Origin of the sequence: Streptomyces sp. SID5464, assembly GCF_009862985.1 — a bacterium.
Lineage (GTDB): Bacteria > Actinomycetota > Actinomycetes > Streptomycetales > Streptomycetaceae > Streptomyces > Streptomyces chartreusis_D.
Map to the genome: position 1 here is coordinate 1 of NZ_WWIQ01000070.1, position 56680 is coordinate 56680.

The 56680-nt window shown below is 71.8% G+C and carries 50 protein-coding genes and 3 pseudogenes (1 of these 53 cut by a window edge); 27 read left to right on the top strand and 26 right to left on the bottom strand.

Annotation, left to right across the window (positions count from 1 at the left end):
• Nucleotides 1–426: pseudogene (locus GTY47_RS32320) on the top strand (TetR/AcrR family transcriptional regulator); the annotation flags it as partial.
• Here GTY47_RS32320 and GTY47_RS32325 read toward each other — a convergent pair.
• Together GTY47_RS32325 and GTY47_RS32330 are read right to left on the bottom strand one after the other, a co-directional pair.
• Nucleotides 379–1071 (bottom strand): cytochrome P450, encoded by a 693-nt coding sequence (locus GTY47_RS32325; RefSeq protein WP_010043170.1) that lies wholly within the window; start codon nt 1069–1071, stop codon nt 379–381. The pseudogene GTY47_RS32320 and the gene GTY47_RS32325 sit on opposite strands and share 48 nt — an antisense overlap.
• A gap of 64 nt (nt 1072–1135) precedes the next feature.
• Nucleotides 1136–1518: pseudogene (locus tag GTY47_RS32330) on the bottom strand (aldehyde dehydrogenase family protein); the annotation flags it as partial.
• Nucleotides 1519–1779: 261 nt separating this feature from the next.
• Between GTY47_RS32330 and GTY47_RS32335 the strand changes: the two are divergent.
• From GTY47_RS32335 to GTY47_RS32360, 6 genes are all read left to right on the top strand, one after another.
• Nucleotides 1780–2613, top strand: coding sequence for an alpha/beta hydrolase (locus tag GTY47_RS32335; protein ID WP_029181395.1), 834 nt, complete (start codon nt 1780–1782; stop codon nt 2611–2613).
• 19 nt (nt 2614–2632) lie between these two features.
• Nucleotides 2633–3538 (top strand): alpha/beta hydrolase, encoded by a 906-nt coding sequence (locus GTY47_RS32340; protein ID WP_010043180.1) that lies wholly within the window; start codon nt 2633–2635, stop codon nt 3536–3538.
• Nucleotides 3535–5127: an FAD-dependent oxidoreductase gene (locus GTY47_RS32345; RefSeq protein WP_010043182.1), complete on the top strand. Its 1593-nt coding sequence runs from the start codon at nt 3535–3537 to the stop codon at nt 5125–5127. The genes GTY47_RS32340 and GTY47_RS32345 overlap by 4 nt, the downstream gene beginning before the upstream one ends.
• Nucleotides 5124–6449, top strand: coding sequence for an amidohydrolase family protein (locus GTY47_RS32350; RefSeq protein WP_010043185.1), 1326 nt, complete (start codon nt 5124–5126; stop codon nt 6447–6449). The genes GTY47_RS32345 and GTY47_RS32350 overlap by 4 nt, the downstream gene beginning before the upstream one ends.
• A gap of 389 nt (nt 6450–6838) precedes the next feature.
• Complete coding sequence (locus tag GTY47_RS41970; RefSeq protein WP_010043187.1) at nt 6839–7063, top strand: cellulase family glycosylhydrolase; 225 nt, start codon at nt 6839–6841, stop codon at nt 7061–7063.
• Between the two features lie 97 nt (nt 7064–7160).
• The gene (locus tag GTY47_RS32360) at nt 7161–8114 is read left to right on the top strand and encodes a MerR family transcriptional regulator (protein WP_010043189.1); all 954 of its coding nucleotides are present in this window, start codon (nt 7161–7163) and stop codon (nt 8112–8114) included.
• 39 nt (nt 8115–8153) lie between these two features.
• Here GTY47_RS32360 and GTY47_RS32365 read toward each other — a convergent pair.
• A pseudogene (locus tag GTY47_RS32365) lies at nt 8154–8786 on the bottom strand (transposase); the annotation flags it as partial.
• 121 nt (nt 8787–8907) lie between these two features.
• On the opposite strand from GTY47_RS32365, the gene GTY47_RS32370 reads away from it, so the two are divergent.
• On the top strand, nt 8908–10047 hold the full coding sequence (locus GTY47_RS32370; RefSeq protein WP_029181397.1) for a cellulose binding domain-containing protein: 1140 nt from the start codon (nt 8908–8910) through the stop codon (nt 10045–10047).
• A 75-nt stretch (nt 10048–10122) separates the two neighbouring features.
• Here the strand turns inward: GTY47_RS32370 and GTY47_RS32375 are convergent, their stop codons facing one another.
• On the bottom strand, nt 10123–10944 hold the full coding sequence (locus tag GTY47_RS32375) for a family 16 glycosylhydrolase (protein WP_010043191.1): 822 nt from the start codon (nt 10942–10944) through the stop codon (nt 10123–10125).
• Nucleotides 10945–11169: 225 nt separating this feature from the next.
• Here GTY47_RS32375 and GTY47_RS32380 point away from each other — a divergent pair, with 225 nt between their 5' ends.
• Nucleotides 11170–12192, top strand: a complete 1023-nt coding sequence (locus GTY47_RS32380; RefSeq protein ID WP_010043192.1) for a LacI family DNA-binding transcriptional regulator — start codon at nt 11170–11172, stop codon at nt 12190–12192.
• Between the two features lie 258 nt (nt 12193–12450).
• On the opposite strand, the gene GTY47_RS32385 is transcribed toward GTY47_RS32380, so the two are convergent.
• Both GTY47_RS32385 and GTY47_RS32390 read right to left on the bottom strand, forming a co-directional pair.
• Complete coding sequence (locus tag GTY47_RS32385; RefSeq protein ID WP_010043195.1) at nt 12451–13605, bottom strand: DUF3500 domain-containing protein; 1155 nt, start codon at nt 13603–13605, stop codon at nt 12451–12453.
• Nucleotides 13606–13618: 13 nt separating this feature from the next.
• On the bottom strand, nt 13619–14719 hold the full coding sequence (locus tag GTY47_RS32390) for a zinc-binding dehydrogenase (RefSeq protein WP_158688438.1): 1101 nt from the start codon (nt 14717–14719) through the stop codon (nt 13619–13621).
• Between the two features lie 248 nt (nt 14720–14967).
• Here GTY47_RS32390 and GTY47_RS32395 point away from each other — a divergent pair, with 248 nt between their 5' ends.
• The 3 genes from GTY47_RS32395 to GTY47_RS32405 all read left to right on the top strand — a co-directional run bounded on the left by GTY47_RS32395 (nt 14968) and on the right by GTY47_RS32405 (nt 17738).
• Nucleotides 14968–15753 (top strand): SDR family oxidoreductase, encoded by a 786-nt coding sequence (locus GTY47_RS32395; protein ID WP_010043199.1) that lies wholly within the window; start codon nt 14968–14970, stop codon nt 15751–15753.
• A gap of 30 nt (nt 15754–15783) precedes the next feature.
• Nucleotides 15784–16719 carry a dihydrodipicolinate synthase family protein gene (locus tag GTY47_RS32400; RefSeq protein ID WP_010043202.1) on the top strand — a complete coding sequence of 312 codons (936 nt, stop codon included), beginning with the start codon at nt 15784–15786 and terminating at the stop codon, nt 16717–16719.
• A gap of 101 nt (nt 16720–16820) precedes the next feature.
• Nucleotides 16821–17738, top strand: a complete 918-nt coding sequence (locus tag GTY47_RS32405) for a LysR family transcriptional regulator (RefSeq protein WP_010043204.1) — start codon at nt 16821–16823, stop codon at nt 17736–17738.
• Between the two features lie 16 nt (nt 17739–17754).
• Here the strand turns inward: GTY47_RS32405 and GTY47_RS32410 are convergent, their stop codons facing one another.
• On the bottom strand, nt 17755–18381 hold the full coding sequence (locus tag GTY47_RS32410) for a TetR/AcrR family transcriptional regulator (RefSeq protein ID WP_010043206.1): 627 nt from the start codon (nt 18379–18381) through the stop codon (nt 17755–17757).
• 435 nt (nt 18382–18816) lie between these two features.
• Here GTY47_RS32410 and GTY47_RS32415 point away from each other — a divergent pair, with 435 nt between their 5' ends.
• Nucleotides 18817–20202 (top strand): MFS transporter, encoded by a 1386-nt coding sequence (locus tag GTY47_RS32415; RefSeq protein ID WP_010043208.1) that lies wholly within the window; start codon nt 18817–18819, stop codon nt 20200–20202.
• A gap of 45 nt (nt 20203–20247) precedes the next feature.
• Here GTY47_RS32415 and GTY47_RS32420 read toward each other — a convergent pair whose 3' ends face one another.
• The 4 genes from GTY47_RS32420 to lnt all read right to left on the bottom strand — a co-directional run bounded on the left by GTY47_RS32420 (nt 20248) and on the right by lnt (nt 25284).
• Nucleotides 20248–22194 carry a GAF domain-containing protein gene (locus GTY47_RS32420; protein ID WP_010043211.1) on the bottom strand — a complete coding sequence of 649 codons (1947 nt, stop codon included), beginning with the start codon at nt 22192–22194 and terminating at the stop codon, nt 20248–20250.
• A 73-nt stretch (nt 22195–22267) separates the two neighbouring features.
• Nucleotides 22268–23065: a 3-hydroxybutyrate dehydrogenase gene (locus tag GTY47_RS32425; RefSeq protein WP_010043213.1), complete on the bottom strand. Its 798-nt coding sequence runs from the start codon at nt 23063–23065 to the stop codon at nt 22268–22270.
• 54 nt (nt 23066–23119) lie between these two features.
• A complete protein-coding gene (locus GTY47_RS32430; protein ID WP_010043216.1) occupies nt 23120–23599 on the bottom strand; it encodes an NUDIX domain-containing protein in 480 nt (159 codons plus the stop codon).
• Nucleotides 23600–23667: 68 nt separating this feature from the next.
• Complete coding sequence (gene lnt, locus GTY47_RS32435; protein WP_010043218.1) at nt 23668–25284, bottom strand: apolipoprotein N-acyltransferase; 1617 nt, start codon at nt 25282–25284, stop codon at nt 23668–23670.
• 233 nt (nt 25285–25517) lie between these two features.
• Here lnt and GTY47_RS32440 point away from each other — a divergent pair, with 233 nt between their 5' ends.
• The gene (locus GTY47_RS32440) at nt 25518–26606 is read left to right on the top strand and encodes an O-antigen ligase family protein (RefSeq protein ID WP_029181400.1); all 1089 of its coding nucleotides are present in this window, start codon (nt 25518–25520) and stop codon (nt 26604–26606) included.
• Nucleotides 26607–26618: 12 nt separating this feature from the next.
• Here the strand turns inward: GTY47_RS32440 and GTY47_RS32445 are convergent, their stop codons facing one another.
• Together GTY47_RS32445 and GTY47_RS32450 are read right to left on the bottom strand one after the other, a co-directional pair.
• Nucleotides 26619–27173 (bottom strand): hypothetical protein, encoded by a 555-nt coding sequence (locus tag GTY47_RS32445; RefSeq protein ID WP_010043224.1) that lies wholly within the window; start codon nt 27171–27173, stop codon nt 26619–26621.
• 114 nt (nt 27174–27287) lie between these two features.
• Nucleotides 27288–28073, bottom strand: a complete 786-nt coding sequence (locus tag GTY47_RS32450) for an aspartate/glutamate racemase family protein (RefSeq protein WP_029181401.1) — start codon at nt 28071–28073, stop codon at nt 27288–27290.
• A 39-nt stretch (nt 28074–28112) separates the two neighbouring features.
• Between GTY47_RS32450 and GTY47_RS32455 the strand changes: the two genes are divergently transcribed.
• Nucleotides 28113–29306 carry a glycosyltransferase gene (locus GTY47_RS32455; protein ID WP_029181402.1) on the top strand — a complete coding sequence of 398 codons (1194 nt, stop codon included), beginning with the start codon at nt 28113–28115 and terminating at the stop codon, nt 29304–29306.
• Nucleotides 29307–29321: 15 nt separating this feature from the next.
• On the opposite strand, the gene GTY47_RS32460 is transcribed toward GTY47_RS32455, so the two are convergent.
• The gene (locus tag GTY47_RS32460) at nt 29322–30614 is read right to left on the bottom strand and encodes a TerD family protein (protein WP_029181403.1); all 1293 of its coding nucleotides are present in this window, start codon (nt 30612–30614) and stop codon (nt 29322–29324) included.
• A 296-nt stretch (nt 30615–30910) separates the two neighbouring features.
• Between GTY47_RS32460 and GTY47_RS32465 the strand changes: the two genes are divergently transcribed.
• From GTY47_RS32465 to GTY47_RS32480, 4 genes are all read left to right on the top strand, one after another.
• Nucleotides 30911–31339, top strand: a complete 429-nt coding sequence (locus GTY47_RS32465) for a DUF6643 family protein (RefSeq protein WP_010043232.1) — start codon at nt 30911–30913, stop codon at nt 31337–31339.
• Between the two features lie 45 nt (nt 31340–31384).
• Nucleotides 31385–32212, top strand: a complete 828-nt coding sequence (locus GTY47_RS32470; RefSeq protein ID WP_010043233.1) for an MOSC N-terminal beta barrel domain-containing protein — start codon at nt 31385–31387, stop codon at nt 32210–32212.
• Between the two features lie 174 nt (nt 32213–32386).
• A complete protein-coding gene (locus GTY47_RS32475; RefSeq protein WP_010043235.1) occupies nt 32387–32992 on the top strand; it encodes a hypothetical protein in 606 nt (201 codons plus the stop codon).
• A gap of 229 nt (nt 32993–33221) precedes the next feature.
• On the top strand, nt 33222–35663 hold the full coding sequence (locus GTY47_RS32480) for a right-handed parallel beta-helix repeat-containing protein (protein WP_010043238.1): 2442 nt from the start codon (nt 33222–33224) through the stop codon (nt 35661–35663).
• On the opposite strand, the gene GTY47_RS32485 is transcribed toward GTY47_RS32480, so the two are convergent.
• Entirely contained in the window at nt 35633–37999 is a 2367-nt protein-coding gene (locus GTY47_RS32485) for a hypothetical protein (protein ID WP_010043241.1), read from the bottom strand. The genes GTY47_RS32480 and GTY47_RS32485 overlap by 31 nt on opposite strands.
• Before the next feature lie 290 nt (nt 38000–38289).
• Between GTY47_RS32485 and GTY47_RS32490 the strand changes: the two genes are divergently transcribed.
• Both GTY47_RS32490 and GTY47_RS32495 read left to right on the top strand, forming a co-directional pair.
• The gene (locus tag GTY47_RS32490) at nt 38290–39126 is read left to right on the top strand and encodes a DeoR/GlpR family DNA-binding transcription regulator (protein WP_010043244.1); all 837 of its coding nucleotides are present in this window, start codon (nt 38290–38292) and stop codon (nt 39124–39126) included.
• 63 nt (nt 39127–39189) lie between these two features.
• The gene (locus GTY47_RS32495) at nt 39190–39660 is read left to right on the top strand and encodes an SRPBCC family protein (protein WP_010043247.1); all 471 of its coding nucleotides are present in this window, start codon (nt 39190–39192) and stop codon (nt 39658–39660) included.
• A gap of 32 nt (nt 39661–39692) precedes the next feature.
• Here the strand turns inward: GTY47_RS32495 and GTY47_RS32500 are convergent, their stop codons facing one another.
• Nucleotides 39693–40817: a PLP-dependent cysteine synthase family protein gene (locus GTY47_RS32500; RefSeq protein WP_010043249.1), complete on the bottom strand. Its 1125-nt coding sequence runs from the start codon at nt 40815–40817 to the stop codon at nt 39693–39695.
• Nucleotides 40818–41219: 402 nt separating this feature from the next.
• Here GTY47_RS32500 and GTY47_RS32505 point away from each other — a divergent pair, with 402 nt between their 5' ends.
• Nucleotides 41220–41543: a hypothetical protein gene (locus GTY47_RS32505; RefSeq protein ID WP_010043251.1), complete on the top strand. Its 324-nt coding sequence runs from the start codon at nt 41220–41222 to the stop codon at nt 41541–41543.
• Between the two features lie 183 nt (nt 41544–41726).
• Nucleotides 41727–42260 (top strand): ATP-binding protein, encoded by a 534-nt coding sequence (locus GTY47_RS32510; protein WP_173937331.1) that lies wholly within the window; start codon nt 41727–41729, stop codon nt 42258–42260.
• 132 nt (nt 42261–42392) lie between these two features.
• On the opposite strand, the gene GTY47_RS32515 is transcribed toward GTY47_RS32510, so the two are convergent.
• The 6 genes from GTY47_RS32515 to GTY47_RS32540 form a co-directional block, all read right to left on the bottom strand.
• A complete protein-coding gene (locus GTY47_RS32515) occupies nt 42393–44954 on the bottom strand; it encodes an FtsX-like permease family protein (protein WP_010043256.1) in 2562 nt (853 codons plus the stop codon).
• Entirely contained in the window at nt 44951–45709 is a 759-nt protein-coding gene (locus GTY47_RS32520; RefSeq protein ID WP_010043258.1) for an ABC transporter ATP-binding protein, read from the bottom strand. The genes GTY47_RS32515 and GTY47_RS32520 overlap by 4 nt, the downstream gene beginning before the upstream one ends.
• The gene (locus GTY47_RS32525) at nt 45706–45987 is read right to left on the bottom strand and encodes an SHOCT domain-containing protein (protein WP_010043261.1); all 282 of its coding nucleotides are present in this window, start codon (nt 45985–45987) and stop codon (nt 45706–45708) included. The genes GTY47_RS32520 and GTY47_RS32525 overlap by 4 nt, the downstream gene beginning before the upstream one ends.
• 241 nt (nt 45988–46228) lie before the next feature.
• Nucleotides 46229–46651, bottom strand: coding sequence for a PPOX class F420-dependent oxidoreductase (locus tag GTY47_RS32530; RefSeq protein ID WP_010043263.1), 423 nt, complete (start codon nt 46649–46651; stop codon nt 46229–46231).
• A 19-nt stretch (nt 46652–46670) separates the two neighbouring features.
• Nucleotides 46671–47561, bottom strand: a complete 891-nt coding sequence (locus GTY47_RS32535) for an NAD(P)-dependent oxidoreductase (protein WP_010043265.1) — start codon at nt 47559–47561, stop codon at nt 46671–46673.
• A gap of 118 nt (nt 47562–47679) precedes the next feature.
• Nucleotides 47680–49152, bottom strand: coding sequence for a ketol-acid reductoisomerase (locus GTY47_RS32540; RefSeq protein WP_010043266.1), 1473 nt, complete (start codon nt 49150–49152; stop codon nt 47680–47682).
• A gap of 83 nt (nt 49153–49235) precedes the next feature.
• On the opposite strand from GTY47_RS32540, the gene ilvY reads away from it, so the two are divergent.
• On the top strand, nt 49236–50129 hold the full coding sequence (gene ilvY / locus GTY47_RS32545; RefSeq protein WP_010043268.1) for an HTH-type transcriptional activator IlvY: 894 nt from the start codon (nt 49236–49238) through the stop codon (nt 50127–50129).
• Here ilvY and GTY47_RS32550 read toward each other — a convergent pair.
• Nucleotides 50122–51360, bottom strand: a complete 1239-nt coding sequence (locus GTY47_RS32550) for an ROK family protein (RefSeq protein WP_029181406.1) — start codon at nt 51358–51360, stop codon at nt 50122–50124. The two genes, ilvY and GTY47_RS32550, sit on opposite strands and share 8 nt — an antisense overlap.
• A gap of 36 nt (nt 51361–51396) precedes the next feature.
• A complete protein-coding gene (locus GTY47_RS32555) occupies nt 51397–52038 on the bottom strand; it encodes an alpha-ketoglutarate-dependent dioxygenase AlkB (protein WP_010043270.1) in 642 nt (213 codons plus the stop codon).
• Nucleotides 52039–52121: 83 nt separating this feature from the next.
• On the opposite strand from GTY47_RS32555, the gene GTY47_RS32560 reads away from it, so the two are divergent.
• Nucleotides 52122–53255, top strand: a complete 1134-nt coding sequence (locus GTY47_RS32560; RefSeq protein WP_010043272.1) for a methyltransferase — start codon at nt 52122–52124, stop codon at nt 53253–53255.
• On the opposite strand, the gene GTY47_RS32565 is transcribed toward GTY47_RS32560, so the two are convergent.
• Both GTY47_RS32565 and GTY47_RS32570 read right to left on the bottom strand, forming a co-directional pair.
• A complete protein-coding gene (locus tag GTY47_RS32565) occupies nt 53245–54105 on the bottom strand; it encodes a class II fructose-bisphosphate aldolase (protein ID WP_010043274.1) in 861 nt (286 codons plus the stop codon). The two genes, GTY47_RS32560 and GTY47_RS32565, sit on opposite strands and share 11 nt — an antisense overlap.
• A gap of 13 nt (nt 54106–54118) precedes the next feature.
• The gene (locus GTY47_RS32570; RefSeq protein WP_010043276.1) at nt 54119–55000 is read right to left on the bottom strand and encodes an SIS domain-containing protein; all 882 of its coding nucleotides are present in this window, start codon (nt 54998–55000) and stop codon (nt 54119–54121) included.
• Nucleotides 55001–55118: 118 nt separating this feature from the next.
• On the opposite strand from GTY47_RS32570, the gene GTY47_RS32575 reads away from it, so the two are divergent.
• Nucleotides 55119–55898, top strand: a complete 780-nt coding sequence (locus GTY47_RS32575; RefSeq protein WP_010043278.1) for a DeoR/GlpR family DNA-binding transcription regulator — start codon at nt 55119–55121, stop codon at nt 55896–55898.
• A 75-nt stretch (nt 55899–55973) separates the two neighbouring features.
• Nucleotides 55974–56680: the 5' portion of a glycoside hydrolase family 15 protein gene (locus tag GTY47_RS32580; RefSeq protein WP_010043279.1), read on the top strand. Its footprint extends 1129 nt past the window's final position; only the first 707 of its 1836 coding nucleotides appear in the window; its start codon is at nt 55974–55976; its stop codon lies beyond the right edge, outside the window.

The window sequence follows — 56680 nt, forward strand, 5'->3', positions numbered from 1 at the left end:
GGGATCGACGATCCGGCCGAACTCGTCGCGGCGGGCTTCCGGCTCAGCGCCCGCATGGCCGACTCCCACCCCGAGTTGATGCAGGTCCTGCGCCGCCGCGGCCTCGGTCACATCCACTCGGACAACGGACTGGCCCGGCGGGCACTGCGCGACCTCGAGGCCGGCCTCGCCTCCGGCCGCTTCCCCCCCGTCGACCCGGCGGTCGCCCTGTCCGCACTCGGCGGCACCCTGCTCTCCCTTGCGGAGCTGAGGTTCGCCCGCCCCGACGTGGACGGTGACCAGGCCGCGGTCAACCTGGCCGAGATGGTTCTGCGCATGCTGGGCGTCCCGCCGGACGACGCCCACGAGGTCGCCCGGCGCCCCCTTCCCGACCCCGCCTCACCGACCACTCCTACGCAGGGAACGACGAGCTCGGCCGGAGGGTAACCGAGCGGCCGGTGAAGCAGGCGCCGATCGCGTCCCCGACAGGAGGGTGACGGCGCACGGCGCCTTCAGTGAAGTGAGCAGCTCACCCCGGACGCTGGGGACGTCCGTGAAAGCTGTGCGGTTTCTGGCCGCCGCCGAGGCGGCGCGGCCGGCGTCGGCGAACCGCAGCACCTCCTCCCGTGCCGCCAAGGGCATCCCGATCAGGTCGGCGACGACGCTCACGGGGAACACCCGGGCCAAGTCCCGGACCACGTCGAAGGTTTCGCGCTCCACGAGCGGGGCGACGAGTTCTCCGGCCCGGCGGCCGATGTCCGTCCGCAGCTTGGCGAGGGCGCGCGGCGCCAGGCTTTCGGACAGGACACCGCGCAACACCTCGTGTTCCGGCGGGTCCGACGCGAGGACCCCGCCGCGGCGCCGCTCGTTCAGTGCCGGTTCGAGACCGACACTGTCGACCGAGGAGAACCGCCCGTGATCGCCCAACGCCGCGCGCACCTGCGCGTACCGCGGAAGTACCCAGCAGCCGTGGCGCGGCAGGTAGACCGCCGCCCCGAGATCGCGCAGCTCTTCGTACACGGGGTACGGATCGTTGAGCACCTCGTCATCGAAGATGTCCACATCGGAGACGGGTGTGGTGGTCGAGATCATCCTTGGTTCCTGTCCGCTGTGTGGTCAGCGGGCCGGCCCACGAGGCCGGCCCGGGGCCGAACCTTCAGAAGGGGTAGGAGGCGTGCTGGGTGGCCAGAGTGATCCAACGGGTGTTCTGAAAGCCTCGATGCCCCAGCGGCCTCCGAAACGGCCGTAGCCCGAGGACTTGAAACCACCGAACGGCGCCTGGGGATCATCGGCGACGGACTGGTCGTTGATGTGGACCATGCCGGTACGCAGCCTTCGGGCCACCAGGAGCCCGTGCGTGCCGTTCTCGGTGATGATCCCGGCGGTCAGCCCCTGGTCCGTGTCGTTGGCCATCGCGACGGCCTCGTCGTCGGTGGCGAAGGTGTCGACGACACAGACCGGACCGAACGTCTCCGCGCCGTACAGGTCGGCGTGGGCGGGGACGGCGTTGAGGACGGTCGCCGGGTGAGAGGCATCCTCGATCTCGGCACCCGTGGCTCATCCGCCGCCGCGGCGATACCCGAAGGCGGCATCGACCGCCTGGCGCCGCCGAACACGCTGGTTGACCGCCGACCGACGCAGCCCGAGGCCGCCTCGGATCAGATCCCATGCGATTCCGGACGCCCGCCCGGGCGAGGCGCGCGCTACCGCAGCGCGTGCTCGACGCCTCAGGCCGCGAGACCGTGACTTCCGGCGGCTTGCACTTGACACGATCACCTTATCGGTAACAGTGTATCCATTATGAGCACCTGGTCTGAGCCGCAGCCCGATTCCCGGTTCGTCGCGGTGGGTGGATTGCGGATCCACTACAAACGCGCCGGGCACGGCCCGGCACTCGTTCTGCTGCACGGCAGCGCTTCGTCGCTTCAGCACTTCGACCGTGCGGCGGCTCTGCTGTCGGAGTCGTTCGACGTCATCCGCCCCGACCTGCCGGGGTTCGGCCTGACCGGCCCTCGCAAGGACCGCGACTACCGCATCCCGACCTACACGGCGACGGTGGCGGCCTTCTTGGAGGCGCTGCAGGTGCCTCGCTACGCGGTAACCGGCAACTCACTGGGCGGCAACATCGCCTGGAACCTCGCCCTGGACCATCCGGATCGGCTGACCGGCCTGGTGCTGGTCAACGCCACGGGGTACCCGGAGAAGGAGATCCCGGCAGGCATGCGCCTGGCCCGCAACCCGCTGCTACGGCCTGTGTTGCGGCGCGTGATGCCGCGCGGCGCCATCGAGCGCAATCTGCGTTCGAGCGTCGGCCCGCACTCGACGATCGTGGACGACGCCATGGTGGACCGCGCCCACCAGCTCATGAACCGGCCCGGGAACCGCTCGGCCTTCGTCGACTTCTGCAACACCGACCAGCCCGACCGCAGCGCGCGGATCCCCCGCATCACGGCGCCCACGCTGGTCCTGCGCAGTGCGAGCATCGACGGCCAGCACTTCACCCGCGACATCCCCGGAGCCAGGGAGATATTGCACCCCCATGGCGGTCACCTGCTGCCCGAAGAGGAACCGCAGTGGGTCGCGGACGCGATCGCGAAGTTCCTCCTCTCCTCCACCGACACCCCCACGCACTGAGGTCAAGGAGACCCGATTCATGAAGTTCTTCGTCGCCTCCGGCGAGGACCGACGGCTCACCCCCGAGTCGCGGCAAGCCCTGCGCGGCAGTTTCATCGAACTCTCCGACGGCGTGACGCACTACGAACTGAAGGGCCCCGAGGACGGGGAGCTGGTCGTGATGGCGGGCGGCCTGACCATCCCGCTCTTCTACTGGGACGGCCTGGTCACCGAGCTGCACGCCCGCGGGCTGCGCACTCTGACCTGCAGCGCGTACGGCCGCGGCTACTCGGACCGGGTGCGGGCGCGATACGACGAGGCCCTCTTCGCGCGGCAGCTGGCCGAACTGACCGAACGCCTGGGTCTGACGACGAAGCCACTGCACATCGTCGGCACCTCCATGGGAGCCGTCGTCACCATGACCTACGCCGCCCAGTACCCATCACTGGTGTCCACCCTCACGATCGTCGGGCCCGCCGGTCTCGCGAAACCGCGACCGGCTGACCCTCACCGGCTACTGCGCAACGATCTGTTGGCCGGTGTCGTGGCCCGGATGCGCGGCCGCCGGATACTCCAGGGGCACCTCGGGCACAACGTCCGCGACCCCGAGCTCGGCACGAAACTGACGGACATGGTCCTCGAAGCCTTCCGCTTCGAGGGGTCACTGTATGCGGTCTTCGACACACTGCAGCACCTGCCGCTCTCCGGCCGTGACGAACTCTTCCGGCAGACGGGCGCACTGGGCATTCCCACACTGCTCCTGTGGGGCGACGAGGACAACGTCACGCCCCTGATCCATCTCTCCGCGGCTCGTGCCCTCCTGAAGCCCCAGGAGCATCATGTGATTCCACGATGCGGTCACATGGCCCCATTCGAACGTCCGCGCCACGTCGCCGATCAGATCGTCCCGTTCGTGGCCGCACGTGCCGAAAGGCTCGACTCATGAACGACCCGCAGGTCATCGACGTACTGGTCATCGGTGCGGGGCCTTCGGGATCCGCCCTGGCGATCGACCTCGTCCGCCGGGGGCTCGACGTACGGATCGTCGACAGGTCTCTCCATGCCTTCGACGGCTCCCGCGCCAAGGGCGTCCAGCCCCGCAGCCTCGAAGTCCTCGAAGACCTCGGTGCCCTGCCCGACGTGCTGGCCGGCGGCAGCACGTACCCCAAGCTCGGGATCCATGCCGGCCCCCTGGCCGTGCCGTGGAAGATGTTCACCCACAGGGAGGCGACTCCGGACGTCCCGTACCCGAACACCTGGCTGATCCCTCAGTTCCGCACGGACCGCGCACTGCACGCCCGGCTCAGCGAGCTCGGCCATGAGATCGAGTTCGGCAGGGAACTGACCGAGCTGACGCAGGACGAGGACACGGTGGTCGCCAAGGTGGCGGGCGCGGACGGCACGGAGGAGATCGTCGCCCGGTACGTCGTGGGCGCCGACGGCGGTTCCAGTACGGTGCGCAAGCAGCTCGGCATCGGTTTCGTCGGGACGACGGACGAGAGCGACCGGATGCTCATCGTCGACGCCTCGGTGACCGGTCTGGCCCGCAACCGGTGGCACATGTGGCCCGGCCGGGGCGGCAGGTTCATCGGCGCCTGCCCGCTCCCCGACAGCGACATGTTCCAGTGGATGATCCGTCTCACGCCGGACGAGGAACCGCCTGCCAAGAAGGACGACATCGTCCAGCGGATCCACCAGCACACGCGCAACCGGGGCATCCAGTTGCACGACATCCACTGGACGTCGGTGTTCCGGCCCAACATCCGCCTGGCGGAGAATTACGGCCGAGGGCGGGTCTTCCTCGCCGGTGACGCCGCGCACGTCCACACCCCGGCCGGCGCCCAGGGCCTGAACACCGGCATGCAGGACGGCTACAACCTCGGCTGGAAACTCGGCCAGGTCCTCGCCGGGGCGGACCCGGCGCTGCTGGACACCTACGAGGCCGAGCGGCAGCCGATCGCAGCCGGCGTCCTGGGCCTGTCCACGGACAAGTGGGGCGGCATCGCCAAGCTCGACCCGTCGAGCATGAAGCGGGGCAAGGACGAGCAGCAGCTCACTCTGACCTACTACGGCGGCCCGCTCGCCCCCGCCGACGGCATGCGCACCGGGACACTGCGCGTGGGTGACCGCGCCCCGGACGCCCGACTGCTCGGCGCCGACGGCGCCGAGACCCGGCTGTTCGAGGTCCTCCGCGGGCCGGGCTTCACCGCCCTCGCCTACGGCACCGGTGCCGCCCGAACCCTCGAACAGCTTGCCTGGCCGACCGCGGGCGCCCAGCTGAAACGGCTCACCGTCGGCTCGGCCGCCACCCACGGCCTCACCTTCTCCGACCCCGAGAACACACTGCGGCGCGCCTACGGCCTGACCGGCGACACGCTGCTGCTGATCCGTCCCGACGGCTACATCGGGCACATCGCCACCGGCGACTTCCTCAGCACCACACAAACCGCCGTCCGGGCGATGACCCCACAGGCAAGGAGCCGCACCATGCCCCAGCAGAGCCACCCCTCCTCCGGTTCGGGGGCGACCGCATGAGCCGCAAACTGCTGCGCGGAGCGCGAGTCATCACGATGACGCCGGGCCGGCCAGACGCCGAGCACCTCGACATCCTGGTCGACGGCGACCGCATCGCCGCCGTGGACGAGAACATCGAGGCGCCCGACGCCGAAGTCGTCGACTTCTCCGGCCGCATCGTCATCCCCGGCCTGGTCAACGCCCACCTGCACACCTGGCAGACCGCGCTGCGCTCCGTGGGCGCCGACTGGACGCTGATGCAGTACCTCACCCACCTCCACGGCGAGTGCGTCGGGCACTACACCCCGTCCGACATGCACATCAGCAACCTCGCCGGCGCACTGAACCAGCTCAACTGCGGAACGACGACCCTCGGCGACTGGTGTCACAACGCCCTCTCGCCCGAACACGCCGACGCCGCCGTCGAAGGCTTGGCCCACGCCGGGATCCGCGCCGTCTTCCTGCACGGCACGCCCTACCGGTCGCCGGACACCCCCCACCCCCTCACCGAGATCGACCGGCTGCTCGACGGCCCCGTCCGCGACCACGCCCTCCTCACCCTGGGCATGGCACTGCAGGGGCCGCAGTACTCCTCACCCGACACCGCGTTGGCCGATTTCCGCGCCGGCGCGGAACGCGGCCTCGTCGTCTCGATGCACCAAAGCGGCGGAGAACCGTCCCCCGGCTGGGAAGCCGTGCGCGCCGCCGGACTGTTCAGCCCCCTGACCAACATCGTGCACGGGATCGACCTGCCCGACGACTGGATCAAGACGCTCGTCGAAGCAGGCGTCACCTTCACCAGCACCCCGGAGAACGAACTGGGCCAAGGACACGGCACACCCATCACGGGGTCACTGCTACGCCTGGACGCGGCGCCCTCCTTGGGCACCGACATCGACACCGCCGTACCCGGCAAGCTCCTCACGGCCGCCCGCATCGCCCTGGCCCACCAGCGCAGCCTGGACCACGCCCAACACCGACAGACGACAGGCATGCACGCCAACACCGCTTCGGTCACCGCCAAGCAGGCACTGACCTGGGCCACGGTGGAAGGGGCGAAGGCCCTGGGCCTCGCCGACCGGGTCGGCCGGATCGAGGTGGGCATGCAGGCCGACCTGGTCGCCGTCGATGCCCGGGCCCTCAACCTGTGGCCGGCACACGACCCGGTCGCCACGGCCCTGCACGCCGACATCGCCAACATCGAAGCCGTGATGGTCGCCGGCACCTGGCGCAAACGCGATCACGCCCTGCTCACCTCGCGACTCGACGAGGTCAAGAACCGGCTCCGCGAGTCCGGAGAGCGGCTATTGCGCAGCATTGAGCCCGCGGGCAACCAGGGCTGACACCGCGGCAGCCTTCAAGCAGGAACCGCGCGCCGACGGCCACGGCACTCCGCACTCCTCGGCGCGACGGTCCCCGTACAAGGCGCCGCCCGAAATGACATCACGGCCGTTCCCCATGGGGTCGCCGCTGCGGCGGATCGTGGGGCTGTTCCTCGGCCTGGCCGCGGTACTCGAGCTAGCCTGGGGTGGGACCGCGGCCGCCGCGCCCGAGCGGGAGGCCCCCTCCGACCGTAGGGCGGTGGTCGCCAACATGTCACGACAGCCCTGTTCGACGCCGTGAAGGCGAAGGGCTTCCGCAGCGTGCGCATCCCGGTCACCTGGAACGGTCACGGTTCGCCCCCGCCCCCTACACCGTCGACCCGGCCTTCATCCAGCGGGGCAAGCAGATCGTGGACTGGGCCGTCGCCGACGGTCTGTACGTGGCCCTCAACGTCCACCACGACTCCTGGCAGTGGATCGACGACCTTCCCACCGACCATGACACGGTCAGGGACCGGTTCGACGCCACCTGGCGGCAGATCACCTCCACGTTCCGGGACGAGCCGCGCAAGCTGCTCTTCGAAAGCGTCAACGAGCCGTTCTCCGAGAACATCACCGACGCCGGGAAGGAGTAATTGTCGAGACCTGCGGATTGGCTACCCAATGAGGTGGAAGCACCAGCGGGGAGACTGGGCTTGAGTCTCCCGTAGGGGGAGGCACGAAGGTGCAGGCATGGACGGCGACACGCTCTTCACGATCGGGGCCCTGGCCCGGCGGACCGGGCTGACGGTCAAGACCATTCGGTTCTACTCCGACACCGGAATCGTGCCGCCGACGGACCGCAGCCCGGCTGGCTACCGTCTCTATGACATCGGCGCACTGGCGCGCCTGGATCTGGTACGCACCTTGCGTGACCTGGGGATCGACCTTGCTGTCATCCGGCAGGTGCTGGACCGGGAGGTCTCGGTGCCCGAGGTCGCGGCCGCACACGCTGACGCCCTAGAGGTGCAGATCCGCACCCTCCGACTGCGGCGCGCGGTGCTGCGAGCGGTGGCCAAAAGGGGCTCCACCCCCGAGGAAATGGACCTCATGCACAAGCTTGCCAAGCTCTCCGACGACGAACGCCGACGCCTCATCACCGACTTCATCGACGACATCTTCGGCGGGTTCGACGCCAATGCCGACTTCGTCGACATGATGCGCTCGGCCATGCCCGAACTGCCTGACGACCCCGAACCCAATCAGGTCGACGCCTGGGTGGAACTCGCCGAACTCACCCAGGACCCCGACTTCCGCGCCGCTGTCCGTCGCATGGCGCAGTACCAGGCAGCCGAGCGCGCCCAAGGCGACGTCACCGGCTTGCATCACGACCTCACCGAGACCGTCCGCGACAGCGTCGGCCGCGCGCTCGATGCCGGCATCGCTCCGGCCTCGGCCGAGGCCGCACCCGTCATCGACGCCCTTACCGCCCGTTACGCGCAAACCTTCAGCCGCGCCGACGACGCCGACCTGCGCCACTGGCTGCTGACACGCCTGGAGATCGCTGGCGACCCCCGCGCGGAACGCTACTGGCACCTGCTGGCCGTCATCAACGGATGGCCCGTCCCGCCCAGCCTGGCACCAGTGTTCACGTGGTTCACCGGAGCCCTGCGCGCTCACACCCCGCAGCAGTCCGGCGTGCAGTAGTCCCACGCCTGACGGCCGCTGCGATCCTCGCGGCTTCGATCACGCCGCGAGGGTCCCGGAGCGTTCGACAAGGCGACCGCCCTCGAAACGGGCTCCGGCGCGGACAAGAGCGACGCGATGGGGAGCGTTCACCGCCCGCCAGCGGGCCTGCGCGGGCTCGACGAGCTTGAAGACCATGGCCAGGGCGGCGGCCGCGCTGCCGGCACCTCGCGTGACCTTTGTTCGCAGCCGGACGGTGGCGAAGGTCGACTCGATCGGGTTCGTGGTGCGTAGGTGGATCCAGTGCTCAGCGGGATCTTGTAGAACGTCAGCAGCTCGTCGACGTCGTCGGTGATCTTCTTCACCGCCTTGGGGAACTTGGCCCCGTAGGTCTTGGCGAACGCAGCGGCGGCCTTGAGAGCGTGGTCGCGGTCTTCGGCGTTGTAGATCTCCTGCAGGGCCTTCTTCGCACCAGGCTGGGCGGACTTCGGCAGCGCGTTCGCCACATTGGCGATCTTGTGAACCCAGCACCTCTGGTGGCGGGTCACGGCGAAGACTTCGGCCAGGGCCTTCCAGAAGCGGAGTGCACCGTCGCCGACGGCGAGGACGGGAGCGCGCATGCCTCGGCGGGCGCAGTCACGCAGCAGGTCGGCCCAGGAACGACCTGCAGTTTCGGAACCCGGTTGAGAGGGCTGCACCGGGCCGCCTTGTCAGGTACATGATCCTCTCTTACAGTCCCCTCCCAAGAGGGAATTGGGAGCGCTCCCATTCATGAGTGCCCTTCTCTCCCCCACATCCATTGCGGAGGAGCCGCATGCAACCACCACGCCACCAAGCCCGCAGGGTGCGTGCCCTGTCCGGTGCGCTGCTCACCTCACTCGTCGCGCTGGCAGCGCTTCTCACCGGCGCTTCGACGTCGCACGCCGACACAACGATCTGCGAGCCATTCGGCTCCACGACCCTCCAGGGCCGTTACGTCGTGCAGAACAACCGCTGGGGGACCAGCCAGCCCCAGTGCATCACCGTCACGGACTCCGGCTTCAGGGTTGCCCAGGCCGACGGTTCGGTCCCGACGAACGGCGCCCCGAAGTCCTACCCGTCCGTGTACAACGGCTGCCACTACACCAACTGCTCCCCCGGCACGAGGCTCCCGGCGCGGCTGAGCTCCATCGCCGACGCTCCCACGAGCATCTCCTACGGCTACGTGGGCGGCGACGCCGCGTACAACGCCTCGTACGACATCTGGCTGGACCCGACGCCCCGCACCGACGGCGTGAACCGGACCGAGATCATGATCTGGTTCAACAAGGTGGGCCCGATCCAGCCCATCGGCTCCCAGGTCGGCACGGCGAGCGTGGGCGGACGCAGCTGGCAGGTGTGGTCGGGCAGCAATGGCTCCAACGACGTGCTGTCCTTCGTCGCGCCGTCGGCGATCGACAGCTGGAGCTTCGACGCGATGGACTTCGTCCGGCAGGCCGTCTCCCGCGGACTCGCGCAGAGCGACTGGTACCTGACGAGCGTTCAGGCAGGCTTCGAGCCTTGGCGGAACGGCGCGGGACTGGCGGTGAACTCGTTCTCCTCAACCGTCAACCTCGGTGGCGGCACCCCCGGCGGCCCCGGCACTCCGACCGGACCCGCGGCCTGCAAGGTGGCCTACACCACCAGCGTGTGGCAGGGCGGCTACACCGCCGATGTCACCTTGACCAACACGGGTTCCTCGCCGGTCAACGGCTGGAAACTCGCATTCACGCTGCCGGCAGGGCAGACGATCACCAGCGCGTGGAACGCCGGAATCTCTCCGTCGTCGGGAGCGGTCACGGCCGGCAACCTGGCGTACAACGCGTCCCTTGCGCCCGGCGGCCAGGTCTCCTTCGGCTTCCAGGCCTCCTACAGCGGCAGCTTCGCCAAGCCGGCCGCCTTCAGCCTGAACGGCACTTCCTGCACCACCGCGTGACGTATTCAGGACGCATCCGCCCACCCGGGGCCCGCCCACCAGACCCTCGTGCCGAAGGGGCGGGTCCCGCCTTTCTCACAAAGCGTCCGTCTCCGGCTGGTCGAGCGCATCCCACCCACGCACACGGTGGACGTGAGCGGTCTTCGGGTAGGAGGTCTCGAGGTCCGAGCGAGGACCGATCTCAAAAAGGTCGATCATCAAGAAGAGCGGGTAGGCGGGAGACTGACGCATCCGCTTCACTACGACGCCCTCGCAACCGATGATCGTGCCCGATGGCCCCCACACAGCCGTCCAGGTGTGGGGTTTCGATGCGTCCAGGGGAAGGACTGCTTCCGTCATGTCGGTCGTCAACCGCCCGTCCCCATGTGCTTTCACCCCGCACCGGGCATGACTCTTTCCCTCGCCGACGGCTTCGGCGTCGATCTCGAAGATACAGACCTCACCGCTCTCCCCCTCCGACAGATGCTCCGTCCCCACGAGCCACGCCGCCAGCATGCACCCCTCATCCACACTCGCGCTCACCGTCACCTCCACACGTCCGCCGGTGGGGGCCCACAGCAGCCGCTCGGGGGTCTCCGTGCGGACGACGAGTCCGTCGGAACGGTGTCGGTGTGTTCCGCGGTGAGAGCCCACTGGGCCGGAGAAGACCCCGGTCTGCACGTTGGACACCCGAAGCGGAGCGTCTTCCTCGCGCCAGTCCGGCTGGTCGGCGTCGATACGCAGCCGCAGCCCCGAATCGTCGATGTCATAGCGTGCCCGAGACCGCTCGGGTGACGTCCAGTGGGGCAGATAGTGATCGACCCAGCGATCTTCCCTGAGCTGCGGAACGGTGAAGTCGTCCTCGAAGTCAGGCTCATGAGCCGGAGGATCGGGGAAACGCAGGCCATCGGCACCCATGACACCATCGTCTCAGACCACGGCTCCTGGCCGTGTCGGCGCATCACACTCGGAATGGCCTGGTCGCAACCGCCTGAACGCGACGATGTGCACAGCGCAATCACACATCGATGAGGCGAACCCGGCCTCCCTCCTCTTGGCCGACAGAGCACTGGTCGCGCCTGGAAGCCGTGTGCCCCGTTCCTTCGCCCCGTAAGATCGGATGATCTCGTGGGGGAGGTGGTCATGGGCAGGCGACGCCCCGGTACGCCGACGCTGGAAGAGGTGGCCGCTCACGCCGGGGTGGGGCGTGGCACGGTTTCCCGCGTCATCAACAACGCGGCCGGTGTGAAGGAGTCGACGCGCGAAGCCGTGCAACGAGCCATCAAGGAGCTGGGATACGTTCCCAACCTCGCGGCGCGTTCACTGGCCGGGCAGCGGACCGATGCCGTCGCTCTCGTCCTGACGGAGCCCGACTGGCGCGTGTTCGCCGAGCCGTTCTTCTCGGAAATCGTCCGCTCGCTCGGGGACGCGCTGACAGACACCGGGATGCAACTGCTGCTGACCCTGGTCCGCTCGGACACCGACCGGAAACGCTTCCTCGAGTACGCGCGCGGCGGCCGGGTCGACGGAGTTCTGCTGTTGTCCGTGCATGCGGGCGACCGACTGCCGGACATGCTCGCCGAGGCACGGCTGCCGACCGTGATGCTGGGGCGCCGCTCGGGCGACGAGTACGTCAGTTACGTGGACGCGGACAACGTGGGCGGTGCCCGCAGCGCCGTCTCCCACCTGCTGGCACGGGGCCGCAGAGCGATCGCCACCATCACGGGGCCGCTGGACATGCACGTCGCCCAGTGCCGGCTGCGCGGCTACCAGGATGCTCTGACGCTGGCGGGCTTGGGGTACGAGGAGTCCTTGGTCGCCGAAAGCGACTTCACGCAGGACAGCGGGCGCCGCGCCATGACAGAACTGCTCGAACGGCACCCGGAGATCGACGGCGTCCTCGCCGCGTCGGACACCACGGCGGCGGGGGCTCTGCAAGCACTGCGTGCGGCGGGACGGCGCGTACCGGAGGATGTCGCCGTGATCGGGTTCGACGACTTTCCCCTGGCTCAGCGCACCGATCCGCCCCTGACCACCGTGCGTCAGCCGCTGGAGGAGATGGGCCGGGCCATGATCCGGCTGCTCCTGGAGGACATGGACGAGCCGTCGGTGGCCTACCGCCACGTCATCCTCCGTACGGAGCTGCAGGTCCGTGAATCGGCCTAAGAGCGTCGGTGTCCGCCGGGTGACCCGAGTCGGAGACAGCTTCGGGAGCGCTCCCAGTTGCTGCTCTGCTGAGTAACGGATCACGGGCCGTCCTGCGTTTACGGGTCAGCCGCAGGCACGCGCCGAGTACACGCATCTTGCAACTGCACCGCCTGGCCCCGGGCCCCGTGACCGGTCCTGGCGAGATTCCGGAGACGGTGAACGAAGGTGTCGCGGGCAGCGGCACGAGGGGCGTACGGGACGCTCCCCGTGCACGCCTCACTCGTGTGCGATGTGGGCCCGGTGTTCGGCCAGCACGTCCAGTCCGAAGTCGGAGGCCAGGTCACGCCACACCGAGTGAGCGTGGTTCGCGTGGCGTTGCGTGTTGTCGTACTCGATCAGGATGCGGGGGTCCTGCACCCGGTAGTAGTGCGGTTCCCCGACCTCCGTGCCGCCTGCCCAGCCGAAGTGGACCAGGTCGAGGACAGTGTCCGAGGCGTAGTGGGTGGCGTAGGCGTCGGCGAGGAGCTCCGGTGCCCGTCCGGTGTAGAGGGCTACGAGACGGCGCAGCAGGTGCCGCTGTTCTTCGTTGAGATCGCGGCCGCCGATGCCTTTGGGGGGAATCGTGATGGCCACTCGTGCGTGGTCGCTGTCGGTGTAACCGCTGCCCGCCTCCGCCCGGCGGTCGATGTCGTTGACGAGCCGGTCCAGGTCAGGATCTTCGAACTGCCCCCGCCACAGGTCCTGCATGTGCATCATCGTGTCGCCGTGCCGGACGTGTGGCCGGTTGCCGGAGACGATGTCGGACACGGCGGACGGGTGGAGCAGGGCTTGCCGGAACTGATCTGCGTCGAGGGCACGGGCCAGTTGGCGCGCGGTGTCCTCGGGGCCCTGGAGGGGACGCAGGGTGCCTCCGATCAGCTCGGTCGTGGCCGGGTCGGCGCCGATGAAGCAGGGGGTCGTGGAGACGAGCCGACCGGCGACGACGAGGTTGTTCAGGGAGACATGGTGGCCGCCGAGTCGCCATGCCCAGATGCGATCGCCAGGGCGGCCGAAGATCCTGAGCCAGTACAAGCCGGGGTCCCGCCCGCGCTGCCGACCCCAGTGAACGGTCCATCCTTCCAGTCGGTCCAGCACGTTTTCCAGACCCATCACGGTGGTGACCGTGGCGTAGCCCGCAATGGACAGTCCGGTGGCCACCAGTTGCATGGCCAGGCTCTGTTGCCGGGGACTCTGGTCCCGGATGGCAAGCCCGCCATGTTCCGTCGGGGTGTAGAACCAGCGCAGCCGCTCGGCCTCCGCCTCCGGGTGGAGAGGAGAATCGTAGGCGGCGAGCGGCAGTTGGTCCTCGCTCAGACTGCCCAGCCAGGCGGCGGCGGCCTCGCCCATGGCGGTCGCCGCCTTCTCCCGCCCGGCTGCCGGGACGTCGGGCACCGGAGCTGCTCCGTCACCGGGCACGGATGGACTCCGGGTCCTCGGAGATGTCCAGCATGACCTTGATGGCGTTGCCCCGGCGCTCGGCGTAGGTGTCGAAGGCCTCAGAGACGTCGCTCAACGCGAAGTGGTGGGTGACCAGTTCCGCGGTGCGGAGCCGACCGCGGGCCGCGAGGGCCACGGCGCGGGCCAGCGAGCCGGTGCCCTCCCCTCGGACCGTCTGGATCGAGATGCCGTTCATCACTGCGTGGTTCAGGTCGGCCTGCACGGGCTGCTCGAAGAACCCGACCAGGACGACCTTCCCGGACCGTTTGGCCATGCGCAGGGCGTCATCCACCGCACTCGGGGCGCCCGAGCATTCCAGCACGATGTCGGCGCCGATCCCGTCGGTCGCCTCCCGGACGGCGGCGACGGCGTCCTGTTCCCGGGAGTTGACGACCAGGTCCGCGCCGAAGGACTTGCCGATGGCCAGCCTCGCTTCCCGGGTGCCGACCAGGGCGACGGTTGCCCCGAGTTCACGGGCCACTTGCGCTGCGAGCAGGCCTATCGGCCCGGGACCGACCACAGCGACCGTAGACCCCACGAGAAGGGTGTCCAGGACGTCGAACGCGTGCATCACGGTACCCACGGTGCTCAGGACGACTGCCTCGTCGAAGTCGACTGTGTCCGGCAGCCGGTGGAGGGTGGCCACGTGATTGAGCGCGTACTGTGCGAAGCCGCCGTTGACGGTCATCCCCTGCGCTCGGTGTCCGGTGTGCCGCAGGCCGTAGTTGAGGCAGTCCGTGTAGGCCCCGGCCAGGCAGTTGGCGCAGCGCGTGCAGCCGCGGTGAGCCTCCGTCACGACCCGGTCACCGACGCGGAGTTCGTCCACGGCGCTGCCCACCGCAGCCACGACGCCCGCGTATTCGTGGCCCGGGACGAACTCGCCCGCAGGGGGGCCGCCGTCCTTGAAGAAGTGCCGGCTTCGGATCTTGAGGTCCGTTCCGCACAGGGACGCCCTGCGGACCTGCACCAGGACATCTTCCGGCCCCACCCGCGGCACAGGCAGCGTCGTGACGGCGAGGGTGCCGGGTTCACCCAGCACCGCGGCCTGCATGGTTTTCGGCAAGGACATAGGGCCTCCAGTCACGGCCATGGGCATGCGTCGGGAATCAGCGAATCGAAACAGTCCTTTTCCCCACACCATCGTGCACGTCGGCTACGCCGATTTCCCATCCCTGGCGCATAGGCATCCCTTATACGCATCGCGAGCAATTCCTATTGGAGGCTCACCGCGGGCCCATGGCAGAGTCGTCCGGAAACGGCGGACATCGCCGTCGGCCGTACGGCCGAGGAACGGGGCCCCGCCCGAGGAGTGAAGCTGTGGATCTGGGAATCTCAGGCAAGACCGCACTGGTGCTGGGCGGAGGTGGGGGTCTCGGCGGCGCCATTGCGCAGGCCCTCGCCGCGGAGGGCGCCGGTGTCGCCGTGGCGGACATCAGTCCGCAGGCTGCCGAGCGCACCGTCGAAGCGGTGGCCGGCCTGGGCGGAAAGGCCGTGTCCCTGGAATGGGACCTTGGGGATCTGGACGCGATCGACCGGCACGTCACGACGGTCGAGGGGGTTCTCGGCCCTGTGGACATCCTGGTCAACAACACGGGAGGACCGCCGCCCTCGCCGGTGGGCGGGCAGGATCCGGAGATCTGGCTGCAGCACTTCCGGTCCATGGTGATGTCGGTGATCGCGATCACCGACCGGGTCGCGCCGCTGATGAGGAGCCGCGGCTGGGGCAGGATCGTCACCAGCGCCAGTTCCGGCGTGATCGCCCCCATACCCGACCTCGGGCTGTCGAACGCCCTGCGTGGCAGCCTGCTCGGCTGGTCCAAGACGCTGGCCCGGGAAGTAGCGGCCGACGGCGTCACCTGCAATGTGGTCGTTCCCGGCCGGATCGGCACCCAGCGGACGAAGTTCCTGGACCGGGCCAAGGCCGAGCGGGAGTGGAGGTCCGTCGAGGAGATCTCCGCCGAGAGTGTCGCTTCCATCCCCGTGGGCCGCTACGGTGAACCGCGCGAATACGCCGCTGCCGTCGCTTTTCTCGCAAGCAGTCAGGCCTCTTACATCACGGGCTCGGTCATTCGTGTCGACGGCGGTCTCATCGCGAGCCTCTGAAAGCAGGAATCAGGATTCAAGGAGGCAGAAATGGCAGCGCTGTCCCGCGACACCACCGGCGTCTACGCCATCGCACCGACGCCCTTCGACGAATCGGGTGCGATCGACTTCGATTCACTCAGCCGGCTGATCGATTTCTACGGATCCGCCGGTGTCACCGGATTGACCCTGCTGGGCCAGATGGGTGAAGCCCCCAAGCTCTCCCACGACGAGAGCGTGTGCATCGTCCAGTACGTCATCAAGCGCACCGACCTGCCGATCGTCGTGGGTGTCTCCGCACCCGGCTACGCCGCCATGCGGGCCCTGACGGCTGACGTCATGTCAGCCGGTGCCTGCGGTGTCATGATCGCTCCGCCGAACACGCTGCGGACCGACGATCAGATCGTGAGCTACTACGAGGGAGCGTCGGCCGCCATCGGCGAGGATGTGCCGTTCGTGATCCAGGACTACCCGCTCTCGTTCTCCGTCGTCATGTCCCCCTCCGTCATCGCCCGCATCGCCGGTGTCGCGCCCGGATGCGTGATGCTGAAGCACGAGGACTGGCCGGGCCTGGAGAAGATCAGCACGCTCCGGCGGCTGCAGGCCGACGGAGCGATGCCCCGGCTGTCGATCCTGTGCGGAAACGGCGGGCTCTTCCTGGATTTCGAGACGGAGCGCGGAGCCGACGGTGCCATGACGGGCTACTGCGTGCCCGAACTCCTCGTCGACGTGGTACGCCTCACCGCCGCCGGCGACCGTGAGGCCGCCCATGACCTCTTCGACGCCCACCTGCCGCTGCTGCGCTACGAACAGCAACCGGGCGTCGGCCTGGCGGTGCGCAAGTACGTGATGAAGCGTCGCGGGATCCTGGCCTCCGACATCCAGCGCATGCCCGGGGCGGCGCTGTCTGCGCGTGCCCGCGGCGAGGTCGACTACCTGCTGACCCGACTGGCCCGCAAGGACAGCAGGGTCGTGGTCACGGCATGACCCCCGCCTGCAGCGCGGCCGCACGGCTCCGCGTCACCTCGCCGGGCTCTGTCGGCTCACCGCATGCGGGACGGCGACGCCCGCTCCAGTAGCTTGATCAGATGCAGCTACGTCAGCTGGAGTACTTCCTCGCGGTGTGGGAGGCGGGCTCCTTCAGTGGAGCGGCCGCGCGGCTCTATGTCACTCAGCCCTCGCTCTCCCAGCAGATCGGTGCTCTGGAAAAAGAGCTGGGTGCGGTGCTGCTGGAACGCGGCCGGCAGGGCGTGACGCTGACCCCCGCCGGCCGGGTCTTCCTGCCGCGGGCGCAGGACGTCCTCCGCGTCGTCCAGGACGCCCGGGACTCGGTACGCGAGGTGGTCGAGGGCCGCAAAGGCGACGTCCACGTCCTGACCGTACGGTCCGTCGCCTCGGGCATCCTGCCGCCCTCCGCGGCCCGCTGGCACTCGACGTACCCCTCGACGGTGCTGCGGCTGCACGACTACTCACACCGCCGGGACCTCGAAGAGGCCATGCGCAGCGGACAGGGCGACATCGCAGTCGGTCCACGACCCCACCTGTGGGAAGGGCCGGTCCATTCCCTCGGGTACGAGGAGATGGTGGTGATCGGCTCCGCCGAGTACCCGGCCGACACCTCGGCGAGCCCGGCCGAACTGGCCGCTGCCGACTGGGTGCTCTATGAGCAGGAACAGGGCATGAGCGAAGTGGTGGACCGGCTGGCGGGCCACTTCGGCTTCACTCCGCGTGCCGTGGCGCGCACCGGCCAGGTGTCGGCGGCGCTCCTGTTCGCGGTCGAGGGGATCGGTGTGACGGTGGCACCGGAGAACGCGGTGCCTCTGCGCTGGTCGCGCCATGCACGGCGGATCGGGACCGGCTACTTCCGGGAGCTGGTGGTCTTCAGCAGAAAGCAGCCTTCCCAACTGGCGGAACGCTACCGGGACATGCTCACTTCTGTGGAGCTGCCGCTGACCACGGAGCGGGATCTGCCCGATGGAGCGGTGCGTTTCCAGAACGTGTCCTAGCGATCACGTCGCTCGGTCAGGCCTCGTCACGCAGATGGGCAAGCCCGCTGAGAAGAAGTTCGAGGCCGAAGGAGAACTCGTCCTCGATCGGAACCGGCATCACCCCGGCCACGGTCACGGTGGCCGGGAACAGGTCCGGATCCACGCTCTGAAAGACGGCCGCCGACTCTGCGTCGTCGGCTTGTCCTGCGCCGCCATGCCCGTTGACCTGCACGGCGAACCCGAGGACGTAGCGGGCCAGAGTCGCGTACGCGTACGCGGCCACTCGCGGCGGGAAACCACTGTCGAGCAGCACCGCGACACAGCGCTCCCGCAATGCCATGGCGTTCGGTCCCATGGGAATCTGCTCGACCAGCAGGCGTGCCGCGTTACGGTGCCGGGCCAAGGCGTCGAACATGGTGTGCGCGACCGTCCGCAGCGCCCGCTCCCAGCCCAGCGCGAGGAGTTCGTCACCGTTCAGCTCCACGCTGCCGAACATGCGGTCCACGACATGAGCGACCAGAGCTGCCCGGTTGTCGAAGTGCCGGTACAGCGTCGCCGTGCCCGAGCCCAGACGCTGGGCCAGCGTCCGCATCGAGAGAGCGTCGGAGCCCTCCTCCTCCACGATCCGCAGTGCGGTGGCGACGATGCGCTCCAACGGCACGGGCGGCCGCCCCGGAGAACGCCGAGCCGATGCCCTCGTGCCTGCTCGCGCAGGACCAGTTTCTGCCACGGAACGTCCGACCTCCTCGCCAGCACCATAACAGCAACACCGTAGCCGATACGAGGATCGCCGGTCGGACGAGGCGCTTGATCATTCCCCCAGCACCCTGCGCAGATGACGTGGGAATCCAGTCAGCACCAAACCGGCACGGGAGTCAGCACGCCACCGCCAAATCACCCCCAACTACGCTTCCCGGACACAACCCATTTCACCCTTCTCCAAGCTTCTCAGTCGCCGCTCCGCGAGCGGGCATGGTGGTCCGACGCATAGCCACGCCCCGAACTATGTCGCCCCACCACATGTGCCGCTGACCTGCACGTTCCTACGGTGTGCGAACACATACCCGTCCCCACCGCACACGAGGAAGTGGCGCGCATGACCTCCGCAACCACCGCTACCCCACCACCCGCGAACCTCCGTCGCATCGTCGCCGCCAGCCTCATCGGCACCACCATCGAGTGGTACGACTTCTTCCTCTACGGCTCCGCCGCCGCGCTGGTCTTCAACAAGCTGTTCTTCCCGAACTCCGACCCCCTCGTCGGCACGCTGCTGTCGTTCCTGACGTACGCGGTCGGGTTCGCCGCCCGGCCGCTGGGTGCGCTGGTGTTCGGGCACTACGGTGACCGGCTCGGGCGCAAGAAGCTGCTGGTGCTGAGTCTGCTGCTGATGGGCGGGGCGACCTTCGCCATCGGGCTGCTGCCCACGTACGCCACCCTCGGTACGGCCGCACCGGTCCTGCTCACCGTGCTCCGGCTGGTCCAGGGGTTCGCGCTCGGCGGCGAATGGGGCGGTGCGGTGCTGCTGGTGTCGGAGCACGGGGACGCGCGGCGGCGTGGCTTCTGGGCCTCGTGGCCGCAGACCGGCGCACCGGCGGGGCAACTCCTCGCCACCGGTGTGCTGTCCCTGCTGACCGCCGTGCTGTCGGACGCCGCGTTCGGCAGCTGGGGCTGGCGGATCCCGTTCCTGCTCTCCGGCGTGCTGGTGATCGTCGGTTTGTGGATTCGTCTGTCTGTCGATGAATCGCCCGTCTTCAAGCAGGCGTTGGCGCAGGCCGAGGCCCGCAAGGCGGACCGGGCCGCGGTTGCCGAGAAGCTGCCGCTCGTCGCCGTGCTGCGGCATCACTGGCGTGACGTGCTGGTCGCGATGGGCGCGCGCATGGCGGAGAACATCAGCTACTACGTCATCACCGCGTTCATCCTCGTCTACGCCACCACCTCGGCCGGCGTCTCCAAGCAGACCGCGCTCAACGCCGTACTGATCGCCTCAGCCGTGCACTTCGCCGCCATCCCGGCGTGGGGTGCGCTGTCCGACCGGATCGGCCGCCGACCCGTGTATCTGGTGGGTGCGGTCGGGGTCGGGCTGTGGATGTTCCCGTTCTTCTCGCTGATCGACACCGGCGGCTTCGGCAACCTGATCCTCGCCGTCACGGTGGGGCTGGTGCTGCACGGGGCGATGTACGCGCCCCAGGCCGCGTTCTTCTCCGAGATGTTCGCGACGCGGATGCGCTACTCCGGCGCGTCCATCGGCGCCCAGTTCGCCTCGGTCGCAGCGGGCGCGCCCGCGCCGCTGATCGCCACCGCGCTGCTGTCCGACTACGGCAGCTCCACGCCGATCGCCCTGTACGTCATCGCCGCCGCCGTGCTCACGGTGATCGCGGTGGCGGCGGCCAAGGAGACCCGCCACCGGGATCTGGCCGACGTCGCCCCTCCCGCCGACGCGGACCGGACCGCGGCACCGGCGGCGGACGCCCGGACTCGCTGAGCTGTCCGGGCACCGACCCCCTGCGTCCGTTCCCGCGCACGGGGGTCAGTGCCGTTCCGGCGCCGACAGCCGGTGCAGGCGCAGGGCGAGTTGGATCTCCAGGGCGCGGGCCGGGCTCTGCCAGTCGTCGCCGAGGAGACGGCCGACGCGCTCCAGGCGCTGGGCGACCGTGTTCACATGGACGTGCAGTTCGTCCTTGGTGCGGGCCGGGCTCATGCCGCAGGCGAAGTACGCGTCGAGGGTGCGCAGCAATTCGGTGCCGCGTCGTCGGTCGTACGCGACGACCTGGCCGATGGTGCGGTCGACGAAGCCGGGGATGTCCCGGTCGCCGGCCAGGAGCAGCCCGAGGAAGCCGAAGTCCTCGGCGGCGGCCCCGTCGCCGGAGCGGCCGAGGAGCCGCAGGGCGTCGAGGCAGCGCCGGGCCTCGGCGTAGGCCGTGGCTATGGCGTCGGGGCGGGCGGCGAGGTTCCCGGTGGGTGCGGAGGCGCCGACGGTGACCGGTGCGTGGACCGCTGTGCCCAGGTGCCGGGCAGCCCGGCGGGCCAGTTCGGTGGCGGTGTCGCCGGGGTCGAGGGGCAGCAGCAGGACGGTACCGCCGTCGCGCGCGGCGGCCAGGCCGTGTCGGGTCGCGGCGAGGTGGGACGCGGCGGCGGCCAGGCGTCTGCGGGCGTCCGCCTCCTGGTCGGCGTCGGGCGCGTCGTCCTCCGGGCGCGCCGCCAGCACCACGTGGACGGCGTCGAGGTCGGCATGGAGGCGGGCCGCGCGCTCTCGCAGCAGTCGCGGATCGCGGTCGCGGGCGTCGAGCAGGTCGTCCAGGAGCTCACCGCGGACGCGTTGTTCGGCCTCGGCGGCGGACCTGCGGGCCAGGAGCAGCAGGGAGGTGACCATGGCGGCACGCTCCAGGGTGCGCTGGTCGACGGGGTCGAGCCCCGGGTGGCCGCGCAGCACGAGTGCGCCGAGCAGTTCTCCGCCGGCGGCGACGGCGGCGATCCAGTCGTCCTCGTGCCGCACGGCGTGGCCCTCCGCGCGGGACGCCTCCAGGGCCTCGGCCGGTGCCGCGTCGGCCTCGGTGAACTCGACCGTGCCGTCGAGGACTTCGGCGACGGCGGTGGCCACGTCGTGGACCCCGCCGCCGCGCAGGACGAGCTCGGCGAGCCGGTCGTGCACGTCGGAGGCGCGCTCGATGACGCCGCTGCGGTCCTGGATGATCTCGTTGGCCCGCTCCAGCTCGGCGAGGGCCGACCGGGTCTCGGCGAGCAGGTTGGCGGTGTCGATGGCGGCCGCGGCGAGGGCGGCGAAGGAGCCCAGCAGGGCGATCTGCTCCCGCTCGAAGACCCGGGCGCGGCGGTCCGCGGCGAACAGCACGCCGATGACGTGGTGCCCGAGCGTGAGCGGCACGCCGAGGATGGCCACCAGCCCCTCGTCCCGCACGCCGGCGTCGATGGTGCGGGTGTGCTGGAAGCGGTCGTCCTTGAAGTAGTCGTCGGTGACATAGGGACGTGCGGTCTGTGCGACCAGGCCGCCGAGCCCCTCCCCCATGCCGAGCCGCAACTGCTGGAACCGGGCCGCGACCGAGCCCTCGGTGACCCGCATGTAGGTGTCGCCCCTCGCCGGGTCGTTGAGGCTGAGGTAGGCGACGTCCGTGCCCAGCAGCGACCGGGCGCGCTGCACGATCGCCTGGAGTACGGCGTCGAGGTCGCGCAGCCCGGCGAGGTCGTGGGCGGTCTCGAACAGTGCGGACAGCTCGGCCTCGCGGCGGCGCCGTCCCTCCAGCTCCGAGCGGACGCGCAGGGCGAGCGGCTTGGCCCGCTGGAGCGCGGCGATCCACTCCGCCGGGCGGCCTTCGGCACGCGCGAGCAGGACCGGCTGCTCGTATGCGTCGGCGGACGCGCCCCGGGCCAGGAGCTCGAGATACGGCGTCTCCGCGCCGCTCGGCGGCGGTTCGGCGAGGCCGGCGGAGCGCTCGGCCGGCTGCACGTGATCGCTGGACATGCTCACAGGATTCACCATGACCGGGCCGTCCCGTCAGCCCTGTGGACAACTCCCGGGCGGACGGGCCGGAGGCTCAGTGGGCGGTCCAGCCGCCGTCGAGCACGAGTGAGGTACCGGTCACGAAGGACGCCTGCGGACCGCACAGATACGCCACGGCCTCGGCGACCTCCTCCGGCTCTATGAGCCGCTTGACGGCACTGTCCTGGAGCAGCACCTCGGACAGGACGCGCTCCTCGGGGATGCCGTGCGCCCGGGCCTGGTCGGCGAGCTGCTTCTCGACCAGTGGGGTGCGCACATAGGCGGGGTTCACACAGTTCGAGGTGACACCGTGTGGCGCGCCTTCGAGGGCGGTGGTCTTGGAGAGTCCCTCCAGCCCGTGTTTGGCGGCAACATAGGCCGACTTGTAGGCCGAGGCGCGCAGCCCGTGGACGGACGACACATTCACGATGCGGCCCCATCCCTGTCCGTACATGTGGGGCAGCGCACCGCGGATGAGCCGGAAGGGTGCCTCCAGCATCACGGTGAGCACCGTGTGGAAGACGTCGGGCGGGAACTCCTCGATGGGGCGCACGAGCTGGAGCCCGGCGTTGTTGACGAGGACGTCGGTGCCCGCGGCGGCGAGTTCGGCGGCGTCCAGGTCGGTGAGGTCGAGGACGTGCGGTTCAACGGTGCCCGCGAGGTCGCGGCCCTGTCCCGCGAGCGCCTCCAGGCCCGCGGCGTCCCGGTCGACCGCTCTCACCTTCGCCCCGGCGGCCGCGAGCCGCAGCGCGCAGGCGCGGCCGATGCCGCCGGCGGCGCCGGTGACGAGCGCGGTGCGGCCGCCGAGGTCGAGCGGGGAGGCTTGGGGAGCCGGAAAACGGGGCGCGGTCATGCCTCGACCCTAGGCAGCACCACTGCCGCGCCCCATGTGGTCACGCCCTACAGTTCAGCCGGATGCAGTGGGGTCGAACCATGTGGGGGCGTCCGACAGAGCCTGCTTGATCCGGAACAGCCCGAACTCGTCCAGCTCGGGCAGGGCGTCGATGTCGAACCAGCCCACGTCCAGCGATTCGTCGTCGTTGACCCGCGCCTCACCGCCGGTGGCACGGCAACGGATGGTGATGTCCATGAACTGGCAGATGTCGCCGTTCCCGTAGGTGACGGGTTCCAGTGCCTGGACGAGGACGACCCGTTCGGCGACGCAGTGCACGGCCGTCTCCTCGTAGACCTCCCGTACGGCGCAGGCCGTCGGCTGCTCCCCCGGTTCCGGGATGCCGCCCACCACGGACCACTTGCGGGTGTCGGACCGGCGGTTGAGCAGCACTCTGCCCTCGTCGTCGAAGACGATGGCGGTGACTCCGGGGAGCCAGAGCAGCTGGTGACCGGCCGAGGCGCGGAGGGTGCGGATGAAGTCGGGAGTAGCCATGGCCCCGACCCTACTGGGCGGGTTGCGGCGCCCCGGCGGGTTTCAAGCGGTGTGCGACCGGCGTACGGCTACACGTCACCGGCGCGTCGCCCGCGCAGACCGGCGCGGACGGCCCACCCCAGTCCGCCGGCCGCGACCAGCACGAGGGCGATCTCCGGCAGGACGCCGAGCTGTGTGGCGGGGGTCTGCGAGGAGCGCAGCGGCACCTTCTGCACCAGGGAGTCGGCGACGAACATGCCGGTCTTCTGCGTGATCTTCCCGTCCGGCATGATGATCGCGCTGACACCGCTGGTCACCGGCACGACCACGGTCCGGCTGTGCTCCACCGCGCGGACGCGGGACATGGCGAGCTGCTGGTAGGTCATCTCGCTGCGGTCGAAGGTGGCGTTGTTGCTCGGCACGGAGATCATCTGGGCGCCGTCGGTGACCTCGGAGCGCACGGTCCAGTCGAAGGCCGCCTCGTAGCAGGTGACGAGACCGACCTTGGCGCCGTCCATGGTGAACACGCCCGGCTTGGTGCCGCGGCTGAAGTCCTGGCGGGCCATCTCCGTCCAGTTCTTGTTGATCGCCCCGACGAGCGTGCGCAGCGGGAGGTACTCGCCGAACGGCTGGATCTGACGCTTGTCGTAGGTGTCGACGGGGCCCTTTACCGGGTCCCACAGGATCTGCTCGTTGTAGAGCTTGCCGTCGCGCTCCACGACGCCGCCGACCGAGATGGGCACGCCGATGGCCTTGGCCGCTGCGTCGATCACGGCACGGGCGTCGGGGTTGGCGAACGGATCGACGTCGGAGGAGTTCTCCGGCCACAGCACGAAGTCGGGCCGTGGGACCTTGCCGGCCTCGACCTCCGCGGCCAGGCGTTCCGTCTCGCGCGCGTGGTTGTCGAGCACGGCCCGCCGCTGGGCGTTGAACTCCAGCCCCGCCCGGGGCACGTTGCCCTGGATCGCCGCGACGGTCACGCTGCCGTCCTCGGCCTTGTCGCTGACCAGCGGCCGGGCCGCCACGGCCGCCACGACCGGGACGGCCAGGCTCAGCAGCCCCACGGCCGCCGCGGCCCGGCGCACCGTGCCGGTGCGCCGCCACGCCACGGTGAGGCGGACGACCTCGTACAGTCCGAAGCCGCAGAGGACCACCGCGAAGCCGAGCACCGGGGTGCCGCCCACCGCGGCGAGCGGCAGGAACACGCCGTCCGCCTGCCCGAACGCGATCTTCCCCCAGGGGAAGCCGTCGAACGGCACGCGCGCGCGTGCCGCCTCGCCGGCGACCCACACGGCGGCAGCCCACACCGGCCATCCGGGCAGCTTCGACACGACGGCGACGCCCGCGCCGACCAGCGCGACGAAGATCGCCTCGATCGCCACGAGGGCGACCCAGGGGAGCGGTCCGACCTCCACTCCGGTCCACACCAGCAGCGGCAGCAGGAAGCCGAGCCCGAAGAGGTAGCCGAGGCCGAGCCCCGCCTTCCAGCCGCGGCCGCGCAGCACCCAGCCGAAGACCGCGAAGGCGGGCAGGGCGAGCCACCACAGGGTGCGGGGCGGGAAGCTGACGTAGAGGAGCAGGCCGGAGAGCGCGGCTGCGGCGGCCGGGAGGAGGCGCACGAGCCGCCGGGCCCAGGTCCGCGCTCCTGGCGCGATCCGCGGCTCCAGCTGGTCCGACTCGCCGACGGAGGTTGCGGTGACGGTCACTCCCGGAGTGTAAGGCGAGTGACCTTGGCGCCGACAGCGCGGTCCACGTGGCAGCGGCGTCACAGCCTCGCCGCAGGTCTGCCGCGACGTTCCTGCTCATTTCGTCACGACACATCCACAAACCGTCCACCAGCGGCTACGGTGTGCCGAAGCCTCAGTCGTGCGGCCGGTTACGGCCCGAGCGGCCGGGGTCTTCACAGGTCGGGGGCGACGTGGTGCGGGGGCGGGGCGGGGTGGGTTCCAGTGGGCTGACGTCCGCGTCCGGGCAGGACGCGGACGGTGAGAGACGAATCGTCGTGGACGCGGCCGGCGTCGTGGTGCTGGGAGCCTGCGCCGGCTGGTCACTGATCACGGCGGCGATGCACGACGGCCGGCCCGAGGGTGTGCTGCTCGCCGTGCTGGCCGTTGCGGCCGGGTACGCCGCCGGGCGGATCGGCGGGGCGCTGCTGCCGGTCGGCGCGCCCTGCGCCGGGGCCCTGGCCGGTATCGGGCTGACCGTGGCGGTTCCGCACCTCGCGCCGGGCCCGCAGATCACCACACCTCTCGGGCATGCCGGGGCGACGGCCGCCGTGCTGACGCTATCGGCCGGTGCCGCGTGCTGCGCGGCCTGGGCCGCTCCCGTTCCGGCCGTGCGGTTCGCCCTGCGGCTGCCGGCCGCCGGGGCCGCGGTGCTGGCGGCCGTGCTCGGCTCGGCCACCGGATGCGTCACATCCGTCGCTGTGCTGTTGTGCTCGCTGGCCGCCGGCCGTACCCGTCACCGCGGCGCCGGCCTCGCCGTCCTGGGCACCGTCGCCGTCCTGGTGACCGGTCTGACCTGGGCGGTCGCGGCGCGGGCCGTGCCGGGCGGGCTCGTGGCCGCCCTGGAGGAGCGGCTGACACCGCACCGGGTGCGGCTCTGGCAGGACGCATGGCATCTGCTGCGCGACGACCCCGCCCTGGGCGTCGGCCCGGGGCGCTTCGGGGAGCTGAGCACGACGTCCGCGCAGTCACTGCTGTCCGACGGCAAACCCCACTCGGCCCCCCTTCAGCAGGCGGCCGAACAGGGCATCGTCGGCGTGGTCCTGCTGGCGGCGGCGTTCGGATGGGTGCTGTACGCGCTGTGGCGCAGCCCCCGCCCGACCCCGGTGGTGCTCACCGCGGGCGCGGCCCTGACGGCGCTCGCGGTCATAGCCGCCTTCGGCAACGCGCTCAGCTTCACCGCGGTGTCGGTGGGTGCGGGCCTGCTGGCGGGCATGGCCACGGCGCGGCCGCTCACCGACGAACCGTCGCACCGCACACCGGACACGCGTCCCCGGGGCGCCGGACGCGCCCCGGCGTGGTGAGAGGACGTCCGCTCAGTGCGCGGGGGCGCCCGGCTTGGTCCGCCCCAACCGCGCCTTGATCACCTGTACGGCCGCCTCCGCGTCGTCCACGGTGACCGTGAAGGTGTGTCCGTCCCACAGCTCCAGCACGACGCCCTCGCCCCGTCGCACGACCACCGCGGTGCCCTTCTCCGGCCGCCATCGATAGCCCCAGCCACCCCAGTGGCGGGGAGTGACGTGCGAGATGTACGTGGCGCCCGCCACATGGGACAGCGGGATACGGCGGCGGGGCAGTCCGATGTGGCCGCAGCGCACCTCCAGGTGCTCCTCGTCGACCCGCAGGGCGACGTGCACGAAGGCGAGCGTTCCGAAGAGGACCAGCAGCCCGGCGGCGATGCAGCCGACCACGGCCATGGCCAGCGGGGCGATGCCGGACGTCCAAGCCGAGTCGACGGCCAGTTCGATGCCCAGCGCCATGCAGGCGGCACCGATGAGCGCCAGCAGCCACTGGACCCGGTTGGTGGCCCGGCCGGTCCAGACGTCGGTGTGCGCGTGGGGAGCGTTCTCGCCGTGGCGGTGGTCCCTCATGGCTATGAGGTTACTCAGGTTTCGCTCCGCTGGTACCTCGTGGCGGAGCGTTACTGCGCCGGCCGGTCGGCGGGGCGGATCCGGCACGGCGACGACGCCGGGCGGCGGGTGCGGTCAGCCGGCCGGCGTGACCGCCTGCAACAGCCGTCCTTCGTCATACGCCAGGGCGGATGCGGGCAGCGCGCCCTCGCGTCCGCTCAGCAGGACGGTCAGGGTGCCGTGCGGCGCGGCCCCCGGCGCGGGCTGCCGGCCGAGCCGGCGCAGGGCCTGCGCGGCCACGGCGCCCGCGGAGCCGTGCAGCACGAGAGGCGGCCGGCCGGGGCGCTGGACGGCGGCCCGGATGCGCTCGGCGACCAGTTCGTAGTGGGTGCAGCCGAGGACGACGGTGGTCACCTCGTCAGGCGTCAGCGCGGCGGCCGCGGACACGGCGGCGTCGATCGCTGCCTCGTCCGCGCGTTCGACGGCCTCGGCGAGGCCCCAGCAGGGCACCTCGGTGACGGGAACCCCGCCGGCGAAGTCCCGGATCAAGGTCCGCTGGTAGGTGCTGCCGGTGGTGGCCGGGGTCGCCCAGATGGCGAGGTGTCCGCCGCCGGCCGCGGCCGGCTTGATCGCCGGGACGGTGCCGATGACCGGAAGCTCCGGTTCGAGGCGGGCACGCAGGGCGGTGAGCGCGTGCACCGTCGCGGTGTTGCAGCCGACGATCAGGGCGTCGGGGCGGCGCGCGGCGGCCGCCTCGGCGACGGCCAGGGCACGCTCGGTCAGGTCTTCCGGTGTCCTCGGGCCCCACGGCATTCCGTCGGGATCCAGGGAGAGCACGAGATCGGCGTCGGGGCGCAGCCGCCGAACCGCGGCGGTGGCCGCCAGCAGACCGATTCCGGAGTCCATGAGCGCGATCTTCACCCGGTCACGATAGACGATGAGCGGTCCCGGGCAGTGCGGGTGGGGCAGACTTCGCGCGTGAGCGCCGTTGTGTGGACTGCCGCTGGATCACTTCTCGCCTGGCTCTGGCTGCTGCTCTGTCAGGGCTTCTTCTGGCGCACCGATGTGCGACTGCCGTCGCGCCGGGAACCGGACGCCTGGCCGTCGGTGTGCGTCGTCGTCCCGGCCCGGGACGAGGCGGCGGTGCTGCCCGCCGCGCTGCCGTCGCTGCTCGGACAGGACTATCCGGGGCGTGCGGAGGTCTTCCTCGTCGACGACGGCAGTACGGACGGCACCGGTGACCTGGCGCGTGAACTGGCGCGCCGGATCGGCGGGCTGCCGCTGACGGTGGGCTCGCCGGGCGAGCCGCCCGCGGGCTGGACCGGCAAGCTGTGGGCGGTGCGCCACGGCATCGGCCTGGCCCGTGCGCGTGACCCCGAGTACCTGCTGCTGACGGACGCCGACATCGCGCACGCGCCGGACAGCCTGCGGGAGCTGGTGGCGGCGGCCCGTGCGGGTGGGTTCGACGTCGTCTCGCAGATGGCCCGGCTGCGGGTGGAGAGCACCTGGGAGAGGCTCGTCGTACCCGCCTTCGTCTATTTCTTCGCTCAGCTCTACCCCTTCCGCCGGATCGGGAAGAAGGGGGCTCGGACGGCGGCCGCGGCCGGTGGGTGTGTCCTGCTGCGGACTGCGGCGGCCGAGCGGGCGCGGATCCCTGACGCGATCCGGCACTCCGTGATCGACGACGTCGCTCTCGCGCGGGCGGTGAAGGGCAGCGGCGGCCGTGTCTGGCTGGGGCTGGCCGACCGGGTGGACAGCGTGCGCCCGTATCCGCGGCTGGGCGATCTGTGGCGGATGGTGTCGCGCAGCGCCTACGCCCAGCTGCGGCACAACCCCCTGCTGCTGGCCGGCACGGTAGCCGGGCTGGCGCTGGTGTATCTGGTGCCGCCCGTGGCGGTGGTGGCCGGCCTGGCGTCGGGGAATGCGGCGGCAGCGGTCGCCGGAGGGCTGGCCTGGCTGGTCATGACGGGGACGTACGTGCCGATGCTCCGCTACTACCGGCAGCCGCTGTGGCTCGCTCCCCTGCTGCCGTTCACCGCGTTCCTCTATCTCCTCATGACCGTCGACTCCGCGGTGCAGCACTACCGGGGACGCGGTGCGGCCTGGAAGGGCCGCACCTATGCCCGCCCGGAAGCCGTCCCCGACGAGGGCTGACCGCCGCGGGTGGAGTCACTTCCTCCCGGGTGTCCAGTTCATGCCCCACCCGTAGGCGTAGTCGACGGTCCGCTGCGGGCTCACCCCGCGCTCGGGCACGAGGTAGCGCGCCTCCCGCTGCACGACGAGGTCGCCACCCGTGTTGGTGATCAGGGCGAGCGCGCACACGGGCGAGGGGACGGTGCACTCGTCGAGGAAGAACTCGATGGGGGCGCCGTGCTGCGGCTGGAGGGTGACGGTGGCGTTCAGGTCGGCGAACGAGCGGGCGCCTTCGTAGATGGTGACGAAGACGAGGATGCGCCGGAAAGCGTTCTTGTGGTCGAGATTGACGGTGAGGTTCTCACCGGTCGACACGGCGCCGGTGCGGTCGTCGCCGTCGAGGTGGATGTACGGGGGCTGGTGCAGGGCCCCGAAGGCGTTGCCGAGGGCCTGTACGACGCCCTTGCTGCCGTCGGCGAGTTCGTACAGCGCGCACAGGTCGAGGTCGAGGTCGGAGTGCATCGCGGCCGGGCGGCCGAACTTGCTGCTCCAGCCCGAGAACTGCTTGCGCACCTGCCAGTTGAGGTTCACGTGCAGGGCTCCGGAGGTGCCGCCCTGCTTGGTGAGCGACACGGAGGGGGCCGCCTTGGTGAGCGTCACCTTGGTGAGGCGGACGGGCTCGGGCGGTGCCGCCGGGGGCGCGGCCGGCGGGGGCGGCGCCAGCGGCTGCGCGGGCGGCGGGGGCGGGTACGCCGAGGGCGCGGCCACGGGCGGCACGGGAGCCGGGGTCGGGGTCGGGGCCGCCTGCTGCGGTTCGTCCACCGAGATGCCGTAGTCCGTGGCCAGTCCTTCGAGTCCGCTGCTGTAGCCCTGGCCGACGGCGCGGAACTTCCAGGCGCCCTGGCGGCGGTAGAACTCGCCGAGCACGAAAGCGGTTTCGGTGGTGGCGCCCGGGTCGTCGAAGCGGGCGACCGGCGTTCCCCCAGTGGTGTCCCGGACCTCGATGTACAGGCCCGGGACCTGCCCGAACGTGCCCCCGTCGGCGGAGGCGGCGAGGACGATCGTCTCGATCGCGGGCTCCACGCGCGTGAGGTCGACGAGGAGCGTGTCGGTCACCCGGCCGTCGGCGTTCCGCTTGCCCTCGTGGCGGATCGCGCCGGAGGAGTGCGCGGGCTGGTTGTAGAAGACGAAGTCCGCGTCGGACCGGACCTTTCCGCTTACCAGCAGCAAAGCGGAGGCGTCGGCGTCGGGCACCCCCGGTCCGGCGCGCCAGCCCAATTCCACGCGCAGCGCCGAGGTAGGCACAGCAGTATTTGAACCTTTCAACATTTGCATGTCCGCCCCCATTGCGTGTCACCGCGCCAGGCCATCCCCGGCCGTCCGTCGAGTTCCGTCCGCACAACCTATTCCTCCCCGCGGCGAACTCCCATGCGTCGCCACCGGAAGACGGGGGTCAACCCGCCGGTAACCCGCCCGGAACTCGGCCTTTACACGATCAGAACCCCGTCCGGCGCCCCTTTTTGCCGAGTTCGCTCGCATTGGGGATACCGGGTCACTGCCGACACGGAAAACAACCCTCTTATCGGTCTCCCCAACCAGCACATCGTGGGCTTAACTTATGTGCCATGACCTCCCCCCGCTCCACCTATGGCGGCGGCTACTACTCCGCCTCCTTCCCGGACACCCCGATCTACGACAAGCTCGTCGCCGAGCGGGGCACCCCGCAGATCGCCCCGATCCGGGTCCCCGCGCAGTACGACACGCCGGGCGGCAACCTGCCCGCCCTCCCCTCGGCGCTGCCCGCCCTTCCTGCAGCCCCCTCCCAGCCCGCCTACGGGTATCCGCAGGCGCCGCAGCCCGCCCCGCTCCAGCAAGCGCCCGCGGCGTACATCCCGCAGCAGGCCACCGCACCGCGCGGCTATCCCGGCCCCCAGCCGCAGCCACCGCGTCCGGCGGCACCCGGCGCGGGCTACGAGGCGATGCGTCCCGCGGCTCCCCGGCCCGCCCAGGCTCCCTATCAGGACCCGTACAACCAGCAGTACCGCGGTTACTGAGCCGCCCGCCCGGGGGCTGTCGGTACCGACTGGCACGATGGCCCCATGGGGAACGCACACCTGCACTCGATCCACGTCCATCCGGTCAAGGCGGTCCGGGGCCTCGCGCCCCGGGAGGCCGCCGTGGAGCCCTGGGGGCTGGCCGGAGACCGGCGCTGGGTGCTGATCGACGACGGGGGAAAGGTCGTCACGCAACGCCAGCAGCCCTGCCTCGCCCTGGCCGCCGCCGAGCTTCTGCCGGACGGCGGCGTCCGCCTGTCCGCGCCCGGCATGGACCCCCTGACGGTGTCCGTTCCCCGGCCGTCGGCCACGGTGCCGGTGGAGATCTTCCGCGACAAGGTCGACGCGGTCCCGGCCGAGGACGAGGCCGCGCACGCCTGGTGCAGCGCCTATCTCGGCATCGGCGTGCGTCTCGCGTACATGGACGACCCGGCCACGCGCCGGCCCGTCGACCCGGAGTACGCGCGCCCCGGCGAGACCGTCTCCTTCGCCGACGGCTTTCCGCTGCTGCTCACCACCACGGCCTCCCTCGACGCCCTCAACGCGCTGATCGCGCAGGGGGACCACGCGGACGAGGGCCCGCTGCCCATGAACCGTTTCCGGCCGAGCGTGGTCGTGGCGGGCACCGACGCCTGGGCCGAGGACGACTGGTCGCGTCTCACGATCGGGGACGTGTCCTTCCGCGTCGCCAAGACCTGCGGACGATGCGTGGTGACCACCACCGACCAGGGCACCGGCGAGCGCGGCCGCGAGCCTTTGTACAGCCTGGGGCGGCACCGGCGGCTCGGCGGCAAGCTGGTCTTCGGGCAGAACCTGGTGCCCCTGTCCGGAGGCACGATCCGGGTCGGTGACCCGGTCACGATCCTCGAATAGGCCGGGCCGGAGGTCTGCGCCCGGGCGGGAACCGGGCGACGGGGCCGGGCGTTGGCGTTGTGTGAGAAGTGCATGAGAGTCGCCGGTGAGAGGTGATTTCCCTCTCTCTTCGCCGGGTTGGCGCGCGGACGGCTCCGCCGGGGGTTATCACGGAGCCGGAAGGGGGTGCAGGCAGTGCGAGCGATCAGTGGACTCTGGCGCTGGCGGCGCAACCCGCTGTGCCGCGCCACCGATCTGGCCGAGGCCTGGGTGGCGCTGGCGGCCCTGGTGCTGATCCTCCTGGCCGCCCCGGTGGCCGGCTCCCTCGTCGGGGGCGCCGCCCAGGAAGCGCTCCAGCGCTCCGTCCGCGAGCAGCACGAAGCGCGGCACCTCGTGACGGCCACCGTGGTCCGCAAGCTCGACCCCTCCCCGCTGGACGCCGACCCCGAGACGTCCACGGGCCGGGATCTGCGCAACCGCGTCCTCGCCGACTGGACGGCACCCGACGGCACCGCGCAGCACGGCCCGGTGCTGGCGAGCCTCAAGGACCCGCAACAGGGCGACGAGTTCCGGATCTGGACCGACCGGCACGGCCGGATGGTGGCCCGCCCCCTCGACTCCGCGACGGCGTCGACGCACGCGGTCCTCGCCGGCTTCGGCGCGGCCCTCGTGGCCGGCGGTCTCATAGAGGGCGGCAGACGGCTGATCGTCTGGCGCATGGTCCGCCGCCGGTACGCCCGTTGGGACCAGGCATGGGACAAGGCGGGCCCGGACTGGGGCAGGACGGGCACCGGCAGCTGACAGCCTTCCGGCTCTGGTCAACCCACCACCCGCGCGCACGCTACGGTGGTCCGGCCGAACCGTTCGGCACAACCCGCGCGCGAGCGAGCAGGAGGGGCGCGCCGGTTTCGATGCCGCGTGCGCGCGCAGGCCCGAGGGGGCCCGGCACGGTCGCGGTCCCGACACCGGTTGGAGCGCCCCGAAGGCGAACGAGCCATCAGTACGACCGAGGTGGGGGCACAGCTACACCATGGCACAGGGCACGGTCCAGGTGACGCACACCGGCACGTCGCGGTGGCGGCGCCGCACGGGTGAGTACGCATCGCTCGCCGCTGCCCTGGAGGCCGCGGCCGACGGAGACGTCCTCACGGTCGCCCCCGGCACCTACCGGGAGAACCTCGTCGTGCAGCGCGCGGTGACGCTGCGCGGCCCCGAGGGCTCCCCCGGCTCGGTGCGGATCGCGCCCGCGGACGGCGTGCCGCTGACCGTGCGCGCCTCGGCGGTGGTCCAGGACCTGCACGTGGAGGGCCAGGACGCGGCGGCCCCCGCGGTGCTGGTGGAGGAGGGCACTCCGGAACTGAGCAACGTACGGGTGGTCACGCGGTCGGCGACCGGGATCGAGGTGCGCGGCAGCGCCAGGCCCACGGTCCGGCGCTGCGCGGTCGACAATCCGGCGGGCATCGGCATCGCCGTACTCGACGGTGCGGGCGGGCTGTTCGAGGAGTGCGAGGTCGTCGCGGCCGGCCAGGCGGGCGTGGCGGTGCGCGGCGGCGCCCACCCCCGTCTGGAGCGCTGCCGGGTGCACCACACCTCGGGCTCGGGCCTGTCGGCGACCGGGGAGAACTCGGCGCTGGAGGCGGTGGGCTGCGAGGTCTACGAGGTCCGGGGCAGCGGCGTGCAGATCACCGGCCGGGCCACCGCGCACCTCACCGACTGCGATGTGCACCGCACGACGGCCGACGGTGTCACGCTCGACACGGACGCCGTGCTGACGCTCGCCGACTGCCGTATCCACGACATCCCGGAGAACGCGGTCGACCTGCGTTCCCGCTCCGTCCTCACACTGACCCGCACCACGGTGCGGCAGTTCGGGCGCAACGGCCTGTCGGTGTGGGACCCGGGCACACGCGTGGACGCCAACCAGTGCGAGATCTTCGACAGCACGGGCGACTACCCGGCGGTGTGGGTGAGCGACGGCGCCACCGCGGTGCTCGACTCGTGCCGGGTGCACGACGTGCCGGACGCCCTGTTCGTCCTCGACCGCGGCTCGCGCGCGGACGTCGTCGACAGCGACCTGTCGCAGGTGCGCAACACGGCCGTGTCGGTGAGCGACGGCGCCACCGCGCAGCTCGACGACTGCCGGATCCGGGACGCGGCGACGGGCGCCTGGTTCCGCGACCACGGCAGCGGGGGCACCCTCAGCAACTGCACGCTGGACGGCACCCAGACCGGCGTCATCGTCACCAAGGGCGCCGACCCCACGGTGGAACGCTGCACGGTCGACTCACCCGCGGAGGCGGGGGTGTACGTCTCGGCGGGCGGCCGCGGCAGCTTCCAGAACTGCCGGGTGACGGGCAGCGGCGGCTACGGCTTCCACGTGATCGACGGCAGCCGTACGACGCTGCGGAAGTGCCGCACGGAGCGGTGCGCGCGCGGCGGCTACGAGTTCGCGGACAGCGGCGCGGACGCGTCGTCCGGGGCGGGCCCCCTGGTCGAGGACTGCACCAGCGACGAGAGCGCGGGACTGCGGGCACCGGCGGCGCGGGAGACGGCCGTGCAGACGGTGAGCCACTCCCCCGGCCTGCTGGGCGCGGTCCCGGGGCAGCGCACCGAGCCGGCGCCCCCGGCCCCGGCCCCGGTCGCGGAGCCCGAGCAGCCGGCCCGCACCTCCAAGGACGTCCTCGGTGAACTCGACGCGCTGGTCGGCCTGGAGAGCGTCAAGCGCGAGGTGCGCGCCCTCACCGACATGATCGAGGTCGGCCGGCGCCGGCAGCAGGCGGGCCTGAAGGCCGCGTCGGTCAAGCGGCATCTGGTCTTCACCGGCTCCCCCGGCACGGGCAAGACGACGGTCGCACGGCTGTACGGCGAGATCCTCGCGTCGCTCGGTGTGCTGGAGAAGGGCCACCTGGTCGAGGTGTCCCGGGTCGACCTGGTGGGCGAGCACATCGGCTCGACCGCGATCCGCACGCAGGAGGCCTTCGAGAAGGCGCGCGGCGGTGTGCTGTTCATCGACGAGGCGTACGCGCTGTCCCCCGAGGACGCGGGCCGCGACTTCGGCAAGGAGGCCATCGACACACTGGTGAAGCTGATGGAGGACCACCGGGACGCGGTCGTGGTGATCGTCGCGGGCTACACGGCCGAGATGGAGCGCTTCCTGTCGGTCAACCCCGGGGTGGCCTCCCGGTTCTCACGGACCATCACCTTCAGCGACTACGGCCCCGAGGACCTGCTGCGGATCGTGGAGCAGCAGGCCGAGGAGCACGAGTACCGGCTGGCGGAGGGCGCGGCCAAGGCCCTGCGGAAGTACTTCACGGAGATCCCGAAGGGTCCGGCGTTCGGCAACGGCCGTACCGCCCGGCAGACCTTCGAGGCGATGGTGGAGCGGCACGCGAGCCGGGTCGCCCAGTTCCCCGAGCCGAGCACGGACGACCTGACCCTGCTCTACGCCGAGGACCTCCCCGAGCTGCCCTGAGGATCGGCCTCCGGACGGGGTGTCGGCAGGCCCGGCCGCAGCCGGGCCAGCAGCTTGCGGCGCTCCTCGGCGAACGCCGGATCGGCCTGGTAGTCGGAGTGGCCGAGGATCGGCGCCGGCAGCGGGTGCAGGTCGGTGCGGCCGTAGGAGAGGGGGTCCATCAGCGGCACGTGGTCGACCCCGAGGTCGTGGTCGCCGGGCAGGCGCACGGGGCCGCCGATGGGGTCGGTGAGCCGGTACAGGTTGCGCCAGCAGTCGACCTCCCGGTGCAGGGAGCTGAGCGCGGCGGGGCCGAAGTGCGCCGGGAACCAGCGGCCGTAGAGCCGCTCCAGCGGGGAGCCGTAGGTCAGCAGCGCGACGCGTCTGCGGGTGGACGGCGCGAGTTGCCAGGCCGCGGCGGCGGCGAGCACGCTGCCCTGCGAGTGCCCGGAGATGACCAGCCGTCCGCCGGTGACGCGGGTCCAGGTCGCGATCCGCCAGGTCAGGTCGGGCACGGCGCGCTCGGCGTAGCAGGGCGGGGCGAAGGGGTGGGCGGCGCGCGGCCAGAAGGTGCCGACGTCCCAGAGGATGCCGATGGTGCGGCGTGCCGCGGCGTCCTTGTAGGCGCGCCTGCCCCAGGTGACGAACAGTACGAAGCCGAGGCCGATCAGCCAGGAGCCGAGGGCCTGGGCGGTCTCGGCGGCGCCGTGGACGACGGGGTAGGTGCCCTGCGCCGCCTCGCCGGGTGTCTCGTCGGTGGTCAGGGCGCCCACGAGGGCTCCGGCGCCGAGCAGCAGGGTGACACCGGAGGTGACGGCGACGACGCGGGGTCCCCGGTCGGTGAGGGAGGCCATCGCTCTGGTGTAGGCGATACGGCTGGTACGGGCACGGTCCTGGGCCTCGTCCGGGTAGTCGCGGGCCACCGCCTCGCGCTCGGCGCGGGCGAGCTGCCGGGCACGGTGGGCCAGCCAGCCGACGAGCACCAAGAGCACCACGATCACGGGCGGGATCACGGACGCCTGCCAGGTCAGCAGGACCGGCGGGCCGTCGATCGACGTCCCGGTGCCGTCCAGCCAGTCGGACACGCGCTGCGCCACCCCGCCGGACATCACGCCGCCCAGGGCGCAGGCCAGCATCGCGACGGCCGGTCCGCCGAGGCCGCGCAGCACGGCCCGGCGGTCGGGGTCGGTGCGGTGCAGTGCGTGAGCGACGCCGGCGAGGACGATCACGAGCAGGCCCTGGACCAGGGCGAGACCGCCGAAGGTGGCGTCGCCCGGCAGCCGGCCGGCCGACTCCCAGCCGGGGCGCTCCCATCCCGCGTACAGCAGGGCGAGGGCCAGCAGCACGAGGGCGGCGAGCGGCAGGCGTCGTACGAAGCGCTCGTCGAGTTCCCGGTCGAGGCGTCTCTCGCTGCGGCCCCGGCGGCACACCACCCAGACCACGGCGACGGCACAGGCCACCAGGGCGGCCTCCAGGAGCAGGCCCAGGGTGTTCAGTGCGGCGGGGCCGCCGGGCTCGCGGTCGTGGCGGGCGGCGGCGCCGGCTACCGCGGCGGCGACCGTGACCAGTCCGGCGGCGGTGTGCGCGGCGCGCAGCCGGGCCACCAGCCGGCGCCCGTACCAGAAGCCGGGCCGGCCCAGCGCGGTCGGGCCGTCGCCGTCCTCGTCGGGCTCGGGGTCGCGGGCCGGCGGCTGCTGGGACTCGTAGTCGCTCCAGGTGCGCCGGGACAGGTACCACAGCAGACCGGTCAGGGCGGTCGGGACGAAGGACGCCAGGGCGAGTCTGCGGCCCGGGCTGCTCCACCAGCCGCCGTCCGAGACGGTGGGCGAGAGGAAGCCCAGCCAGGAGTGCCGGTCGGCGCACGCGCGTGTGCCCGCGCACTGCCAGGCCGCCAGGTCGAGGGCGACCTCGCAGGCCGCCGCGACGAGCAGCACCGTCAGGGTGAGCCCGGCGAGCCGGACCAGGAGGCCGTACAGGCGCACCGTGCGGCGGCGGCCCCGGGCGTTGGGGCGCATCCAGTGGGCCAGGTTGACGACCATGAACGGCAGCAGCAACAGCCACAGGGCGCGGGTGCCGTTGCCGGAGGTGAGGTTGCACCAGACGTAGGCCTCGGGCACCGGTCCGTCGCGGCGGCGGTCGTCCGGGCTGGTCTCCGCGTCGACGTCGTCGGCGCGCCGGAAGACGGCCGCGATGCCGTCGCCGGTGATCCGCACCGTGCGCGGATCGTTGAGCATCTCCTGCGGCGTGGTGCCCCCCACGCCGTGGACCAGGAGTTCCAGGGCGGTCCCGGTCTCACCGGGCCGCCGGCCGGGATGGTCCGGCCCGCCGGTCGAGGCCTGTTCCTGCGCACGTTCCACTGATTGACACTTCCCCCGTGACACGCCGTCGGCTCTGTCCGTGCGGGCACAAGGATCTCCACTTCTGCGGCGCCGCACACCTCCTGTCACGGAATCTCCCCGATCCGTGACATTGCGAAGCGACGGATGAGCCGCAGGTGACATGTGCGCGACGAGCGGTCGGTGGCGCCACCTGCTCCGCGACATGCGAGGATGAGGCGTCCGCGCACCGGAGCCGGGGAGAATGTCCTGGTTGGCGCAGGTGTGCTGGGCCTGACGGACGGCATTGAGGCGAAAGGACCGGAGCGTACGTGAGCGAGAATCAGAACCTCCTCGCGGAGCAGCGGCGATCCCTGATCCTCGACGAGGTCCGCCGCCGGGGCGGGGTCCGGGTCAACGAGCTGACCCGCAAGCTCGGCGTGTCGGACATGACGGTCCGCCGCGACCTCGACGCGCTCGCCCGTCAGGGCGTGCTGGAGAAGGTGCACGGCGGCGCGGTCCCGGTGGTCGAGGCGAGTACGCACGAACCGGGCTTCGAGGCCAAGTCGGGGCTGGAACTGACCGCCAAGGAGGACATCGCGCGGGAAGCGGCCAAGCTGGTCGCGCCGGGCGCGGCGATCGCCCTGTCCGGCGGTACGACGACGTACGCGCTGGCGCAGCAACTGCTGGACGTGCCGGACCTGACGGTGGTCACCAACTCGGTGCGGGTGGCCGACGTCTTCCACGCGGCGCAGCGCACCTCGGGGCCGCGGCAGGGCGCGGCCACGGTCGTGCTGACCGGCGGTGTGCGCACGCCGTCCGACTCGCTGGTGGGGCCGGTCGCCGACCAGGCGATCGCGGCGCTCCACTTCGACCTGCTGTTCCTCGGGGTGCACGGCATATCGGTCGAGGCCGGCCTGTCGACGCCGAACCTCGCGGAGGCGGAGACGAACCGGCGGCTCGTGCAGTCGGCCCGGCGCGTGGTGGTGGTCGCCGACCACACCAAGTGGGGCAAGGTCGGTCTGAGTTCGTTCGCCTCGCTGGAGCGGATCGACACGCTCGTGACGGACGCCGGTCTGCCGGACGAGGCGCGCGGTGTGGTCGTGGAGCATCTACGACGGCTGGTGGTGGCCGGGGAGCCCGAACCCGAGGAGGGTGGAGACATCTGACGGGCCGCCAGCTAGGGTGACGCTGCCGGTCATCGCCCGCTGCCGTCAGGGAGGGCTTCGTCCATGGCTCACCGTCTGCGCCCGGTGGGGCTCGACTTCGTCGGGGTCGCGCCCGTACGGCACGTCTCCGCGCGCGAGATCTCTGCTCCGGTGGACGCGGTCTTCCACGCGCTGGAGGACGTGCCCGGCTGGGCCGACTGGTTCCCCCAGGTGACGGCCGCCCGCCCGATCGACGGCGGGAAGGGGCGCGACATCCGGCTCGTGGGAGGCGTCCGGTTCCGGGAGTCGATCATCGCGGCATGGGAACCCGAGGTGTACGCCTATCGCGTCGACGTCACCAACGTGCCCGGGGTGCGCGCGATCGTCGAGGAGTGGCGGCTCGCCCCGGCAGGTACCGGGACCCGGGTGCGGTGGACGTTCGCGACCGACGGGACGGCGGCGTACCGGCTCGCCATGAAGCCGGTACGGGCGGCTCAGGCCAAGGCCTTCCGGGACGCCGTCACGGCGCTGGAGCGGAGACTTGCGGCGTCGTAGCGCCGCGCCGGCGGCAGGCCCGGGGTGCCGTGTCAGTCGGGCCAGACCCCCGTCTCCAGCAGCGAGTCGATCGCGGCCGTGTACGGCCCGATGTCCAGCCCCTGGGCGGCCAGCCAGGTGTCCGAGTAGTACTTGTCGAGATACCGGTCCCCCGGGTCGCACAGCAGCGTCACGACGCTGCCCCGCCGTCCCTCGGACACCATCTCCGAGACGATCTTCAGCGCGCTCCACAGGCCCGTGCCGGTCGAGCCGCCCGCTTTGCGGCCGATGGCGCGCTCCAGTGCCCGTACCGCGGCGACACTGGCCGCGTCGGGCACCTTCATCATCCGGTCGATCGCGCCGGGCACGAAGCTCGGTTCCATGCGGGGCCTGCCGATGCCCTCGATGCGGGAGCCGCAGTCGCACGTGACGTCCGGATCGCCGGTGGTCCAGCCCTCGAAGAAGCACGAGTTCTCCGGGTCGGCCACGCAGACGCGCGTGTCGTACTGCATGTAGTGGACGTAGCGCGCGAGGGTCGCCGAGGTGCCGCCGGTGCCCGCCGTGGCGACGATCCACGCCGGCTCGGGGAACCGCTCCCTGCGCAGCTGACGGAAGATGGACTCGGCGATGTTGTTGTTGCCGCGCCAGTCCGTGGCCCGTTCGGCGTAGGTGAACTGGTCCATGTAGTGGCCGCCGGTCTCGGCCGCGAGTCGGGCGGACTCCTCGTACATCGTGCGGGGGTCGTCCACGAAGTGGCACCGGCCGGCGTGGAACTCGATGAGGCGGATCTTCTCGGCGCTCGTCGTGCGCGGCATGACAGCGATGAAGGGCACGCCGATGAGCTTCGCGAAGTACGCCTCGGAGACGGCCGTGGAGCCGCTGGAGGCCTCGATCACCGGGCGGTCCGGCCGGATCCAGCCGTTGCAGAGGCCGTAGAGGAAGAGGGAGCGGGCCAGCCGGTGTTTGAGGCTGCCGGTGGGGTGGGTGGACTCGTCCTTCAGGTAGAGGTCGACGCCCCACCGCTCGGGCAGGGGGAACTGGAGGAGGTGCGTGTCGGCCGAGCGGTTGGCGTCGGCCTGGACTCTGCGGACGGCTTCTTTCAGCCACGCCCGGTAGGCGGCGTCGCTGTGGTCGACGTCGAGGGTCACGCCGGTCCGGGTCTGCTGGGGAGTGCTCACGAGGGGGCTCCTAACGCTGCGCGCCGACGACGCGTCGCGCGGCCGACACCCCGATCATAAGCACCTTGCTCACGCTTCTCACCTGCATAAACGTACCTTTGAGCCCCCCAAAGCGCCCCCTGGGGCAGGGCCCGGGGCAAGGGGGCGCGCGGTCCCGGGGGCGCACTTGCGTATGTGCTCCGGGCGCCCCCTGGAGAGGGGGTCTGCTGTACTGGTGCTCGACGCCGGGTGGGGGCAGACTTCACCGCGGGACCGGGGCTCCGCACGGGGTACCGGCAGGGGTACGACGCACCACCGGAGCAGGTCTCCGGACGGGGGCACACTGGATCAGGACACGAGCCTGTGCCGGGTACCGCGCAGAGGGCGGGCCGGTGCACCGACGCGCACAAGGGGGCGGGTGGCATGGCGGAGCCGGAGTTCAGGGCCACGGGCGTGCGGATCGGGAAGCGGCTGCGTTCGCTCACCCGGGCCGGCCAGGTCCGGATCAGCGACGGCCGGCTCGAGTTGCTGACCAGCTACGGCAGTGAGATCGACAGCGCGCCGGTGCAGGCGGTGCGCGCCTCCAAGCCCTGGTTCGGCCCCGATGACCGGGCCACGGCGGATCTCAACGGCAATCGCTACCAGCTCACCCTGGGCGACCACGACCCCGCTCCGGGCGAGCCGGGGCCGCCGGCCGCACGGCGCTTCATCGAGGCCGTGCGCAGGGCGGCGGGGCGCGGCGACTGAGATGTCCGCGAGTTGCGGTAACCCACCCCCTGCGTCACTCTGGTCTCACGTCACTCTGGGTTTACCGGCGATAACGCTGCGAACCAGCCCGCCGGCCACGACAGCGGGCGGCAGCGTCACGAAGGCGCCCTGCTGGATCCGAACTCCGTGTTCTTCCGGACCTCACGTCGGGGAGTCGCAGCCGTGATCAGCTACCCAAGCAGGCACTGCACGGTGGAGCTCCAAGCCCTGCCGTCGCGGATCGGCCAGGTCCGCAGAATCGTATCTGCGCAGTTGCGCTACTGGCATCTGGACGCTCTGATCGACCGGGCCTCGCTCGGGGTGACGGAGCTGTTGTCCAACGTCCACCGGCATGCCCAGCCCGACAAGACGTGCACCGTGGAGATAGAGCTGCTGCTCGACCGGCTCACGGTCTCGGTGCGTGACCACGACCCGCGGATGCCCGTGGTCGACGACGCCGATCCGCTGGCGACCTGCGGGCGCGGGCTCGCGATGGTGGCCGCCATGAGCGAGAGCTGGGGCGTCCGGCCGGACGGGGAGTCCGGCAAGGTCGTGTGGTTCACCCTTCCGACGACCTCCGCCGCGGTGGCGGCGCCGTCGCGCCCGGCCCGGCGCACGGTCCTGGAGAAACCCGCGCGCAGGTTCGCGGAGGTCGGGCACGCCGCCGACGGGCTGCGGCCCGAACATGCTCCCGCCCGGTCCGCCGTTGCCGGTTGACCGGGCGGTGACCACCGTTTGCACGGGTGCCGCGGGGGCGTACGCCGCCGGGTGTGGCTCCGGGACGTAGGGCGTGTCCCGGAAGTCCCGTCGTCCGCCCGGACGGCGGGACTTCGCGGACGCCCCCCCGAGTCACTCGGTGGCGATGGCCCGCAGCACATCCAGGCGTGCCGCGCGCCGGGCCGGGCGCAGCCCCGCGAGGGCGCCGGCCGCGAGACCCACGAGGGCCACGACCACGAGTTGCGCGGGCGGCATGGCGAAGGCGAAGGCACTGTCACTGGCGCCGTCCGAGGCCCTGACGAGGACCCAGCCGAGGAAGGCGCCGAGGGCGAGCCCGCCGGCCGTGCCGAAGGCGGCGACGAGGACCGACTCCCAGCGGACCATGGCCCGCAGCTGGGAGCGGGTCTGGCCGACGGCCCGCAGCAGCCCGAGTTCCCGGGTGCGTTCGTGGATCGCCAGGGTCAGGGTGTTGGCGATGCCGAGGAGCGCGATGACCACGGCGAGGGCGAGCAGGGCGTAGACCAGGGTGAGCATCATGTCGATGCCGCCGGCCGAGGACTGCGCGTACTCGTCGCGGGTCTGGACCTCCGGGTTGCCGTACCGGGCGGCGGCCTTCTCCACCGCCGCCTTGCCCGCGTCCGTGCTCACGCCGTCCTTGAACGTGACGGCGACGAGGGTGTCGGAGTCCTGGGTGCGGTGCGGGGCCCAGGCGGCGCGGGTGATGACGTAGTCGCCGGCGAGTTCGGACTGCCCGTAGACCGCGCGGACGGTGAAGGTCTCCTTCCTGCCGTCGGTGAAGGTGAGGTGTGCCTTCGACCCGGTGGTGAGGTGCTGCCGGTCGGCCTCCTTCTCGGTGATGGCGATGCCGTCGGTGCCCAGGTCGCGCAGGGAGCCGTCGATCCTGCCGAGGTCGAAGGTGCGTTCCAGGGCGACCGGGTCGGTGACCGTGAGGGCCCGGCCCTTGCCGTCGACCTCGGCGACACCGCGGCCGAGTCCGACCGCCGTGTTCACCTGGGGCAGCTCCTGGACCGCGCCGGCCAGCCTCGGGCTCAGTCCGCTGCCGCCCGCACCGAACGACGGGGCGCTGACGGCGACGTCGCCCGCGAAGGACCGGGACACGGTCTGGTCCATGGTGGCCTTCAGCGAGGCGCCGAACACCGTGAACAGCGACACGACCGCCACGCCGATCATCAGGGCACTGGCGGTGGCCGCGGTGCGCTTCGGACTGCGCAGGGCGCCCTGCCGGGCCAGGACCCCGGTGACACCGCGCAGCCGGTCGAGGGGGCTGCCGAGGATCCGGACGGCGGTGGCGGAGGCGACCGGGCCGAGCACCACGAAGGCGACCAGGGCCAGCACTGCGCCGGCCCCCGCCAGCCAGACGGACGGTGACACCAGGACGCCGGCCAGCGTGAGGGCGAGGGCCAGCGCGACCAGGCCCGTCCCGGTGACGGCCCGCAGGCGGGACGCGCCGGAGGTGTCGACGGCCGTCTCGCGAAGGGCTGCCAGGGGTGCGGTGCGGCCGGCGCGTACGGCGGGCAGCAGGGCGGAGCCCAGGCAGACCACGATGCCGACGGCCAGCGGCAGCGCCAGGGACAGGGCCTTGACCACCAGCTCGCCCTCGGGGAACGGAAAGCCGATGGCCGGGAACAGCGCCTGGAGCCCGGCCGCGATGCCGATGCCGCCCACGAGGCCGGCCAGGGACGCGGTCACGGCCACGGCGGTGGCCTCCACCAGAGTGGTGACGGTGACCTGGCGGCGGGAGGCGCCCAGCGCCCGCAACAGGGCGTTCTCGCGAGTGCGTTGGGCGACGACGATGGCGAAGGTGTTGTGGATGGAGAAGGTCGCCACCAGCAGGGCGATGCCGGAGAACACCAGCAGGAAGAGCGTGAAGATGCTCAGGAACTGGCTGGAGATCATCTCGTTGTTCTCCTCGGCCGACTCCTGGCCGGTGATGGCCTCGACCCCCTTGGGCAGGGCGGGTGTCAGCCGGTCGACGAGCTCCCGCTGGCTCACCCCGGGACCGGCTCGCACCTGGATGCTCGCCGCCTCGCCCGGCCGTGCCGTGAGGTACTTCTCCGCGTCGGCCACGGTCATCCCGGTGAAGGTCACCTGTGCCATGCCGTCCTCGCCGCCGAAGGTGGCGAGGCCGACGATGGTCACCCGGACCGGGTCGGGGGTGCGCAGGGTGGTCGTGTCGCCGATCTTCAGGTCGCCCTTCTCGGCGGTGCCGCGGTTGACGACGACCTCGCCGGACTTCCGCGGGGCGCGCCCCTCGGCGAGCTGGTAGGGGTTGAGCTCCGGGTCGGTGATCCAGTTGCCGGCGAGGGTGGGCGGGCCCTGTCCGCCGATCGGGTCGCCATCGGCGCCCAGGAGCTGCCCGGCGCCCTGGATGTCGGGAACGGCGGCCGCGACTCCCGGGACCTTCTCGATGGTCCCGACCAGGTCGGTGGCGATCGGCTGCCGCACGCCCTGGCTCTCGCCGGGCGTGGTGATGGCGTCGGCGCTGCGCACCACGGCGTCGGTGCCGCTGGTCGCGTTGCCGAACATGGAGTCGAAGCCGGCGCGCAGCGTGTCGCCCATGACGAGCGTCCCGGCCAGGAACGCCACGCCCAGGAACACGGCGAGGAACGTACCGGCGAAGCGCCGCCGGTGGGCGCGCAGGGAGGACACGCCCAGGCGGACCGAGGCGTTCATGAGGGCACCTCGAAGGCCTTCATCCGGTCCAGGACCCGGTCGGCGGTCGGGGACTCCATGCGGTCGACCAGGCGTCCGTCGGCGAGGAAGACGACCTCGTCGGCGTGCGCGGCGGCCACGGGATCGTGGGTGACCATGACGACCGTGCGCCGCGTCTCGCGTACGGTGCGACCGAGCAGGCCGAGCACCTCCTCGCCGGAGCGCGAGTCGAGGTTGCCGGTCGGCTCGTCGGCGAAGACGACGTCCGGCTGTCCGGCGAACGCCCGGGCCACGGCGACGCGTTGCTGCTGTCCGCCGGAGAGCTCGGCGGGCCGGTGGTGGAGCCGGTCACGCAGTCCGACGACATCGATCAGCGTGTCGATCCACCCCGGGTCGCCGCGGACTCCCGCCAGGTCCAGGGGCAGCCTGATGTTCTCCGCGACGGTGAGTGTCGGCACCAGGTTGTACGCCTGGAACACGAAGCCCACGCGGTCGCGGCGCAGGAGCGTGAGGCGGCGGTCGTCGAGGCCGCCCAGGTCGGTGTCGCCGATGCGGGCGGTACCCGAGGTGAGCGTGTCCAGACCGGCCGCGCAGTGCATCAGGGTGGACTTGCCGGAGCCCGAGGGCCCCATGATCGCGGTGAAGCGGCCGGCCGGGAAACTCACGGTCACGCCGTCGAGGGCGCGTACGGCGGTGTCACCACCGCCGTACACCTTCACCGCGTCGACGACCCGGGCGGCGGGCCGCGTGGTCGTCGTGGCGGTCGTGCTGGTCATGCCGCACCTCCCTTGCGGCCGAACTCCTCGTCCAGCACGGACAGCCGGCGCCAGTACTCGTCCTCGTCGATCTCGCCGGAGGCGAAGCGGTGTCCGAGGACGGCGATGGGCGAGTCGTTCCCGGCCGGGGGCTGCCGCCAGGGGCCGCCGCGGCGTCCGTGCCACACCGTGCGGCGCAGCAGCACGAGGCCGCCGCCGATGACCAGTGCCCAGATCACCGGGAAGAGCAGGATCCACGGGCCGGGGCCGCCGTCACCGAAGTTCGCCAGGGTCTGCATGTCGTTCAACTCCTCGGAGGCGTTGTCGCGATGTCTCGCTTTCGCTTCCGAGCGTCGCCCCGCGAGGGGTCCCCGGTCGTCGTACGGCCAGCGGCAGTGCGCGTACCTCGCGGGGAGTAGACGGGCAGGGCGGCGTGTACCACCAGCGCATCAAGGCGTGTCTGCGGCGCGAGAGGAAGTGCTCGACGGCCGCCGCCCGCTCGGTGGGCGGCGGCCGCGGGATGCCGTATGGTTCCCGGTCTCAGCCCATGGCCTGGTCGTTGTCCTTCAGCTCGCCCCAGCCGTGCCAGCGGTCGACCTCGATCCAGGCGCTGACCCGGGGCCGGACGCGGTTCGGGTAGGGCTTGCCGCCGTAGTGCCGGGAGAGCAGGTCGATGTCGGCCAGGTCCTTGTCGTCGTACATCTCGGTGACGCGGCCGATGAGGGTGACGTGGGTGTACCAGTTGTCCTCGGCGAGGACGGTGAGCGTCACGCGCGGGTCGCGGCGCAGGTGCTTCAGGCGGACCCGGCCCTCGTCGAGGTTGATCAGCACCCGGCCGTCTTTCCACGCGTACCAGGTCGCGGTGGAAACCGGTGTGCCGTCGGAGCGCAGCGTGGCCATGACGCACGGGTTCGGCCGGCTCAGCAGGGCCTCGGCCTCGGGCGGCAGCGGCGGCTTGGACATGGGGGAACCTCCCGGGTGATCAGGCGGACGGGTTTTCGTCGAAACTCGCGAAGTAGGCGGCGGCCATGTCCTCGTCGCCGTGGCCCTGGGCGGCGGCACGCTCCATGCGGGCTGCGGCGGCTTCGGCCACGTCCAGGCGGACTCCGTGGTCCGCACCGGCCTCGACGATGAGGCGGGCGTCCTTGGCGGCGGTGGTCACCGCGAACTGGGGCGGTGTGAGCCGGTCTTCGAGGACCAGCCCGGACTTGGCGTGCAAGTAGCCCATGTCGAGCGGACCGCCGGCGATGAGGTCGAGGAAACCGCGCGGGTCGATGCCGAGGCCCTTCGCCAGTGCCAGGGCCTCACCGGCGGCTGCGGTCACGGCGAGGACCCAGCTGTTGGCGACCAGCTTCAGCCGGGTGGCGCCGCCGGTCGCCCCGTCCTCGCCGGCCCACACGGTGCGGGCGCCGATGGCATCGAAGACCGGCGTCACCGTGTCCCGGCCCTCGACGGGGCCGGCGGCGAGCACGGTCAGCTGCCCGGCCTCGGCGGGCTGCCGGGTGCCCAGGACGGGCGCGTCGTAGAAGACCAGGCCGTGTTCGCGGGCGAAGGCGGCGAGGTCGCCGACGGCCTCGACGCCGGCGGTCGTGGACTGCACCCAGGCGGCGCCCGGACGCAGGGCGGGGGCGGCCTCCCGCATCGTGTCCAGGGCGGCGGGGCCGTCGTAGAGCATGGTCAGGACGACGTCGGTGTCCCGGACCGCCTGCGCGGGGGTGTCGGCGATGTGCACGCCCTCGGCGGCCAGCGGCTCGGCCTTGGCACGGGTGCGGTTCCAGGCGTGGACGGTGTGCCCGGCGCGCGCCAGGTTGCGGGCCATCGCGGCGCCCATGATGCCGGTGCCCAGGACGCTCACGGAGAGCTTGTCGGTCATGACGTCAACTTCCTCGGTGGTGCGGTGCGGACGGGCTGTCTGCCGACCAGCCTGCCCGCTCAGCGGCTCGCCTTCCCGGAAGCTGCGCCCGCAAGCCTGAGACCCGTGGGGTCATGCTTCAGGTCACCGAGATGTCCACGGACGGCCGCAGTCCGGCCGCCGCGGCCAGGGCCTCGTGCACCGGGTGGGCGGCGAAGGCCGCGAGCAGGGCCGCGTCCGCCGGGTGGTCCGCGGCCGGGTAGGCGATCTGCTCGTAGGCGGCGAGGAAGCGCGGGCCCCAGCGGCGGGCGCCGAGGCGGGCCGTGCGGGAGCAGTTGTCGACCATGTACGCCACGTCCCGGGCGTGCATGTAGGGCAGCAGGGAGTCGACGGCCTCGATGACGGACTCGTTGACGATCTCCGACCAGGGGTGCCCGCGCTCGGCGAACTCGTCGATCTGGGCGGTCATGGTGGCGACGAACACGCCGGCGGTGAACGGGTCGACGGGCAGGTCGCGGCTGTCGCGCCGGGCCCGCACCCGGTTACTCACCGCCCACATCGGGGATCCCCCGATGCCGCTCATCGGGCGTGCGCCGAGCCGTCGTTCGGCGAGGATGACGCTGCGCAGTTCGGTGCCGTCGGCGACCTCGTCGTAGATCTCGGCGACGATCTCGCGCGCGGGGGCGTAGGTGGCCGTGTACGCCCGGTCGAAGACGTCCCGCGCCGCCTGGTCGAGGCCCTCGCGCACGGCCCGCAGTCCGGCCCGCGAGATGGTGCGGGCGATCGGGCCGGTGACGTTCTCACAGGACCGTTCGTATGCCGTCACCTCGTCGTCGCCGGCGAGGCGGTAGCGGGTGTAAAGGCTCTCGACCATGCCGTGGACGGCGCCGAGCAGGATGGCGCGTTCGCCGACGATGTCCGAGCGGTACTCGCTGTCGAGCGTGGTGCGGAAGGTGTAGGGCGAGCCGAGCGCCACGGACCAGCCGAGCGCCAGGTCGACGGCCCGTCCGTCGGGGTCGGCGTGCACGGCGAAACTGCTGTTGATCCCGGCGCCGTTGACGTGCGCGCCCTGCTCGTAGAGCCGCCGCACCGAGTCGCCCATTCCCTTGGGGCACACAGCGATCACCCCGTGCCCCGGCGGGAACCCGCCGCCCGATTCCCGCAGGTGGCCCATCAGGAAGCCGTGCGAGAGGCCGATGACGGCGCCGGGCTGGAGGGCCGCGAAGATCTCCTGGTGATGGGCCGCGAGCGCGGAGTCGGCGATCAGCAGGATCACCAGGTCACCCTCTCCGGCGACCGTGAGCCAGTCGCCGAGCGTGCCGTCGTCCTCGGTGAAGCCGTGGGCACGGGCATCGGCGAGGGAGTGCGAGCCGGGGCGGAGCCCGACGGCCACCCGGATGTCCGTGCCGGCGAGGGAGTCGCGGAGATTGAGGGCCTGCGCCCGCCCCTGGGGCCCCCAGCCGAGGACACCGATGCGCCGGATGCCCGCGAAGGCCTGCGGGAGCAGCGGAAAGAGGTGCCGCCCGCCCCGCAGGACGGTCTCGGTGCCGCCGGGCACGTCCATGGTGTCGAGGGGGAAGACGCGTGAGGTGTACGCGGTCGTCGAGGTCATGGTCGAGTTGTAGGCTCGGCCGGAGCGTTGCGGCAAGCGCAACTTGTGCAGCGCCCTGTTGCATCAAGTGAAAGGTGCAGGCCGTGCGGGACGACCACCGGGAGTTGCGACTGTTCCTGCATCTCGCGCAGACGCTCAACTTCGGCCGGACGAGCCTGGACTGTCACGTCAGCCCGGCGACGCTGACCCGGACCGTGCAGCGGCTGGAGGCGGACCTCGGGCACCGGCTGTTCGACCGGGGGCCGCGCGGGGTGTCGCTCACGGCGGAGGGGCACCGGTTCCGCGAGTACGCCGTCCGGGCCCTGGAGTTGTGGCGCTCCTACCGCGAGGAACATCCCGACCCGGCGCTGCTCACCGGCCGGCTGGCCGTGTTCGCCACGGTGACGGCGTGCCAGGTGTTGCTGCCGGACCTGCTGGCGCCCTTTCGTGCCACGCATCCCCAGGTCCGGCTCGATCTGCGGACGGGTGACGCGGCGGCGGCCCTGGCCCGGCTGGACGAGGGAGAGGTCGACGCGGCCGTGGCGGGAATTCCGCCGAGACTGCCGGAGCCGCTGGTGAGCCGCACGGTCGCGGTGACCGAGCTGGTCCTGGTCACGGCCCGGGACCGGCCGGATCCCGGGCTCGGCGGGCCGTTCGTCCTCCCTCACCGCGGCCTGGTCCGCGATGCCGCCGACCGCTGGTTCCGCGCCCGCGGCACCACACCGGACGTGGCCTGTGAGCCCGACGGCCACGAGGGACTGCTGACGCTGGTCGCGCTGGGCTGCGGTACGGGCGTGGTCCCCCGCCTGGTGCTGGAGCACAGCGCGGTGCGGGACCGGCTGGCGGTGGTGCCGGCCGATCCGGCGCCGGAGCCGTTCGCGATCGGACTGTGTGTCAGGCGGGCCGACCTGCGGCGGCCGCTGGTGGCGGCGCTGTGGAGTCTGGCCCAGGGGAACACCCCGAGAGGCCCAGGTGAGCGCCCCGGCTGGCCTAGGTGAGCGCCCCGAGTGGATCGTCCAGTACCGGCTGCCACGCCAGTTCCGCGGCGCCGACCAGGCTGTTGTGGTCGAGGGTGCATGCCAGGATCGGGACGCCGCCGCTCTGGCCCCACAGGCTGCGGTCGGCGACGACGGCGCGGAGGCGGTCGGGGTCGGCGTCGAGGAGGGTGCGGTGCAGGCCGCCGAGGATGATGCGGTCCGGGTTGAGGATGTTGACCAGGCCGGCGAGTCCGAGGCCGAGCCGGTCGATGAGGGTCTCGGTGGCGGTGCGGACGCCCGGGTCGTCGTAGTGGTGGCGGATGAGGTCGATGGACTGCTGGAGCAGGGACACCTCGGGGCCCGGTTCGCGGCCCGCCGCCGTGAGGAAGGCCAGCGGGTCGGTCTCCACGTCCAGGCAGCCCCGGCTGCCGCAGTGGCAGGGGCGGCCCTCGGGGTGCACGGTGAGGTGGCCGACCTCCAGCGCGAGGCCCGAACTGCCCCGGTGGAGGCGGCCGTCGAGGACGAGCGCCCCGCCGACGCCCCGGTGGCCGGTGGCCACGCACAGCAGGTCACGGGCGCCGCGTCCGGCGCCGTGCCGGTGCTCGGCGAGCGCGGCGAGGTTGACGTCGTTCGCGGCGAACGCCGGTCCGTCGAGGCCGGCCGCGCGCACCTGCTCGGCGAAGATGTCCCGGACGGGCGCGCCCGCGGGCCAGGCCAGGTGCAGCGGGTTGAGCGCCAGCCCCTCGGGTTCGGCGACCGCGGACGGTACGGCGAGTCCCGCGCCCACGCACCGGCGCCCGGTCTCCCGCAGCAGCTCGGCGCCCGCCGTGACGACGGAGGCGAGCACCTTCGCCGGGTCGGCGTCGACGACCTCGCAGCCCGGCGCGGTGGCGACGATCCGGCCGCCCAGCCCGACCAGCGCCGCCCGGAAACCGTCGGCGTGCACCTGCGCGGCGAGCGCGACGGGCCCGTCCTCGGCGACGGCCAGCTTGTGCGAGGGCCGGCCCTGCGAGCCCGCCGCCGCGCCGGGCCGGGCGTCGACCCGGATCAGCCCGAGGGCCTCCAGTTCGGCGGCGACCGCGCCGGCCGTCGCCCGTGTCACCCCGAGCTCGGCGGTGAGCACGGCCCGGGTCGGCGCGCGTCCGGTGTGCACGAGCTCCAGCGCGGGTCCGAGGGCTCCGCGCCCCCGGTCCAGCCGCGTCCTCGAGGTGCTCCCATCCCCCGCCGGCCGGGGGTCAGCCTTCCCGCTCATGAGGGCGAGTCTCCCATGATCCGCAGGGCCGGCGGCCTACAGGCCGCTGACCCGGAGCGTGATGTTGAGCCGTCCGGCCAGGCCCAGCGCGGGCGGTGCCGTGCCTGGGTGCACCCGGGGGACCCCGTGGTAGGCGAGCCGGGCCGGGCCGCCGAAGACGAACAGGTCGCCGCTGCGCAGCTCGACGTCGGTCCAGGGCCGGGTGCGCGTCTCGGTGTTGCCGAAGCGGAACACGCAGGTGTCGCCGAGGCTCAGCGACACCACCGGCGCGTCCGACTTCTCGTCGCTGTCGCGGTGCATGCCCATCCGGGCGTCGGCGTCGTAGAAGTTGATGAGGGCGATGTCGTAGGCCGGTGCCGGTCCCCCGAGGGTGTCGCGGACCGCCCGGCGGCCCAGGTCGCCGAGCCACTCGGGGAACGGCTTCACCGGGGCGCCGTCGCCGTCGACGACCGTGCGGGCGTAGCCGTACGGGTACCAGTGCAGGCCGAGGCAGACCTGCCGGGCGGTCATGGTGCCGCCGCCGGGGGTACGGACCGTGCGCAGCCCGGCCGGTGGGCGCGCCCACGCGCGGCAGGCGTCCAGCAGCTCGCGCTGCCCCTCGGCGTCCAGCCAGTCCGGCATGTGCACCGCGCCCGGCGCCGGCTGTGTGCGGGCTCGGGGGAACAGTTCGCCGTCCATGCCTCCCATCCTCTCCGATGCTTTCCTCCCCGACCTGGGCTGAGCTGCGGCTCGGCTAGCCTGGACGCACGATGGACGACCGTATGACGACGCCCTGGGGCGAGCTCGCGCTGACCCGTTTCCCCGAGGACCCGCGCGACAGGCTGCGTGCCTGGGACGCCTCCGACGAGTACCTGCTGAGGTATCTGGCGCGGGAGGGGGTCCCGTTGTCGGGCACGGTCGTGGTCGTCGGGGACCGCTGGGGTGCCCTGGTCACGGCGCTCGCGGAGCACCGGCCGGCGCAGATCACCGAGTCCCACCTGACCCAGGAGGCGACCCGGGCCAACCTCGCGCGGCACGGTGTCGAGCCCGGCGCGGTCCGGCTGCTGACCACGCAGGACCCGCCACCCGGCCGTGTCGACGTTCTCCTGGTGCGGGTGCCGAAGAGCCTGGCGCTGCTGGAGGACCAGTTGCTGCGGCTGGCGCCGGCGGTGCACGCGGGGACGGTCGTCGTGGGCGCGGGCATGGTGAAGGAGATCCACATCTCGACGCTGCGGCTGTTCGAGCGGATCCTCGGCCCGACCCGCACCTCGCTCGCCGAGAAGAAGGCCCGGCTGATCTTCTGCACGCCGGATCCCGCGCTGCAGCGGCCCGCCAATCCGTGGCCGTACGTCTACACGCTCCCGGACGGCATCGGACCGGCGGCGGGGCGCACCGTCGTGAACCACGCGGGTGTCTTCTGTGCCGACCGGCTCGACATCGGCACACGGTTCTTCCTGGAGCATCTGCCGAATGGCGGGAGCGGCCGGCGGGTGGTGGACCTGGGGTGCGGCAACGGCGTGGTCGGTACGGCGGTGGCGCTGGCCGACCCGGCGGCCGAGGTGCTGTTCGTGGACGAGTCGTTCCAGGCCGTGGCCTCGGCGGAGGCGACGTACAAGGCCAACGGGGTGCCGGGGCACGCGGAGTTCCGGGTCGGCGACGGGCTGGCGGGGGTGCCGTCCGGCAGTGTCGATCTGGTCCTGAACAACCCGCCGTTCCATTCCCATCAGGCGACGACGGACGCCACGGCCTGGCGGATGTTCACCGGGGCGCGGCGTGCGCTGCGGCCGGGCGGCGAGCTGTGGGTGATCGGCAACCGGCATCTGGGCTACCACGTCAAGCTGCGGAAGCTGTTCGGCAACAGCCGGCTGGTGGCGAGCGACCCGAAGTTCGTGGTGCTGAAGGCGGTCAAGCGGTAGTCGCGCCGAGGGTCTGGAGGGTCCTCGCCACGGCCCGGGTCATGGCCTCCCGCGCGACCGTCAGGTAGCCGCGCGGGTCGACCGCCTCGGGGCGGTCGGCGAGGAACTCCCTGATCGCGCCGGTCAGGGCGATGTTCAGGGCGGTGCCGATGTTGACCTTGGTGATGCCGCCCGCGACCGCCGCGGTGAGTTCGCCGTCCGGGACGCCCGAGGAGCCGTGCAGGACGAGCGGGACGTCCAGCGCGGCCGACAGTTGTTTGAGGAGGGCGTGGTCGAGGGTGGCGGTGCGGGTCGTCATGGCGTGGGCGCTGCCGATGGCGACGGCCAGGGCGTCCACGCCCGAGTCGGCGACGAAGGCCCGGGCCTCGTCGGGGTCGGTGCGGGCGCCCGGGGCGTGCGCGTCCAGCGGGGGTCTGCCGTTCTTGCCCCCGATCTGCCCCAACTCTGCCTCGATCCAGAGCCCTTGGGAGTGGGCCCGGTCGACCGCCGCCCGGGTCGCGGCGAGGTTCTCGGCGTAGGGCAGCCGGGCCGCGTCGTACATCACGGAGCTGAAGCCGGCCTCCGCGGCCTGGTGCAGCAGGGTTTCGCTCTGTACGTGGTCGAGGTGCAACGCGACCGGTACGGCGGCCAGTTCGGCGGCTGCGACGGCCGCTCGGGCGAGCGGGAACAGCTGTCCGCCGTGGAACATGACCGCGTTCTCACTGACCTGGAGCACGACGGGGGCGGGCACGGACTCGGCGCCCGCGATGACGGCCTCGACGTGTTCCAGTGTGATGACGTTGAAGGAGGCGACGGCCGAACGGGCTGTGGCAGCCCGGGTGATGAGCTCGCCGGTGGTGGTGAGGGGCACGGTGCCTCCAGGGTCAGTGAGCGAGGATCACCGAGCGGGTGAGATGGCGCGGCCGGTCCGGGTCGAGGCCGCGGGCGGCGGCGACGGCGACCGCGAGGCGCTGGGCCCGGACGAGCTCGGCCAGGGGGTCGAGCCGGTTCTCGATCCACAACCCGCCGGTGGAGCGCACCTGGCCGGCCAGCCCTTCGGGTGCCTCACCGAACATCCAGGTCGCGGTGCCGCTCGTGGTGACGCTGATGGGCCCGTGCCGGTACTCCATCGCCGGGTAGGCCTCCGCCCAGGAGAGTGCCGCCTCGCGCATCTTCAGCCCGGCCTCGTGGGCCAGACCGACGGTCCAGCCGCGCCCCAGGAAGGTGAACTGAGCGCAGTCCACGAGGCCTTCGGGCAGGGGCTCGGCCAGGGCCGTGCGCGCGTCGCTGACGGCGGTGTCGGGGTGCAGGCCGAGGTGGGCGCGGAGCAGGGTGAGGGCCGTGGTGGCGAACCGGGTCTGTACGACGGAGCGTTCGTCCGCGAAGTCGAGGACGGCGAGCCGGTCGGCCGCCGTCCGCACGGGCGTGTCCGGGTCGGCCGTGATGGCGGTGGTGCGGGTACGGCCCTTCAGTCTGCCGAGCAGATCGAGGACCTCGGTCGTGGTGCCGGAGCGGGTGAGGGCGACGACCCGGTCGTAGGCGCGGCCGTACGGGAACTCCGAGGCGGCGAACGCGTCGGTCTCGCCCCGGCCCGCGGCCTCGCGCAGGGCCGCGGCCGCCTGCGCCATGAAGTACGAGGTGCCGCATCCGACGATCGCGACCCGCTCCCCCGGCGCCGGCAGCACCTCCGCGTACCCGGCCGCCTGTGACACGGCGCGTGTCCAGCACTCGGGCTGGCTGGTCAGCTCGTCCTCGACATGCGTCATGCGGCACCTTCCGATCTGATCGTTCCTGCAAGATATCGCCGGCTTTCGAGCAGCATCAAGCATCAGGGCGGGATCGGGTGCGTTAGGGTCGCCCGGAGATCGAGTCGTGGAGGTGCGGATGTCGCGCGACGCCCGCTGGAAGGCGCTGCTGGAACTGCTCGTCGAGCGCGGCCGGCTGGACGTCGAGGAGGCGGCCGGGGAGCTCGAAGTGTCGGCGGCGACGATCCGCCGCGACTTCGACCGGCTGGCCGAGCAGCAGATGCTGGTGCGCACGCGGGGCGGTGCGGTGGTGCACGGCGTGTCCTACGAACTGCCGTTGCGCTACAAGACGGCCCGGCGCGCCTCCGAGAAGCAGCGCATCGCGAAGGCGGTCGCCGAGCTGGTCGCGCCGGGCGAGGCGGTCGGGCTGACCGGGGGCACGACCACCACCGAGGTGGCGCGGGCCCTGGCCGTGCGCGGGGACCTGGCGTCCGGCTCGCCCGCGCTGACCGTCGTGACGAACGCGCTGAACATCGCCAATGAGCTGGCCGTGCGGCCCCAGTTCAAGATCGTGCTGACCGGCGGGGTGGCGCGGGCCCAGTCGTACGAGCTGGTCGGGCCGCTCGCGGACGCGGTGCTCGGGCAGATCACCGTCGACGTGGCGGTGCTCGGCGTGGTCGCCTTCGACGTCACGCACGGGGCCGCGGCGCACGACGAGGCGGAGGCCGCGATCAACCGGCTGCTGTGCGAACGCGCGGAGCGCGTGGTCGTGGCCGCCGACTCCAGCAAGCTGGGTCAGCGGGCGTTCGCCCGGATCTGCGGTGCCGATGCGGTGGACACGCTGGTCACGGACACGGCGGCCGACGCGGAGACGGTGCGGCGCTTCGAGGAGGCAGGGCTCCGGGTCGTCACCGTGTGACCCGCGTTCCCGGCCCCTTTCCCGGCCCGCCCGCCTAAGCTGGGGCTGAGGCGCGTACCGGCCAGGGAGGCGGTCATGGGCGGACCAGCGGAGGGCCACGACGGGCCGGGGGGCCGGCGGTATCTGCCGATCGCCGAGCACGGACTGATCGGCGACCTGCGCAGTGTGGCCCTGGTGGGAACCGACGGCACGATCGACTGGTACTGCTGCCCGGCCTTCGACGCGCCCAGTGTGTTCGCCTCGATCCTGGACGCGGACCGCGGCGGCTGCTTCGAACTGGCGGCGGCGGTGCCGGCGCGGACCAAGCAGTTCTACTTCCCCGACACCAACGTCCTGATCACCCGGTTCTTCACCGAGGACGGCGTCGGCGAGGTGCAGGACTTCATGCCGCTCGACGGTGACCCGTCCGAGGCCGAGCGGCACCGGCTGATCCGCCGGGTGGTGTGCGTACGCGGCTCGATCCCGTTCCGTACCCGCGTCGCTCCCCGGTTCGACTACGGCACCCGGCCGCACACCGTCCGGCTGACCGGTGAGACGGCGGTCTTCGAGGCCGACGGGATGGCGCTCGCGCTGACCGCGACCGTGCCGGTGGAGACCGACGGGCCGGACGTACGCGGGGACTTCAAGCTCTCCGAGGGCGAGTCGGCGGTGTTCGCGCTGGACAAGGTGGGCGGCGACGTGGTGCCCCGCCGGTGTGCGCGCACGGAGGCGGAGGAGCAGTTCGCGGCGACGGTGACGTACTGGCGGCGCTGGCTGGCGGCGTCCCGGTACCGGGGCCGCTG

What these genes read in the sequence shown, in the direction of transcription:
- GTY47_RS32525 (WP_010043261.1), bottom strand. Translation starts at nt 45,987, where the DNA reads ATGCAGACCCTGGCGAACTTCGGTGACGGCGGCCCCGGCCCGTGGATC.
- GTY47_RS32480 (WP_010043238.1), top strand. Translation starts at nt 33,222, where the DNA reads ATGGCACAGGGCACGGTCCAGGTGACGCACACCGGCACGTCGCGGTGG.
- GTY47_RS32445 (WP_010043224.1), bottom strand. Translation starts at nt 27,173, where the DNA reads ATGAGGGACCACCGCCACGGCGAGAACGCTCCCCACGCGCACACCGAC.
- GTY47_RS32515 (WP_010043256.1), bottom strand. Translation starts at nt 44,954, where the DNA reads ATGAACGCCTCGGTCCGCCTGGGCGTGTCCTCCCTGCGCGCCCACCGG.
- GTY47_RS32470 (WP_010043233.1), top strand. Translation starts at nt 31,385, where the DNA reads ATGGGGAACGCACACCTGCACTCGATCCACGTCCATCCGGTCAAGGCG.
- GTY47_RS32495 (WP_010043247.1), top strand. Translation starts at nt 39,190, where the DNA reads ATGGCTCACCGTCTGCGCCCGGTGGGGCTCGACTTCGTCGGGGTCGCG.
- GTY47_RS32430 (WP_010043216.1), bottom strand. Translation starts at nt 23,599, where the DNA reads ATGGCTACTCCCGACTTCATCCGCACCCTCCGCGCCTCGGCCGGTCAC.
- GTY47_RS32345 (WP_010043182.1), top strand. Translation starts at nt 3,535, where the DNA reads ATGAACGACCCGCAGGTCATCGACGTACTGGTCATCGGTGCGGGGCCT.
- GTY47_RS32380 (WP_010043192.1), top strand. Translation starts at nt 11,170, where the DNA reads ATGGGCAGGCGACGCCCCGGTACGCCGACGCTGGAAGAGGTGGCCGCT.
- GTY47_RS32505 (WP_010043251.1), top strand. Translation starts at nt 41,220, where the DNA reads ATGGCGGAGCCGGAGTTCAGGGCCACGGGCGTGCGGATCGGGAAGCGG.
- GTY47_RS32340 (WP_010043180.1), top strand. Translation starts at nt 2,633, where the DNA reads ATGAAGTTCTTCGTCGCCTCCGGCGAGGACCGACGGCTCACCCCCGAG.
- GTY47_RS32520 (WP_010043258.1), bottom strand. Translation starts at nt 45,709, where the DNA reads ATGACCAGCACGACCGCCACGACGACCACGCGGCCCGCCGCCCGGGTC.
- GTY47_RS32555 (WP_010043270.1), bottom strand. Translation starts at nt 52,038, where the DNA reads ATGGACGGCGAACTGTTCCCCCGAGCCCGCACACAGCCGGCGCCGGGC.
- GTY47_RS32530 (WP_010043263.1), bottom strand. Translation starts at nt 46,651, where the DNA reads ATGTCCAAGCCGCCGCTGCCGCCCGAGGCCGAGGCCCTGCTGAGCCGG.
- GTY47_RS32415 (WP_010043208.1), top strand. Translation starts at nt 18,817, where the DNA reads ATGACCTCCGCAACCACCGCTACCCCACCACCCGCGAACCTCCGTCGC.
- GTY47_RS32390 (WP_158688438.1), bottom strand. Translation starts at nt 14,719, where the DNA reads ATGTCCTTGCCGAAAACCATGCAGGCCGCGGTGCTGGGTGAACCCGGC.
- GTY47_RS32425 (WP_010043213.1), bottom strand. Translation starts at nt 23,065, where the DNA reads ATGACCGCGCCCCGTTTTCCGGCTCCCCAAGCCTCCCCGCTCGACCTC.
- GTY47_RS32370 (WP_029181397.1), top strand. Translation starts at nt 8,908, where the DNA reads ATGCAACCACCACGCCACCAAGCCCGCAGGGTGCGTGCCCTGTCCGGT.
- GTY47_RS32335 (WP_029181395.1), top strand. Translation starts at nt 1,780, where the DNA reads ATGAGCACCTGGTCTGAGCCGCAGCCCGATTCCCGGTTCGTCGCGGTG.
- GTY47_RS32550 (WP_029181406.1), bottom strand. Translation starts at nt 51,360, where the DNA reads ATGAGCGGGAAGGCTGACCCCCGGCCGGCGGGGGATGGGAGCACCTCG.
- GTY47_RS32400 (WP_010043202.1), top strand. Translation starts at nt 15,784, where the DNA reads ATGGCAGCGCTGTCCCGCGACACCACCGGCGTCTACGCCATCGCACCG.
- GTY47_RS32360 (WP_010043189.1), top strand. Translation starts at nt 7,161, where the DNA reads ATGGACGGCGACACGCTCTTCACGATCGGGGCCCTGGCCCGGCGGACC.
- GTY47_RS32570 (WP_010043276.1), bottom strand. Translation starts at nt 55,000, where the DNA reads ATGACGCATGTCGAGGACGAGCTGACCAGCCAGCCCGAGTGCTGGACA.
- GTY47_RS32325 (WP_010043170.1), bottom strand. Translation starts at nt 1,071, where the DNA reads ATGATCTCGACCACCACACCCGTCTCCGATGTGGACATCTTCGATGAC.
- GTY47_RS32420 (WP_010043211.1), bottom strand. Translation starts at nt 22,194, where the DNA reads ATGTCCAGCGATCACGTGCAGCCGGCCGAGCGCTCCGCCGGCCTCGCC.
- GTY47_RS32405 (WP_010043204.1), top strand. Translation starts at nt 16,821, where the DNA reads ATGCAGCTACGTCAGCTGGAGTACTTCCTCGCGGTGTGGGAGGCGGGC.
- GTY47_RS32375 (WP_010043191.1), bottom strand. Translation starts at nt 10,944, where the DNA reads ATGGGTGCCGATGGCCTGCGTTTCCCCGATCCTCCGGCTCATGAGCCT.
- GTY47_RS32560 (WP_010043272.1), top strand. Translation starts at nt 52,122, where the DNA reads ATGACGACGCCCTGGGGCGAGCTCGCGCTGACCCGTTTCCCCGAGGAC.
- GTY47_RS32540 (WP_010043266.1), bottom strand. Translation starts at nt 49,152, where the DNA reads ATGACCTCGACGACCGCGTACACCTCACGCGTCTTCCCCCTCGACACC.
- GTY47_RS32350 (WP_010043185.1), top strand. Translation starts at nt 5,124, where the DNA reads ATGAGCCGCAAACTGCTGCGCGGAGCGCGAGTCATCACGATGACGCCG.
- GTY47_RS32465 (WP_010043232.1), top strand. Translation starts at nt 30,911, where the DNA reads ATGACCTCCCCCCGCTCCACCTATGGCGGCGGCTACTACTCCGCCTCC.
- GTY47_RS32575 (WP_010043278.1), top strand. Translation starts at nt 55,119, where the DNA reads ATGTCGCGCGACGCCCGCTGGAAGGCGCTGCTGGAACTGCTCGTCGAG.
- GTY47_RS32460 (WP_029181403.1), bottom strand. Translation starts at nt 30,614, where the DNA reads ATGTTGAAAGGTTCAAATACTGCTGTGCCTACCTCGGCGCTGCGCGTG.
- GTY47_RS32535 (WP_010043265.1), bottom strand. Translation starts at nt 47,561, where the DNA reads ATGACCGACAAGCTCTCCGTGAGCGTCCTGGGCACCGGCATCATGGGC.